The organism is Bradyrhizobium sp. (genome assembly GCF_030646015.1).
Classification (GTDB): domain Bacteria; phylum Pseudomonadota; class Alphaproteobacteria; order Rhizobiales; family Xanthobacteraceae; genus Bradyrhizobium.
This window is the reverse complement of record NZ_JAUSLT010000031.1, coordinates 1-54848: the sequence shown is the minus strand read 5'-3', so window position 1 is coordinate 54848 and position 54848 is coordinate 1. Positions and strand designations below refer to the sequence as shown.

Here is a 54848-nt window from a genome sequence, read left to right as displayed (position 1 = left end):
CCTGCCGGCCCCCTGATCGATTGCGCCGCTGCGGTCGCCGGCCTGTTCGAGGCTCATCTCGATGGCATCGCCTGCGCCTATCAGGCAATCAATCCCATGATCGCCTTCGAGGCCTCCGCCGTCGTCATGGCGACTCAATACGACAGCGGCCTGGAACAGGCCGCCGCCGTGCTCGACCAGTTCGAGATCACGACAAGACGCCTCAATATCCCGCACGATGCCAGGAGCACGTTCAACGTTTCCTATGCCGCGACCCGCACCGTGACGGAGATGTCGCGGCTTTATGATCTGAACATCGTCGCGCAGCCGGACAGTTCCAACCCCAGCCAGACCGATTTCCTGTCCGAGGCGGTGCTGTTCGGCTCCGGGCGGCCGGTGCTGATGATTCCCTACATCAACCGCGGTACCTTCAGGACGGACCGCGTATTGATCTGCTGGGACGGCAAGGCGCAGGCGGCGCGCGCCGTCCACAACGCAGCCCCCTTCCTTCGCAAGGCCAAAGCCATCGATGTCGTTGCTATCAACGAGCACGAAGATGCTGCCGGCGCAGCATCGCTGTCGGCCCTGATCGCCCATCTCGCCCGGCGCGATCTGCCAGTAACCCCTCACCGGCTGACGGCCGATGCCTCAAACATTCACAATACCATCCTGTCGCTGGCTGCCGACAACGACAGCGATCTGATCGTGATGGGCGGCTACGGCCATTCCAGACTTCGGGAATTCATCCTGGGCGGAGTGACGCGCGGCATGTTCGAGACACTCACTGTCCCCACATTGTTTTCGCACTGAGTTGGCGGCGGCAGTGCGGCTGAACAGGTGACATTAGACGGCCATGGATCCCCGTAAAATTACGGGGTAACGGCTCGTGCCGGGTCGAAAAATGACCGTTCCGGTGCAATTAAGCGCGTTGTAACCCGTTCGCGCGATGATAGCAGGCGGATTCTGGCTATCGGCAACGCGGAACACACTGATGAGCATCGAGACGACGACAGGCCGATCCCGCGGGCTCAGCCTGAAGGCCACGCTCGCGATGGTGGTTGCGACGCTTGCCATCCTCATCCTGGTTGCCTGCAGCATCGCGGGCGCGGACGCTTGGCGTGGCTACGTTGGGGCCGGACGCGTCGCCGAGGTGAACGCGAATACCGATCTGCTTCTCAAGGGCCTCGAAAGCATTCAGCTCGAGCGCGGCCAGACCAACACTGCCCTGCAGGCACCAGCTCCTGTCACCGCCCAGGTCCGGGACGTCATCGCCAAGCGCCGGGCGGAGGGCGATCCGCCGCTGTCGAAAGCGCTGGACCGGATCGCCACCAGCGGGATTTCGGGCGGCGATCGGCTGATCGCCGATGTCCGGCAGGCCTATGATCGCAACATCAGCGCCGACGGCGCGCCCAGGCTTGTTGCTGCGGTCACCGACGCCGAACGTGGCTTTGTTCAGAACCTGCAGACTCACATTGACGCGATCACCAAGGCCGGCGTCGCCGGCAGCCCTTACCCGATGTCGGTCCAGCAATGGTTCGAGGTCTCGAATCCGGCGTTGGAGCTGATCGTTCGCATCAAGGATGCCGCCGTCGAGGTCACCTGCCGCGCATGATACCTCCATCAACGTGCAGACCGTAGCCGCGGCTACCGAGCAGCTTTCGGCGTCTGTCGCCGAGATCGGCCGCCAGGTGACGCACTCGGCGAACATTGCCGCCAAGGCGGTCGAGGAAGCAAGCCAGACCAACGCCGATGTGGAGAGCCTTGCCACGATGACCGGAAAGATCGGCGACGTCATGAAGCTCATCAATGATATCGCCACGCAGACCAATCTGCTGGCGCTGAATGCCACCATCGAGGCGGCCCGGGCCGGGGAAGCCGGCAAGGGCTTTGCCGTGGTCGCTTCGGAGGTAAAAACCCTGGCCAACCAGACATCAAAGGCCACCGAGGAAATCTCCAGCCAGATCGCGGCCATCCAGGGCGCCACTCACAAATCGGTGGAGGCTATCGCGGGCATTGGAAAGACCATCGGCGAGATCAGCCATGTGGCAGCCGCGATCTCGGCGGCGGTTGAACAACAGCGGGCGGCGACGCAGGCGATCGCCCGCAACGTGCAACAGGCCGCCACCGGAACGCAGGAGGTATCGGACAACGTCGTGGGGGTTACCCGGGCCGCGTCCGAGACAGGCGAGGCCGCAACGCAGGTCGAGGCGGCCGCCAGCACGTTGTCATCGGAGTCACAGCGGCTACGCGAGCACGTCGGCGCCTTTCTCGCCCAGGTCCGCGCGGCTTGATGGGGCAGCGGTCCAAGGGGCATCGTTTCCGCCCGTAAGAGGGCCTGCCGACGGCGAGGCCCCCGGCCCTGCGCTTGATCCATCGCAACAGTGCCACGGAACCCGGGTGTCGGCGCGAGCCTGCGCATTTCTGGTGCACAGATCCCGACCTGCTTCGGTTGACCTGAATCAATCGGCCAATAGGCCATTGCGGTAATCATTTTTGGAGATGCGCGGCTGCCTCCGCGCATCAAGCCACGACTTCAAAAACGACCGGCGGAGCGCTGCCGATCGACAAAGGATACAAACATGCCGACCCACTTCCATGCCATCGTCTGGATCGATCACTCGCAGGCCAAGGTGTTCCACGTCGGACGATCGGGCGACGATGAGATCGTCATGCACCCGCATTTGCCCACGAAGCACCTCCACCACAAGGCCGGCTCGATCGGCAGCGGTCATGCCGCGCCCGACAAGGAGTTCCTGGCCCAGGTGATGAACGCCGTCAGCGACGCCGGCGAAATCCTGATCATCGGCCCCGCCAGCGCCAAGACCGAGTTCGCCAAATATCTCCGCGAGCAACATTCCAAAATCGGCGATCGCATCGTCGCCGTCGAGGCCGCCGATCACCCCAGCGATCGCGAGATCGTCGCCTATGCCAAGCAATATTTCAAAATCGCTCCTGTCAGGACGGCTTCGGCCGGCGGGTCGGGCCGTGGCTGACGCCTCCCCGATCCAGGATCGGTTCTAGTCGATCATGGACATGAGGGTTGCGCCAGCAGAACCGACGGACGCCGCAACCCGGCCAGCGGCGGACCATCGGTGGCCATATGCATGGAAGCTGCTCGCGGCAGTGCTGCTGGTAGCCGCGCTGGCGGCAACGGCGTGGTGGCTGTCGCGAGGGCCGGTCATTACCGTCGCCCGGATCGCACGCGGCGCCGCCGCGGAAATCGTCTATGCCACCGGCTCGGTCGAGCCCGAAACCTGGTCGCGTTCGACGCCGCTGGTACGCGGTCGCATTATCGAGCGTTGCCGGTGCGAGGGCAAAAGCGTCAAGAAGGGCGATGTTCTGGCGCGCCTCGATGACAAGGAGGCGCTGGCCACGCTGAACGATCTGCGCGCGCTGGAGGAATTCCAGCGCCGGGAATTCGACCGTCAGTCGCAATTGCTGGCGCGCGGGGTCGCGACCTCGCAGGCCTATCAGCGCGCCGAGAGCGACCTTGCGCGGATTCAGGCGCAGATCGCAGCCCAGGCCCAGCGGCTGGAATATTTCAAGCTGGTCTCGCCGATGGACGGCACCGTTCTCAAGGAAGACGGCGAAGTCGGCGACATGGTCGACCCCGGCACGATTCTCTACCGTATCGGCCTGGAAAAGCCGTTATGGGTCGTCGCCGACGTCAACGAGGAAGACATCCCCCGCGTCAAGGTCGGCCAGAAGGCGCTATTGCGCACCGACGCGTTCATCAACCAGGTGCTGCCGGGAGTGGTCAAGCAGATCACGCCGGCCGGCGATCCCGTCTCCAAGACCTTTCGCGTGCGGATCGGTTTGCCCGATGACACCCCATTGCGGGTGGGCATGAGCGTCGAGGCCAATATTGTCAGCCGCGAGAAGCAGGACGTGCTTCTGGTTCCTGCCAACGCCGTGATCAACAACAGCCTGATGACAGTCGAAAACAATCGCGCCCGGCTGCGCAAGGTCGAGACTGGCATTCGCGGCACCGGCATGGTGGAGATCGTCGGCGGCGCCAGCGAGGGCGAACTGGTCGCCGCTCCCGCCACCACCGATATCAAGGCTGGATCGCGGGTGCGCCCGGTGCTCGCGGAACCGGCCGTGCCGTGAACCTGATCCTGACCATAGCCTGGACCCATGTCCGCCACCGCGCCCGCCAGACGCTGGTGGCGATCGCCGGCGTCATGACCGGTGTCGGATTCTCCATCATGATGGCGGCGATGATGGAGGGGTCACAGGACGATTTCATCAGGACCCTGGTCGACGCGCTGCCGCATATCTCCATCACCGATGAACTGCGCGAGCCGACGCGGCAGCCGGCCGATATCGCCTATGCCGCCGCCGAGTTCCATGGCCTGACGCCTGATGTCCGTCGCCCCGGCATCAAGAATCCGATGGCCACCATCGCGTCGCTGCAAACCTGGGTGCCCGGGGCGCTGACCCCGTCGGTGCAGTCGAAGGCGGTACTACGGTTCGCTGGACGCAACCTGACCACCTCGATCATCGGCATCGATCCCCGCACCGAGGCCGACGTCTCCAATCTCGCGACCCACATGAAACAGGGAACGCTGAACTCGCTGTATCGCGCCTCCAACGCCATCCTGCTCGGCGACCGCCTCGCCAACAAGATCGGCGCGCGGGTCAACTCCAATATCACGCTGGCCTCCGCCGAAGGCGCCAGCATGAACGCCACCGTCGTCGGCACCTTCCATACCGGTTTCCGCATGACCGACGAGACCACCGGCTATGTCCTGCTCAAGACCGCGCAGGTCCTGGAAAGGCAGACCGGCATCGTCAACGAGATCCGCGTCCGCACCCGCGACCCCATGGCGGCCCGCCTGATCTCGGAGCGGATCGGCGAACAGACCGGCTACAAGTCGATCTCCTGGCAGGAGGCGCAGGAGGATCTGCTGTCGGCGATCACGCTGCGCAACGTGCTGATGTACACCATCGTCGGCGCGATCCTGCTGGTCGCCTCCTTCGGCACCTACAACATCATTTCCACCATCACCCATGAGAAGACCCGCGACATCGCCATCCTGAAATCGCTGGGGTTCAGCGAACGGACCATCCGGACGGTCTTCATTGTCGAGGCGCTGTTGGTCGGTTTCGTCGGCGCGGTGCTGGGCTGGGTCTTCGGCTACCTGCTGACCCGAGGGCTGGCGTCGCTGGAATTCAAGACGCCGTTCTCCGACAACAACCACCTGCCGGTGCTGTATTCGGTCAACCACTACCTGCTCGCCACCGGCGTCGCCTTGCTGTCGAGCCTGGTGGCTGGCTATTTCCCGGCCCGATCGGCGGCGCGCCTGCACCCGGTCGATATCATCCGGGGCGCGACATGAGTGCGGCCCTGATCGAGGCGCGCGGCGTCACAAAAATTCTCGGCGGGATCGTGCCGGTCACGCTGGTGCAGGACATCAATCTCGCCATCATGCCGCGCGAGTTCATCGCCATCACCGGACCTTCCGGTTCCGGCAAGTCGTCGTTGCTGTACCTGCTGGGGCTCCTGGATCTTCCGACATCGGGCGAAGTGCTAATCGACGGCCAATCCACCGCCGCGATGACCGAGGAAGAACGCGCGAGAGTGCGGCTCACCCGGCTCGGCTTCGTGTTCCAGTTTCACTTTCTGCTGCCGGAATTCTCGATCACCGAAAATGTCGCCTTGCCGATGCGCGCGCTGGGCAGATTGTCGCCCCGCGCTATCACCGCCCGGGCCGAAGAACTGCTGGATTCGTTCGGGCTCGGCGCTCACAGGCAAAAAACCCCGGATCAATTGTCCGGCGGCCAGCGCCAGCGCGTGGCGGTGGCGCGGGCGCTGGCCAACGATCCCCCGGTCATTCTCGCGGACGAACCGACCGGAAGCCTCGATTCCGTTTCCACCGCGCAGGTGTTCGGTATCCTGCGCGATCTGGTGGCGCTGCGCGGCAAGACCGTGGTCGCCGTCACCCATGACCTCAATCTGGCATCGCAAATGCATCGCCGGATTCACGTCGTCGACGGCCGGCTGGCGAATGACGAAACAGCCGCCGCGTCGGCATGATCGATGTCGTCCCTCACTCCTCGAACACCGGCGGGTCCGGCCGCTCATGCGGCTTTGCGCCCTCGACCGGCTCGTTGTGATCTGTGGGGACCGCGCGCTCGACGTCGACCTGCTCGCTTTCGATCAGGCGCCGTGCCTCGTCGAGCTGTTCCGAGGGCGTACTTTTTCGCGGGGGCGACGCCGCCCCCGCCTCCTCGTTCCGGTTTGAGTCTCGCATATGCTCCTCCGCCAGGCCGCGCAATGACTCAGTGCGAACCGGAATCGCCGGTCAGATGCTTCTCGATTTCCCAGACCGGCTGCTTGGTCAGGTCCTTGTTGATCTCCGCAATAATGCAGGCCTTTACATCGGAATGGAAGGCGTCGCGCAGCTCGGCGAGGGTCCTTGGCGGAGCCACCACGACCAGGGCCTGCACCTTCCGTTCGCGGATCACCTGTTCCAACGCGGCGGCGACCTTTCGGGCGAAATGATGCTCCTCGATGTCATGCCAGTCGGTGGGTTCGACGGCGCTGCGCTGACCTGTCTGCGATCCCTTGCTGACCCGGCCAGGCCGTTCGGTGCCTTGCTCATGGCTGGATGGATTCTCTTCCTCGAAGACCTTCTCGGTCTTGAGATTCGGAAACTTCTCGTCGCCGTCATTACGCAGGAACAGGGCTTTGCGGCCGTCGCCGACGAACACGAAGGCATTATGCGGGATCTTGAGCTTGTTCATTGTGATCCTCGTATCGATCGGTTTTGTCGCACGACAAGAACTCTTTGTTTGCAACGCTATGCCCTTTGCCGGCATGCCGATTTGATCGACATCAAGCAGCCCCAGGCGTACCGCGCCGGAAATCGCCGCTTCCGCGGACGAGCTTTGCTGCTGCACGACCGGCCGAGAAAGGAAAGCGCCGTCATCTCCCCGCCGGCACCCCCATGTTCCGAATGGGCCTGCGCCGATAGAACCAGATTTTGGCGCCCTCCGTTGCAGCAACGTAGCCAGCAACGATCGCAATTGCCGTGGCCATTTCGAACCCCGAGAGCGGCACGAAGCCAAACATCGCGCTCAGCGGGCCGAGGAACGGAATCGCGAGGGTCGCGCCGGCAACGGCAAGCGTGGTCCAGAACAACAGGGGAGCGGGACGGCTTCGAAAGGCGGACCTGTGCGTCCGCAGGACGAGCAGGACGGCGAGTTCCGTCAACAGCGAGACGATGAACCAGAACGTTTGAAACGTGGCCTGATCGGCATGGAAGACCAGCAGCAGCACCGCGAATGTCAGGATGTCGAACGCCGAGCTGATCAGCCCAAAGACCACCATGAAACGCTGGATCTCCTTGATATTCCAGCGTTGGGGGCGACGGACACGGTCGCGATCGACGTTGTCGCTCGAGATCGCGATCGACGGCAGGTCGGATAGAAAATTGTTCAGCAGGATCTGCTTGGCGGCCAGCGGCAGGAACGGCAGCAGCGGCGCCGCCAGCGCCATGCTCAGCATGTTTCCGAAGTTCGCGCTGGTGGTTATCGAAATGTATTTGAGCGTATTGGCGAAGGTCCGCCTTCCATCCTCGACCCCAGTGCGCAGGACGTCGAGATCCCGGCTCAGCAGGATGATGTCGGCACTCTCGCGCGCGACGTCGACGGCTTCCTCGACCGAGATGCCGACGTCGGCTGCATGCAGGGCGGGCGCGTCGTTGATACCGTCTCCGAGATATCCGACCGAGTGCCCTGTCTTCTGCAAGGCGCGGACAATCCGCTCCTTCTGCTGCGGATCGATTTCGACGAACAGATCGGTGCGTGGCGCGAGGTGCGACAGCGCCTCGTCGGTCAGTTTTTCCAGGTCGCCGCCGGTGAGGATCGACTTGCCATTGAGGCCGACGGCGGTCGCCAGGTGGGCCGTCACATGGCGGTTGTCTCCACTGATGACCTTGATGCGGATGCCGAGCCGACCGAGATCTTCGATCGTGCGTTGCGCTTCCACCTTGGGCGGATCCAGAAAGACGAGAAACCCGCGAAACGTCATGGCCTGTTCATCGTCGCGAGCATAGCGCTGCTTGGCCGCGCCCCTGCGAGTCGCGACAGCCAGCACCCGGAACCCCTCGGCCCCCTTGGCCTGGAAGACCGCATCGAGTTGAGCGCGCAACTCGCTCGTAAGCGGGATATCGACGGCACCGCGCTGCAGCGAGGAGCAGCTGTCGAGCACGTTCGAGAATGCGCCCTTGGTGACGATCAGGTGCTGCGTCGGACTGCCGTCTTCCGCGACGACGATGGTGAGTCGACGGCGGAGGAAATCGTAAGGGATCTCGTCGATCTTCGTAAAGCCGTGCGTCGTCAGGCCCGCCGATTTCCCTGCGGCTATGATCGCCGCGTCGAGCGGATTGTCGATACCGGTCTCGAATGCGGCATTGAGAAACGCCAGCTGGCCAACTTCCTGCGATGATCGATTCTCTGTGTCGAGGACGCCATGGAGAACGATGCTGCCCTCGGTCAGCGTCCCGGTCTTGTCGGTACACAGAATATCCATGCTGCCGAGGTTCTCGATGGCCTCGAGACGGCGAACGATGACGCCGCGCCGGCTCATGGCTCGGGCGCCGGCGGACAGGGTCACGCTGACGATCGCCGGCAACAGCTCGGGCGACAGGCCGACCGCGAGCGCGACGGCAAACAGCAGGGACTCGATCACCGGGCGACCGAGCAGCAAATTGACGGTCAGGACGAACAGGACGATGACGACCATCGCGCGGATCAGAAGGTAGCCAAATTGCCGCACGCCGCGCCCGAAATCGGTCTCGGGCTCACGGGCTCCGAGCTGCGCCACGATCTTGCCGAACGCGGTTCGGTGACCGGTCTCGACAACCAGGACTTTTGCCGTTCCGCTCCGGACCGAAGCGCCGAGAAAGACGGTGTTGGTCCGAGCCGAGAGCGCCGCCTCCGAGTCGATGATACCGGGCTGCTTTTCCACGGGAAACGATTCGCCCGTCATGCTGGCCTCGATGACCAGGAAATCTTCCGCCTCGATTACCAGTCCATCCGCGGGAATCAGATTGCCCGCCGACAGCAGGATGAGGTCGCCGGGCACGACAGTGCTCACGGGCACGACCAGTTCGACGCCGCCCCGCATCACACGGCATGTCAGCGCCAACCGGTGTTTCAGTTCTTCGACCGCTTTCGATGCCCTGTATTCCTGAAAAAAGCCGAGCAGCGTGCTTCCGATCACGATCGCAAGAATGATGGCCGAGTCTACCCATTGCTGCAGCACCAGCGAGATGACCGCGGCGAAGATGAGAATGAGGACGAGCGGGCTCTCGAATTGCCGCAGCATCAAGCGAAGTGCGTTCAGCTGCGATGCTTCTTCAACGCTGTTGCGCCCAACCAGGCGAAGCCTCGCGCCGGCCGCCTCCGGCGAAAGGCCGCCAGGGCTCGACCCTAAGGCGGCGCTCAGCGCGTCGGCATCCTGGCTCCAATACGGGACATCAGGGACAGGACTATCCATACGTCGTACTTCCCAGCGCGGATGGAAGCCGACAGGACGGGCAAATCCTGTATGCCCACGGTCCGCAGCGCATCAGACCGGCGCCTGCACGACATCGGGGGCGACAGCCGGGCGCAGCGGCGCGAACTCCTCCGCGGTCAGCGTCTCCCGGGCGATCAGGAGTTCAACGCCGGCGTCGAGATCGCCGCGGCGTCTCTCGAGAATGGCTTGCGCGCAGGCGGAACCGGCCTCGATCAGATCGCGCACCGCCAGATCGATCTCGCGTCCGGTCGCCTCCGCAGCACTGACGACGGTGTCCTGCAGGGATGGCAGGAAGGTCTGGGGCCGCGGCGCATAGGTTCGTTGCCCGACCTTCTCGTCCATGCCGTATTTCGTCACCATCTCCACGGCAATTTCGGTTGCCCGCTGCAGATCATCAGCCGCACCCGTCGAGACGTCGCCGTCGAAGACCAGGCGCTCGGAGGCGCGGCCTCCCATCAGCACGGCGATGCGATTCTTGAGTTCGCTCGCCGATAGCAGAAACCGGTCTTCGGTCGGTCGCTGCATGGTGTAGCCAAGCGCGCCAACTCCGCGGGGAATGATCGAGACCTTTTGCACAGGATCGACACCCGGCAGGCTGGCCGCAACCAGGGCATGCCCCATCTCGTGATAAGCGACCCTGCGGCGCTCGTGCTTGCTGAGCACCCGGCTCTTCTTCTCGATCCCGGCAACGATCCGCTCGATCGCCACAGTGAAGTCGCCAAACGAAACCTCGTCGGCATTGCGCCTGGTGGCGGCGATGGCCGCCTCGTTAATCAGGTTGGCCAGATCGGCGCCGGTGAAACCGGTGGTGAGGGCTGCGATCTTGTCCAGATCGACATCGCCGCCGACCCGGATCTTGCGGATATGCACCTTCAGGATGTCGACGCGACCGCCCTTGTCGGGACGATCCACCAGCACCTGACGGTCGAACCGCCCTGCCCGCAGCAGCGCGGGATCGAGAATTTCCGGCCGGTTGGTGGCGGCCAGCAGGATGACCCCGGCCGAGGGATCGAAGCCGTCCAGTTCGGCGAGCAGTTGGTTCAGGGTCTGCTCCTTTTCATCGTAGCCGCCGAAAGCGCCGGGCGAGCGGCTGCGGCCGAGCGCATCGAGCTCATCGATGAAAATGATGCAGGGCGCCGCCTTGCGCGCCTGTTCGAACAGATCGCGGACCCGGGCGGCGCCGACGCCGACGAACATCTCCACGAACTCGGAGCCTGAGATGGAAAAGAATGCAACCCCGGCCTCGCCGGCCACGGCGCGGGCGAGCAAGGTCTTGCCGGTACCGGGCGGTCCCACCAACAGAATCCCCTTGGGCACGTGGGCGCCGAGCCGGCCGTAGCTCTTGGGGTCCTTGAGGAAGGATACGACTTCCTGCAGCTCGAACTTGGCCTCATCGACGCCGGCAACGTCGGCAAAGGTGACTTTGGTGTCCTTTTCGACATAGACCTTGGCCCGCGACTTTCCGATCGACATCAGTCCGCCGAAGCCCTGCCGATCCGCCAGCCGGCGTCCCAGGAACACCCAGATCAAATAGAACATCAGCCCGGGAACGATCCACGACAGAATGTTCTGGAACAACCCGCCCGATGGAACGCCGGTGACCACGATACCCTTGGCGGCGAGTTTCTCGGCCAGCGCCGCGTCGACCCGCGCCGTAATGAAGGCCGATTTGCCGCTTGGCAGCTTGTCCTTCAACTTGCCCTGGATGGTATCCTGGCCGACGGCAACCTCGGTGACATGCCCCTGGGCCACCAGCTGTTCGAACTCGCTGTAGGGAATGGTATCGACGGTATTGTAGGTCGCCAGAACCCATTGCAGCAGCAGCATGCCGATGCTGGCCGCGAAAATATAGCCGATGGCGACGGTCTGCTTTCGTGACGACGGGTCCGATTCCATTTTTCCTTTGTCTCCCGTCACTTCGAAATTCCACAACGGCATCCTGGCCGGACGAACGCCGACGGTGCCGACATAATTAGCAAGCGTCGAGTGCCGCCGCTTGCTCTGGATCAATTGACGTTGCTCGCGCGGGAGGTACGCAAGATTTGAGGTGTTTTGCCACCAGCCATCCAACGCGGAGGGCCGTCGGTTGCCCTACCAATCCGTCGAAGATCTTCCGTCGTCGATCCAGACCCATTTGCCGCGGCATGCGCAGGAGATCTATCTCGGCGCCTTCAACGGCGCCTGGACCCAGTACGCTGCTCGCGGCCCCGAGCAGCGCGAAAGCACCGCTCACCGCGTCGCCTGGGCGGCGGTGAAACGCAAGTACCGGAAATCCGGCGACCGCTGGATTCCCATCGATTGAGACCGATCGGCGCCGTCAGGCGATCGAAGTCTTTCCCTTGACTGGAAAGCGCTTCAGAATTCGCACGACCTCTTCATCGCTCACTTGCCGGAAATCCTGGTAGAAATAGCCGATCGCTCCAAAAGATTCCGGCGTCTCCAGGCAAATCAGGGCATCGACTTCGCCACGCAATCGCTCGATCGTATCGGGTGGCGCTACTGGAACGGCAAGCACCAATTCCTTCGGCTTGCGGTTGCGGATGGCCTTCAGCGCCGCCCGTGTCGTCGCGCCGGTTGCGATACCGTCGTCGACGACGATGGTCACCTGCCCCGTTATCGGCGCCCGGGTTCGCTCTCCCAAATAGAGCTTGCGCCGTCGCTCGATCTCCGCCAGTTCCTTTGCACACACCGCCTCGAATTCGTCGGCCGTCGTGCCTGAGAGTTCAATCACATCCTGATTGCGAACGATGATCGGCGCGGCGCCGTCGACCACGGCCCCCATCGCCAGCTCCGGTTGGGAGGGTACACCGATCTTGCGAACAAGGATCAGGTCGAGAGGCGCATCCAGCGCCTCGGCAACCTCGGCTGCGACGGGGACGCCGCCGCGCGGCAAGGCGAGAACGACGGCGTTACGCCCCTTGTAAGCCGAAAGCGCCATGGCCAATCGGCGGCCGGCATTCGATCTGTCCCGGAATGTCATCATCGACGTGCATCCGATTTGCGATTCTTGCCTGCCAGATGGCGTTCAAACCAGTCCGCGGCGAGTTCAATAACGGAGTCCAGCGCGCCGGCCTCCGGAAAAAGATGCGTTGCGCCCGGTACGATCTCGATAGCCTTCTCGCATTCGAGACGTTGCAGGGCCAACTGGTTGAGTTCAATCACGCCGAAATCCTCGCCGCCGACGATCAGGAGCGTCGGCGCCTTCACATCGGCCAGAATGTCGCCTGCAAGATCGGGGCGTCCGCCGCGCGAAACCACGGCGCCGATGCGGGCGCCGAGCACGCCCGCCGCCACCAGCGCCGCCGCTGCGCCCGTGCTGGCTCCGAATAATCCGAGCGGCAGATTGGTCACATCCGGCACGTCCTCAGTCCAGCGCACCGCCTGCGCGAGCCGCCGGGCCAGCAGCTTGATGTCGAACACATTCCGGCGGTCGCCCTCTTCGTCGGGCAACAGCAGGTCAAACAACAGCGTCGCTATCCCGCGGCGATTGAGCGCTTCCGCGACCTGGATGTTGCGCGGACTGAAACGGCTTGAGCCGCTGCCATGCGCGAAGATAACCAGGGCATGAGCTCCCGCCGGATGCTTCAAAGTGCCCGCCAGGCCAAGCGGCGGGATCTGGACATCCCGGGAGAAAGCGGGCGATTGCCCCCTTTTCTCATCGTCGCGGCTGAATGCCGGGGCTGGATGCACGGCCGGTTCACTCGGTTTAATTGGGAAATGCTATCTCCCAGCCCAGGACCGATCTTGATCAGCATCAAGCCGGCCCAAATGAATCGAATTAGGCATTTCCGATGGAGCCATTGCAGACGCTACCGCAGGCCGGCAGATCTCCCGGTGAGAGGGCTGCGCCCACGCTCGGCGACAAGGTACGGTTTCTCAGCCGTCCGGCATCGTATTCGAACGCCCCCGAGCAAGTGGTCGCCCGCGAAACCCACATGTCGTGGGTGTTCATGGCGGGCGACCGCGTTTACAAGCTCAAGAAACCGGTCCGCTTCGCCTATCTCGATTTTTCAACCCTGGAACGGCGCGAGGTCGCCTGCCGCGCGGAATTCCTGCTGAACCGGCGGCTCGCTCGTGACGTCTATCTGGACGTCGTTCCGCTCACGCGTTCGCCATCCGGCCTTGCCATCTCCGGCGAGGGACTCGTGGTGGATTGGCTGGTGGTGATGCGCCGGCTCGAAGAGGATGGGACGCTCGAAGCGGCCTTGCACGGTGGCTGGCTCAAGCCCCCGCACGTTGACCGGATCGCGACCAGGCTCGGCACATTTTACGCGCATGCGCCGCGGGTCCAGATCGACCCCGAACAATACCTTGTCGGATGGCAGAAGGCGCTCAGAGACAATTGCCGCGTCTTGTTCGACGCCCGCCTTGGCCTTCCTCAGGGACGGGTGGAGCGGATCGTGCATGTCCAGCGTCGATTTTCAGAAAAATGCGCCGCGCTGTTGCTCGCAAGAATTCATGCACGCCGATACGTCGATGCCCATGGCGACCTTCGCCCTGAACATATCTGGCTCCGTGACGGCGTAACTATCATCGATTGCCTCGAATTCGACCGCAATTTGCGGGCGCTCGATCCACTCGATGAGATTGCTTTCCTGCATCTGGAGTGCGAACGCCTCGGCGGCCTGTGGGCTGCCGAGCGGATCAGGCAGCATCTGGCGCTCGCCCTCGATGACGACGCCTGCAGCGGGCTCTTTCTGTTTTATCGCAGTCATCGGGCGATGCTGCGCGCACGGTTGTCGATAGCCCATTTGTACGATGCCAATCCTCGCACTCCTGAGAAATGGCCCCGCCAGGCCCGCCGCTATCTCGATCTTGCGGCAGCCGATGCGGCGCGCCTCGAGCGTCTTCTCGGTGACCGCCTCAAGGCCCGGCCCGGCCGCTAAAACGGCCTTCAGAATACCAGGAGGTCGCCGAGCGGTTTGTCTTCATGAAGCCGGCGGATCGCTTCCGCCAGCAGCGGCGCGGCCGGTACGATATCGAGCTTGTCGCGCACCGGGCCGGCGGGCAACCGGAACGGCGGCACGACGTCGGTGGCGATGATGCGGTCGATGGCGGGATCGGCAAGCGCGGTTTCGGCCCCCGGCATGAACAGGCCATGGGCAACGCACGCGAGCACCCGCCGGGCGCCGCGGACGCGCGCGGCCCGCGCCGCCCGCACCAGGGTGCCGCCGGTGCTGATGAGGTCATCGACGATGATGCACGTAGCGCCGTCGACGTCACCGACGAACAGGTCGCCGGAAACCACCCCGCCGCTACGGTGTTTTTCGGCGAATGCCTTGCCAATTGGACGCTCCAGCGCTGCCTCCAGTGCCTCGCGCAGCAGCTCCGCCCGCTTTCCGCCCCCCAGATCCGGCGAGATCACGCAAAGCGATTCATTGCCTACGGCTGCCCTGATCCGATCGATCATCAACGGCGCCGCCGTCAGTGCCACGGCGCGGCAACGAAAGGCATTCTCGAAAGCCGTCTCATTGTGGACTTCAAGCGTGACCACGGCGTCGCATCCGATCGCCTCGAACAACGCCGCAACGTAGCGTGTCGTCACCGGGTCGTTCGCCTTGGTACGCCGGTCCTTTCGCGAATAGCAGAGATAGGGTGCGACGGCGGTGACCCGCCCCGCGCCTGCGTCTTTCAGGGCCCCGATGAAGAACAGGAGACGGCACAGCTTATCATTGGCGCTCTGCTCCGGCCCGCCATGAAGGCTGTGGATCACATAAACGTCAGCGCCGCTGACGGGATCCAGCGGTCTTGCCTTGTGCTCGCCATCCTCGAACTCCCGCTCCTCATGCGCACTGAGGGGATGACCGAGGATATTGCTGATCTTGCGGCCGAGACCGTCGGTTCCGTTCAGGGCGAACAGCCGAAGCTGGCGGTGACTTGCAACCGAAGCCGACGCAGCCGGCGACCAGATCGGATCTTCCATCACTCGCCTCAATCTTAGAACAAAGCGAGGCGCGGGCGCCAAGGCTCGGCGAAAATCCGGCCATCGATTGCCATGCTTGATAGACAACCGACCCGGACACGCCCTTGATTTGGGTCAATAACGCCATGCTCCCGGGCCTGTCTGGTGGGATCTTCAATCCGGCAAGCGGCCCACATTTGGCAAATGCCGAACACGATCCTATCTAGAAATTGAATGCGGACGAAAGACACGAAATGCCCCCCAAGGACCCCATCAACTGGATGCTGTCCGACGCGATCGAGACGCTGGCGCGCGCCGAGCGACTGCAGCAGCAGTTCCTGAACCTGCGGCCCCTAGCCGGTTCGCGCGAACCGAGCTGGGAGCCACCGATCGACGTGCTGGAGACCGAACGCGAGGTGCTGATCTTCATCGCGCTGCCCGGCGTCAATCCCGATGAGGTCGAAGCGGAGATCGATCAGGGAGTCCTTGTCGTCAGCGGACACCGGGTGTTGCCCCCGGAACTACGCAACGCGCGAATCCTTCGCCTCGAACTGCCGCAGGGGCGGTTCGAACGGCGCATCAAGTTGCCGCTGGGCCGCTACACCATCAGCCGTTTCGCCACCAACGGCTGCATCGGCTTGCGGCTCGCCAAGTCTAGTTGAGGAATATCCATGTCGTCGGTCAATGACACCGCTGCGTCGAGCCCGCCCCCCGGCTCATCCTCCGGACAGTCGGTTTCGATTCCGGCAGATGCCCTCATCATCGTGCCGGTGCGCAATATCGTTCTGTTTCCGGGTGTGGTGTTCCCGATCACGATCGGCCGGCCGCAATCGGTCGCCGCCGCCCAGCAGGCCGTGCGCGAGCAGCGGCCGATCGGCCTGCTGCTGCAACGCGATCCTGAACTGGGCGAGCCGGGACCCGAGGATCTCCATCCTGTCGGCACGCTCGCCAATATCGTGCGTTACATCACCGGACCCGACGACACGCATCATATCGTTTGCCAGGGTGTCCAGCGCATCCGGGTGCTCGATTTCCTGCCGGGGACGCCGTTCCTGGCCGCCCGCGTGCTGCATATACCGGAGCCCACTACGAGTTCGCCGGAAATCGAGGCCCGTTTCCTGAACCTGCAACGGCAGGCCATTGAAGCCGCGGAATTGCTGCCGCAGGCGCCGCAGGAACTGATCGCCGTCCTGCAGGGCACCACCTCGCCCTCGACCCTGGCCGACCTTGCAACGGCCTACATGGATATCAAGCCGCAGGAGAAGCAGGAGATTCTCGAGACCGTCGATCTCTCGCTTCGCATGGACAAGGTTTCGCGGCATCTGGCCGAGCGCATCGAGGTGCTGCGGCTCAGCAACGAAATCGGCAAGCAGACCAAGGCCACGTTCGATGAACGGCAGCGCGAGGCGATTCTTCGCGAGCAAATGGCGACCATCCAGCGCCAGCTCGGCGAAGGCGACGGCAAGGCGCAGGAAGCGGAGGAACTGAACGCGGCCATCGCCAAGGCCAATATGCCGGCCGAGGCGGAAAGCCAGGCGCGAAAGGAAGTCCGCCGCTACGAGCGCATGCCCGAGGGCGCCGCCGAGGCCGGCATGGTCCGCAGCTATCTCGACTGGCTGATCGAACTGCCCTGGAGCCTGCCGGAAGAAAAGCCGATCGACATCGCCGAGGCGCGGCGCATTCTCGATGAGGATCACTACGGCCTCGAGAAGATCAAGCGCCGGATCATCGAATATCTCGCGGTCAGGAAGCTGGCCCCCCAGGGCAAGGCGCCGATCCTGTGTTTCGTCGGCCCGCCCGGCGTCGGCAAGACCTCGCTGGGACAATCCATCGCCCGCGCGATGGAGCGGCCGTTCGTGCGCGTCAGCCTCGGCGGCGTTCATGACGAAGCGGAAATCCGCGGCCACCGCCGTACCTATATCGGCGCGCTGCCCGGCAACATCATCCAGGCAATCAAGAAGGCTGGATCGCGCAATTGTGTGATGATGCTGGACGAGATCGACAAGATGGGGCGCGGGATCCAGGGCGATCCCTCGGCGGCGATGCTGGAAGTGCTCGATCCCGAGCAGAACGGGACGTTCCGCGACAACTATCTCGGCGTGCCGTTCGACCTCTCGCGCGTGGTGTTCGTGGCCACCGCCAACATGCTCGACAGCATTCCGGGTCCGCTGCTGGACCGGATGGAGATCATCAGCCTTGCCGGCTACACCGAAGAGGAGAAACTGGAGATCGCGCGGCGCTATCTGGTCCGCCGCCAACTGGAGGCCAACGGCCTGAAGCCCGAGCAGGTCGAAATCGATGCGGACGCGCTCAGGCTCATCATCAAGGGATATACCCGCGAAGCAGGCGTCCGTAATCTGGAACGGGAGATCGGCAAGGCTTTCCGCAATGTGGCGGTCCAGGTCGCGGAAGGCAGTGCCAGCCGTGTTGTCCTCACCCCCGGGGAAATCGCGCCCGTTCTCGGCCAGCCCCGGTTCGAAAACGAAATCGCGATGCGCACAAGTGTGCCCGGCGTTGCCACCGGGCTCGCCTGGACACCAGTAGGCGGCGATATTCTCTTCATCGAGGCGACCCGCACGGCAGGCAAAGGCACGCTGATCCTCACCGGTCAGCTTGGCGAGGTCATGCGCGAAAGCGTGCAGGCCGCGCTGACCCTGGTGAAGAGCCGCGCGTCGCAGCTCGGTATCAACCCTGCGCTGTTCGAAAAGAGCGACATCCACGTCCATGTCCCCGCCGGCGCCACGCCAAAGGACGGACCGAGCGCGGGTGTCGCGATGTTCACCGCCCTCACCTCCCTGCTCACCGATCGCAATGTCAGAAGCGATACCGCCATGACCGGCGAAATATCGCTGCGAGGCCTGGTGCTTCCGGTCGGCGGCATCAAGGAAAAGGTCGTGGCCGCGGCCGCCGCCGGACTGACCCGCGTGATGTTGCCCGCGCGCAACCGGCGCGACTTCGACGACATTCCCTTGAGCGCCCGCAACCGGCTGGAGTTCATCTGGCTCGAGCGGGTTGACGACGCGGTCGGCGCGGCGCTGGAGCCAAAGGCCGCGCCGGCAACCGCGGCTTGACCTGAATCAACGACAGATGCGGGATTGCGCTCTTAGCTGAAATTGCAACGATGGAGAGATTTGCCATGCAAGCCCGCAATGTGATGGTTACGCCGGTCGTTACCGTCAAACCCTCCGCTACCGTTCAGGAGGTGGCGGCTCAGTTTCTCGAAAGAAATATCAGCGGGGCCCCGGTTGTTGACGACAACGGCAAGCTCGTCGGCATTGTCAGCGAAGGCGACCTGCTGCACCGCGTTGAGGCGGGTACCGAGCGACGACGCTCCTGGTGGCTGCGCGCCTTTGCCGATGCCGACACGCTCGCCGCCGAATATGTCAAGTCGCACAGCCGCAAGGTCGCGGATGTCATGAGCCGCACTGTCATCACGGCCGCTCCCGAGACACCGCTCCACGAGATTGCCACCGTGCTGGAGAAAAATGCGATCAAGCGGGTGCCGATCCTGGAGAACGGTCAGATCGTCGGAATCGTCAGTCGCGCCAATCTCCTTCAGGCGGTCGCCAGCGCGCGCCAGGTGCTCGAAGCGACGCCATCCGACAAGGCCATTCGCGACCGCATCCTCTCCAGCCTGCGGGCAGAGCCTTGGGCTCACACGGCCCTGTTGAACGTCACCGTATCCGACGGCGTGGTCGATCTCTGGGGACTTGCAGAATCCAAAGCCGAGCGGAAGGCCATCAAGGTCGCGGCGGAAACCACGCCCGGCGTTCGGACCGTCAATGACAATATGGTGGTTTTCTCAGGCGGCGGATGGGCCTGAGCCACTCACGTCACCGGCGGCGGCATGGTCGTCTCCGGTGGAACGAGGCAGCGGCTCGTTTAGCCAGGCTGCGATCCTCGGCCAATATTCCTCAAGGGTCCGTTTACCCATGAACAGGCCGAGATGATTGGAGGGAGCGACCTCCTCGCGAAGGTACTCCGGCGGCGTTCGCACCAGCCGTGCCACCGCGAACAGCTGTTCCGCCGCAACCACGTCATCGGCGTTTCCGGCGAGAAGATAGATCGGCAGTCGCAGGCGCGAGAGGTCGATCCTTTGCCCCAGCGCGACGAAGCCTCCGGTGGCAAGCTCGTTGCGCTTGTAGAGTTTCTCGATGACTTCGAGGTAATAGGTTCCGGGCATGTCAATCGTCCAGGCATTCCAGTTCCGGAAGATCGCTTCCAATCGCGCGAATTCCGGCGAACCGGCCGGCTGCGGCGCCTGCAGCGATTGCCTGATATCATCGGATTCAATGACGCCGCCTCGCCAGACCCTCGCCAGATTGCGGCCGATAACGCGGCCATCGCCGAGACTCACGAGATTCTTGAAGACTGCCAGGGGAGTCGCTTCTGCCATCGCCGACAATTTCGATTGCCGCGCCGCGATATCAACCGGCGTGCCGACCATCACCAGCTTGCGTACCTTGGCCGGGAACCGGGCCGCATAGATCAGCGACAACCAGCCGCCCTGGCAAAGCCCGACGAGGTCCACCGGACCACCGAGATGATCGACAAGGACATTGAGCGCGGCAAGGTAATCGTCAATTCCGAGAAATCGCATGTCGGGGCTGGCCGACCGCCAATCAGCCATGAAGAGCCGTTCAATTCCGGCATCCCGGAGGGCGGCAACGAGACTGTGCCCGGTGGCAAGGTCGGCAAGGACGGCCCCATGCAGCGCGAACGGCGAGCACAGGATGGTGGGGACACCGCACTTGACCAGGGAAAAGTCCCGGAGCCGCACCGCCTGCAGGTCGAGCGCAATCTCGCTTGCCGTCACCCCCTCCGGCGGCGGCGGCGTGCGACCGCCGTCGCCCATCATTTCCAGAAACTGCGCCGTCATGAACGACGCGGCCTCGCTGGCTGAGGCGGCGACAAGCGCCGGCCAGAACAACGCCGCATACGGGAACTGACCTCCTGGAAGCCGATCCATTTGACCCTCACCCGGCTATCGTCATCGACAACGCCGTCGCTTTCATCGCAGTTCCTGTAACGGCTCGGAACGCGGGACCGGCATCGGCCGTCTCCCTCAGCGAGTGACCTGTCTGTAACACACTATAACGCCGCCCCTCTGCCGACGTGGATTTATCTCACGCCGTCGCGTCACCAGTTCCTTTGATGAAGATCAAAGACATACGCTCCCGCAGGAATATTGGTTCTTGCGTCAAGCAACCTCTTGAGGAGTATCCATCATGGTGGAAGCTGCAACGAAATTACCCATTAAGACCGAAGAAACCTCTGCGCCGGCGGACAAGGCCGCGGACTGGCAACCCTTTGAAGTTCTGCGCAATCAGGTCGACCGGCTGTTTCATGACTTCCAGACCGGGTTCCTGCAGGCGCCGCTCTTCCGTCCGATTCCCGACATGGAAGCGTTCTGGCGGCGCGATCTCGGCTTCAACGTCTCGCCGGCGATCGACATCGTCGAGAAGGAAAAGGCATTCGAGCTGACAGCCGAACTGCCGGGCCTCGACGTCAAGGACATCGACATTCAGCTCGCCAACGGCACGCTGACGATCAAGGGCGAGAAGCAGGAGCAGAAGGAAGAGAAGACCAAGGACCGCTACGTCTCCGAGCGCCGCTACGGCTCGTTCCGCCGCTCGCTGCAGGTACCTGGCAGCGTGGACGGCGGCAAGATCGAAGCGAGCTACAAGGGCGGAGTCCTGACGGTCACGATGCCGAAGTCCCCGGACGCGCAGAACAACGAGAAGAAGATCCCCGTCACGGCAAAATAAGTGGATCAGCGGCCTCGCCGGTTGTCGGCCTTGATCGGCGAGGCCGCTGGTTGTTGTGACCACCTGTTTACGCGGAGAGACAGCGAATGGCCCACAAACAAATCCTGTTTCACTCCGCCGCCCGTGAAAAGGTCTTGCGGGGAGCCACACTGCTAGCCGATGCGGTGCGCGTCACGCTGGGGCCGAAGTCCAAATCAGTCTTGATCCAGAAAAGCTGGGGTCCGCCGATCGTCTGCAATGATGGCGTTACCATCGCCAAGGAAATCGATCTCAGGGATCCCGAAGAGAATCTCGGCGCCCAGGTGCTCCGTCAGGCGGCGGAAAGAACCGGAGACGTCGTCGGCGACGGCACCAGCACCTCGACCATCCTCGCCCATGCGATCCTTGCCGACGGCGTACGCAATGTCACGGCGGGCGCCAGCGCCATCGATCTCAAGCGCGGACTGGACCGGGCCGCGCGGGTGGCGATCGAGGCGCTGCGTGCCATGTCCCGCCCGGTGAAGACGAAGGCTGAAAAGACCCAAGTCGCGACCTTATCGGCCCACAATGACCAGACAATCGGCGCTCTCGTTGCCGATGCCATCGAGAAGGTCGGCGGCGACGGCGTGATTTCGGTCGAGGAATCCAAGACCACGGAAACCACACTCGACGTGGTCGAAGGCTTGAAATTCGATCGCGGCTTTATCTCGCCCTACTTCGTCACCGACGCCGAGCGCATGGAGTCCGTGCTGGAAGATCCATTCGTACTGCTGTGCGATCACAAGATCGGGGCGCTGCGCGACCTGATCCCGGTGCTGGAGCAGGTCGCCAAGTCCGGCCGTCCATTGCTGATCGTGGCCGAGGACATCGAGGGCGAAGCGCTGGCGACGCTGATCGTGAACCGGCTCCGCGGCGTTCTCAAGGGGTGCGCGGTCAAGGCGCCCGGTTTCGGGGACCGGCGCAAGGCGATGCTGGAAGACATCGCAATCCTGACCGGCGCGCAGGTCATCTCCGAAGAAATCGGTCTCAAGCTCGAGAATGTCACCTTGCAACAGCTCGGGCGCGCCGCGCGGGTGGTCGCGGACAAGGAAAATACCACGCTGATCGGCAGCGGCGGCGACCGTGTCCGGATCGATGGCCGCATTGCGCAGATCCGGCGCGAGATCGAAAAGACCACCAGTGACTACGATCGCGAGAAGCTCGAAGAGCGGCTCGCCAAACTGGCCGGCGGCGTCGCGGTAATCCGGGTCGGCGCCCCGACCGAGGCGGAGATGAAGGCCAAGAAGGAGGCACTCGACGACGCCATCAGTTCCACCAAGGCGGCGGTGGCCGAGGGAATCGTGCCGGGCGGCGGTCTCGCGCTGCTCAAATGCATCGAAGCGGTGGCCCGGGAAGAAACCGCCTGCGAAGGCGACGAGCGGACCGGCGTCCAGATTTTGAAGCGGGCGCTGGAAGCCCCTGCCCGCCAGATCGCGGAGAATTCCGCCGTGGACGGCGGCGTCGTGATCGCCCGGATGCTGGGCGGTCAGGGCAATTTCGGCTTCGACGCCGCACGCAAGGAATATGTCGACCTGGTCGAGGCCGGCATCATCGATCCCGCGAAGGTGGTTCGTACCGCGCTGGAAAATGCCGTTTCGGTCGCCAGCGTGCTGCTGCTCACCGAAGCGACCATGACGGAGATACCGGAGCCGAAGCGAGAGCGACCGACTGAACCGGAAATGGCGATGTGACGTGCGGACGCGAAGCGAGGGCGCCAACCGATCGACAGGCGTGATACTGCACGATCGCCTGGCCATGAGCCTGATCGCAGGAGCAGTCATGATGGCGTCAGGCAGCCTGCCCGCCGGCGCGGTGACCCCCGAGGAGGCCTTCACGGCCGGTTGCGGCGGCTGCCATGCGTCGGACACGAAGATCCTGCGCAAAATTCCCAGCGGCTCGGAGACGGTCAGGCGCGCATGGATCCTGAATTTCATGGCTAGCCACCCCAATGAAAAGGACGCGGTCAAGGCGGAAATCGTCGAATACCTCGTTGCAAAGAGTGCGGCTTCAAGAAGCTGGTGGCAGTTCTGGTGAGTTGTGGCCCTGACCGCAGTGAGACCGCAAGGCACGAAGCCGTATTCCCGGCGAATTTGATCCATCGCAACGACGACGCCCCGGCATCTGCGTAACTTGAATTTGCGGACGTCCACTTCCCCGGACGCAACCGCCAGACTTCGGGATGCTCCTGGGCTCCGCTCGAGAGCATCTTTTTGCCGGGGCGCTTTGGCGGATGGCGACTGGTACTGTAAAAAGACCAGATGCTCTCCCGTAACCAGATGTTCTCCCGTATCAAGACCTGGGCGCGCCGCCTCAAGCGAGACGCTCACGCGATCTATCTGGCTTCCCGCGATCCGCGCGTGCCATGGTACGCGAAGGCTCTCGCGATCGCCGTCGCTGCCTATGCGCTTTCGCCGATCGACCTGATCCCGGACTTCATTCCGGTCATCGGCTATTTCGACGAGTTGTTGATCCTTCCCTTGGGGATCTGGTTCGTGGTGCGGCTCATCCCCGACGAGGTCATGGTCGAGTATCGCGCCAGGGCAACCGAGGCCGGGCAGCGTCCAACCAGCCGGGCCGGAATGGCCGCGATCCTTCTGGTATGGACGGTGGGCGGGCTGACGCTGGGATGGTTCTTGTATGCCTGGTGGATCCGACCATGACGGGCCGCCCCGCCCGGCATCCCTGCCACGCCCGCCAGCCTTAGAATGTCGCCTTCAGGCCCGCGTAAAAGGCGCGCGGCCGCGCCGGGCTGACCGAACGGGCATCGGTGAACTCCGCCCCGCCATTGGCGAAATTGGGGACATCATCGGTCTGGAAAAAGGTGCCGTGGGTCGCGTAGCGACGGTCGAAGATATTGTCGACACGCCCGTAGATCTGGAGCGTCTTGTTGATCTGATACGACGCATGCGTGTTGAAAACCGCATACGACGGTAGCCTCGCCGCCTGATTGGATTCGTCGCCGACAAAATACTGGTCGCTGACGAATAATGCATCCCCTCCGACCTTGAGTTGATCGGTGACCCAGTAGTCGATACCGGCCTTGATCCGGTTGCGGGGAATCGACGGAATTCGATTGCCCGGCAGGACCTGGACGTTGCCGTCAACGGCGAACGGACTGGCGGAAGGGAGCTGCAGAGCGGTGAGGAAGCGCGCGTCCACCAGGGCATAGCTGGCATAGAGCTGCATCGTCTTCGATGTGAGATTGACCTGTGCCTCGATGCCCTGGCGGCGCGTCGAGCCTACATTCTGGAAATAGCCAAATCCCTGAAACTCCGGACTCGGAATCGCCATGATGTCATCGTTGTTCTCCGCGCGGAATCCGCCGAGCTTCCAGCTGAAGGTGCCGATGTTCAGCTCCTTGCTGCCGCGCAGACCGAGTTCCACGGTGCGGGAGACCACCTGCTTCAGCGGCGGGTCGGCGACGAGGAATGCGGCGAGCATACAAGGGCGTGCGGAGTCGGCGCAGGCGAGCTCCAGCGGGGTCGGCGCGCGATTGGCCTCGGAATAGCCGGCGTAGGCCGTCAAGCCGGAATTGATCTTGTAGGTGGCGCCGATGATCGGATTGAAGCGGCTGAACGTATGCTCGCCGTTGAGCGCGGTGCCGATCTGATCCTCCAGCCGGATCTGCGCATGGTTGAACCGCCCGCCCCCCGTGATCGAAAACGCATCCGTCACGTCGAACGTGTCGAGGGCGTAGAGACCGGTGTAGCGGTTGGTGGCGCGAAGCGAGACCGGGCCGATCACGGTCGGTTCGCCGGACGGTCCGAGAAATATGCCGCTGCCGTTGACGACGTAGTTCGAGCCGATGGTTCCCAATTCCGCACTGGCCCCGAACCGGGTCACGCCGGAGTCGAGACTGGCGCCGACCATGAATTGATTGTTGTGCCCGAACACCTGGTCGGTGTTGGTCGCCTGCAAGCTTCCGCCCGTCGTCGTCGAGCGCGTTGTGGTCCGGTCGATCTGCCCCAGTATGGCATCGGCAGGGAATGGATTGACGAGCTGGAGTCCATTGAGGCCGTTGGCAGCAACATCGTCATTGTTGAAACAAAGCAGTCCCGGGTCGGCTGCGCAGCGAACGGTCTCGGTCGGATTGCCATCCACCGTCTTCTGCCGGAACGCGCGCACGCGCGCCGAGCCTTCGATCGTCCAGGTCGGCGTGGCCTCGACCTTTCCGGTCAGATTGACATAGGCAACCTGGTTGTTTGTCGTCTGCGGCGTGGTGTAGGTCGCGCCCCAATAATTCTGCAGCAGTTCGACCGGCACCGTCGCAGCGGCGCCGAACTTGTTATTGGCGACGCCCACATTGAGGTGGAATTCGCTGCTGTCGGTCCGATAGCCGACGTCGCCATAGAAGCGGCGGACCTTCGACTCCGAAAAATTTCGAAAACCGCCGTCGCGCAATCCTTCGAGAGCGCCGTAAACGGAAAAGCTGTCGATCTGTTTTCCCCATTGCGCCGAGCTCTGGATGCGGCCGAACGAGCCGCCCATCGTGTTGATCTCGGCACCCTGATAGTTGAAGCCATCCTTCATCAGTACGTTAACCGCCCCGCCCAACGCATTGAGTCCAAAGGCGGGATTGTTGGTCACGACGGTGACCGACCTGATCGCGGCGGTCGGGATCAGATCCCAGTTGACGGTGTCGCCGAAGGCCTCGTTGATGCGCGTGCCGTTCTGGTAAACCGCTAGTCCCTGCGGCGTACCGGAGACCGGGGATGCGACAAACCCGCGAAATTGGATGTCCGGCTGAAATGGATTGCCGCTCACTTCGCTGGTGACGATCCCCGGCACCTGTTGCTGCAGGGCGTCGGCGATGTTGAGCGAGCCGGTGCGCTCGATCTGCCTCGCGCCGAACGCGTTGACGGCCGACGGCACCTTGTCGACATCCATTCCCGAACCGGCCGTCGGCGTCGGCGCGGTCGGGTAGACGAAGACCCTGCGAACGTTCCTGGTGGCCCGGGCCGTATTTCGGTTGCGGGCTGGTCTGGCGCCGGTTCCCGGGGAAACGACCTCGATGGCGGGCAATACCTCGGAGGAGGTGCCGGGCGCGGTTTGCGCTTGAGCACTCTGGATTCCAGGAACCAGACATATCGATACTGTGGATACGGTCCCGATGAACAGAGATCGAGCGCCCATTGCGTCACCCTCCACCCCACTTCCGGCTGCGTTGGCCCCGCCGGTTAGTTGCGGCTGATGATAGTGCGCCGGACAAGTTGCGCACCATTCAAAGCGTCCGGTTCCATATCGAGTCTTTTTCCCGAATAGATCGGGAAAACTTCCCGAATTATGGACGCGCGACCCCGGGAATGACGGCCTCTACCGTCACGCCGCCGTCTCCGGAGGCGACCGTGAGCGAGCCGCCCAGCGCCAAGATGCGCTCCCGCATTCCCGTCAGGCCGAGTCCCAGCCTGTGATCCGCCTTCAGTCCGCTGCCATTGTCGCGCACCCGCACCAGAGCGCCGCTGCGACGCGCCAATCCCGAAAGCAGCTCCGTGGGCTCGACGGTGACGTTGACGCAGGTGGCGCCGGCGTGGCGAAAGACATTGGTCAGGGCTTCCTGAATGGTGCGGTAGATCGTCAAATCGGCTGTTTCTCCGGTCTCGCCGAGCGACTGCGAGATCGTCGTTTCGATGACCACGCCGGGGTGCGACTCGCGCCACAGGCGCAAGAGAGCGCCGAGCGCTTCGCGAAGACCAAGCTCCGTCAATCCCACCGGCCGCAGTTTTTCCAGAACCCGCCGATTGGATCGCTGCAAGGCGTTCACCTGTTCCAGGATGGCAGTGCCGTGCTTTCGCGCGACCTCCACGTTCGGTTCGCCTGAATCTGCGATCCGCGTCAGTGCGCTGGCATGGGCGCGTAGCGCGAAGAGATAGGGGCCGAATTCGTCGTGCAGTTCCCGCGCAATCTCCTTGCGTTCGACATCCTGCAGCGAGACGACGCGCTCGGCCAGACGCCGCTTGTCTTCAACGGCGTTCTCCAGCGTCGCGGCAAGATGATTCAACTTGTCGCAAATGGCGGCAAGTTCCGGCGGGCCATCCGGTTTCACGCGGGTGTCGTAACCACCGGATTCGATTTTCGCCATCGCCTCCGAAAGCATCTGGATGGGCGCAAGGGCCCGGCCGACGACCCTGGTCGTAATGAGGAAGAGCACGATCGCGATCACGGAGCCGATTAGCAGCTGGGTGACGATTCCGTCCCAGATCTCGGCCATCTCATCGTTCGGATGCGAGGTGATCAGGAGCGACTCCGATTTCCCATGAATAGAAATCGGCACGCTCACCGCGGTCTTTTCCGGGTGAACCAGCGTGATGAACCATGCCGGTGGCGAACGTGAATCGTCATTGTCGCCGGATCGGTCCGTCTGCCCTGCTCTCGCCACAGTATCAATCTGCCGTGTGATACTGACATGACGCAGCCGGTTGAGGTCGTGAACGATCTGATTCAACCGCGCATCGGGATCCGGAGCCTCGTTCAGTCCTGCGACGATCGTTTCGATGAATTCACGCGCCAGCCGCACGACGCTTTGGTCCTCGGCCTGAACACGGGGTGCCGCCTCCAGCACCAGCCGCGCAATATTGGCGGCCAGACCGAGCATCAGGACGAGCGCGAGCAGCAGGTTAATGCGGGCACGCAACGAGAGTTTTTGCCACATAGCGCTTGTCCACGAGCTAGGGGTATTCGATTCCCCACCGGGGAGCGTTGACAGATAAGGGAGGCGGCTATCTAATTGGAACGTACAGCATTATCGCTCCAGCTGCATAATCGTCGACGGCAAGCATGGCGCCGCCATTCGCGCCATCGATTTGATCTGATGCGGTGCAGCAACGACGCGGGTACCCGGGACCAATGCCAATGCGCGTTCTGATCGTTGATGATCATCGCATCGTTGCTTCAGGGTGCCGCGCATTGTTCGCGGACGACCCCGACATCGACATCCTGGAAGCGTCCGACGCCGAGAGCGGCGAGCGCGCCTTTGGAAGAGAGCATCCGGACATCTGCGTTCTCGATATCAACCTGCCCACGGTGTCCGGGTATGAATTGGCCAAGCGCATCCTCGGGCTCGATGCATCCGCGCGCATCATCATGTTCAGCATGAACGATGATCCCGTGTTCGCCGCCCGCGCCATCGAGGTCGGCGCCAAGGGTTATGTCTCCAAGACCGGCGATCCCCGGGATCTTGTCGAGGCCGTCCGTGAAGTCGGAAAGGGCGGAGTCTATTTGCCTGCGGCGATGGCGCAAAGCATCGCCTTCGGGGGTCCCGCGTTCGCGCAGAATCCGCTGTCGAAACTGACTACCCGCGAGATGGAGATCTTGCGCCTGCTCAGTGCGGGAAAGAATCTCTCCGAAATCGCATGGCTGGTTCGCTCCTCCTACAAGACTGTTGCCAACACCTCCTCGATCATGCGCCAGAAGCTCGGGGTGCGGACCTCCGCCGAACTGGTGCGGCTGGCCATCGACAACGGCGTCGCCTGAAATGGCGTCGCGCGCTGCTGGAGTCGTAAGGTCATGACAATTCAAACCGTTTCACTCAACAAATCCTATGACGGCGTGCAAGGCGTCTACAAGCACGCCAGTCGCGAGACCGGGACGGAGATGACCTTTTCGGTCTACGTGCCGCCGCATCGCGAGGGCGCCAGGCTGCCGGTGGTCTGGTATCTGTCGGGTTTGACCTGTACCCACGCCAACGTCACCGAAAAGGGCGAATTCCGCCGCTCATGTGCCGAACTCGGACTGATCCTGGTCGCGCCGGACACCAGCCCGCGCGGAGAAAATGTGCCCGGCGACCCCGCGAAGGCCTATGATTTCGGTCTCGGCGCCGGCTTCTATGTCGATGCGATGCAGGAGCCGTTCGCCCGCAATTACCGCATGTGGAGCTATGTCACGGCAGAATTGCCGGAACTGGTCGCCGCGCATTTTCCCGTCGATGCCATCAGGCAATCCATCTTCGGTCACTCCATGGGCGGTCACGGGGCACTGACCAGCGCATTGCGCCATCCCGATCGTTACCGCGCCGCCAGCGCCTTCGCACCGATCGTCGCTCCCTCGCAAGTGCCGTGGGGCATCAAGGCGCTGGGCGGCTATCTCGGCAACGACAAGCCAAGCTGGCGCAGGCATGACGCGGTGGCGCTGATCGAGGACGGCGCCAAATTCTCCGACCTGCTGGTGGATTATGGCGGCGCCGATCCGTTTCTGGCCGAGCAGCTTCGTCCCGAATTGCTGCAGGCCGCCTGCGAGAAGGCAAACATCCCCCTCACCTTGCGCCGCCAGGAAGGTTACGACCACAGCTACTACTTCATCTCCACCTTCATGAGCGATCATCTGCGCTGGCACGCCGCGCGCCTGAAAGCCTGAACCAGCCGCTAACCTATTGTAGCTGCGGCGCCCCGTAATTGGGCGCGAGCAGCCGGTTGCGCAACAGATAGTTCATCGCGCGCGACCAGGATTCGTCGGTATTGCCGCGAAGGTCGACGCTCATCGAGGCGACCAGCCGTCCGGTTTGGGTGTCGCGCACAAAGATGTTGATGTTGAGAATGAGGGCCGAGACCTTTTGCACCAAACCGGTGATGGCGAGGTCGGCACCGAGCTTGAGCGCCAATTGCACGTCGCAACCGCCGCAGGCCTGCAGATTGCTGCCCTGCGCCGCCGCACTGACCGGCGCGATGTCGAGCACCTGGAACTTGCCGGATTCGGCCAGTTCCCGGCGCAACTGCTGGCCGGCGCGCACCAGCCTCTCCTGCTCGCCGGTCTGCGATCCCTTAACCTCGCCTTCGGCGCTGGTATCCATCAGTTCGAAATCGAACACCGCGACTTTCGGAGGATCGGCATGCGCCGGCGCTGCAAGCATCAGCATCAGCAGCACCGGACCGACAAAATTCACTCTCATGATCGTGATCCATTAACGCGACCGTGCGCCCGCGACGAAATCCGGGGTTGCAACCTAGGGCAATTCAGTCATGTTTCAAGCTAAAGCTCCCTCGCCGGTCAAGCGACGAGAAACGACAGGGAAGAAATATGATCCGATGGTTGGTCGCGGCGATCGGCCTTTGCGTCGTGGCCACCCACGCGCTCGCCGCCGACCCGATCGAGATCGGCATCGGCTATCTCGGCCATGCCGGCGTGAAATCGAAACTGTCGCTGGTCGAACAGCCCTCGGCGAATGACGGCCTTGCTGGCGCGCGCCTCGCGATCGAGGACAACAACACGACCGGAAAATTTCTCAACCAGCGCTTCACGCTGGAAGAAATCAGACTCAAGGAGGACGACGACGTCGCCAAGGCGGCGGTGGCACTCGCCGGCCGCAACGGTTTTATTATCGCCGACCTTGCCGCCGACGCGCTGTTGAAGGCCGCCGATGCGCTCCGCGATCGCGGAACCGTGTTGTTGAACGCGGGATCGCTCGACGACCGGCTGCGCGAGCAGGATTGCCGTGCCAATGTGATCCACATTGCCCCGACCCGCTCGATGCTCGCGGACGCGCTGGCGCAATATCTGGTGTGGAAGCAATGGAAACGCTGGCTGCTGGTAGCCGGTTCGCACGAGCCGGACAAGCTCTACGCCGAGGCGCTGCGCCGCGCCGCCACGCGCTTTGGCGCGAAGATCGTACAGGAGCGAACGTTCGACGACACCGGCGGCGCCCGCCGTACCGACAGCGGCGTCACCCTGATCCAGCGCCAGATGCCCGTGTTCACGCAGCAGGCGCCGGCCTATGACGTCCTGGTCGCGGCCGACGAGAGCGAGGTCTTCGCATCTTACCTGCCCTACCGCACCTGGGATCCGCGACCGATCGCCGGCTCCGCGGGTCTGGTGCCCTTGAGCTGGGACGGCGCGCACGACCAGTGGGGCGCGATCCAGATGCAGAACCGCTTCTTCAAGCTGAATTCGCGGCGCATGACGGCGCTGGACATGCAGGCCTGGACCGCCGCGCGCATGATCGGCGAAGCCACATCGCGCACCAATTCCGGCGATCCGAAAGCCGTGTTCGACTTTCTCAAGCGACCGGACTTTTCCGTCGCAGCGTTCAAGGGCCAGCGGCTGACGCTGCGGGACTGGAATTTTCAGCTTCGCCAGCCCATCCTGCTGGTCGACGGCCGCATGGTGGTCTCGGTTTCGCCGCAAGAAGGTTTCCTGCATCAGGTATCGGAACTCGATACGCTCGGCGTCGATCGCCCCGAGACCAAATGCAAGCTGCGTTGAGGCAACCTTTATTGAAGACCCGGAGTTCGCGCATGTGGCGACGTTACCTGATTTCCGCAATCGTCCTGTGGCTCGCGGCCGTGACGCCGGCTTCCGCCTTCATCGCCTATGTCTCGAATGAGAAGAGCAACACGGTATCGGTGATCGATACCGACAAATGGGTCGTCACCAAGACCATCAAGGTCGGCCAGCGACCGCGCGGCATCGAGTTCACCAGGGATGGCAAGTTCGTGCTGGTCGCGGTTGGCGATGACGACAAGATCGAGGTGATCGATGCCGCGAGCCAGCGGGTGGTGGACTCACTCCCCTCCGGTCCCGATCCGGAACTGTTCGCCCAGGATGCCGCCGGCAAATTCCTCTACGTCGCCAACGAGAACGACAACACGGTGAGCATCGTCGATCTCGAAAAGCGCGTCCGCGTCGGCGACATCCAGGTCGGCGTCGAGCCTGAAGGTATGACGCTGAGCCCGGACGGCAAGATCCTGATCAATACGTCCGAGACGACCAACATGGCGCATTTCATCGACACCGCGACGCGCCAGATCGTCGCCAATGTGCTGGTCGATGCGCGGCCGCGCTTTGCCGAGTTCAAGCACGACAGCTCCGAATTGTGGGTGTCGTCGGAGATCGGCGGCACGGTGTCCATCATCGATCCCGTCAAGCGCGTGATTACCGGCAAGATCAGTTTCAACATTCCCGGCCTGCGGCGCGAAGCGATCCAGCCGGTCGGCATCGGCATCACCAGGGACGGCAAGACCGGCTTCATTGCGCTGGGTCCCGCCAACCGCGTCGCCGTCGTCGACGCCACCAGCCATGCCGTCACCAAATATCTGCTGGTCGGCCAGCGGGTCTGGCACATGGCATTCACGCCGGACGAAAAATACCTGCTGGTGACCAATGGCGTATCCAACGACGTCTCGGTGATCGACGTGTCGGCGCAAAAGGTCATCAAGACGATCCAGGTCGGCGAGCTCCCCTGGGGAATAACGTTCGCGCAGCCATGACCGCCACCAACGCACCCTCCACCAGCCAGCCGCAGCCGGATCCCCGCCCCCGGCAAGATGCCGCGGCAATTCCCGCTCTGTCGATCGCAGGCATCAGCCATTCCTACGGGCCCCGTCACGCCCTCATCGATATCAATTTCACGGTGGCGCCGGCCAGCTTCACGGCGCTGCTTGGCCTCAACGGCGCCGGCAAGAGCACCTTATTCTCGCTGGTCACGCGGCTGTTCGGAATCCAGGCCGGACGCATCGGCATTTTCGGCCACGACGTCGGCCAGGCGCCCGGCGAAGCGCTGCGGCTGCTCGGAGTCGTGTTCCAGCCCCGCACGCTCGATCTCGATCTGTCGGTGACGCAGAACCTGCTCTATCACGCCGCGCTGCATGGCATCGCGCGACGTGAGGCGCGCCTGCGCAGTGACGAGGTGCTCGCGCGCATAGGGCTTGCCGACCGCGCCAGCAGCAAGGTTCGCGACCTCTCGGGCGGCCAGATGCGGCGGCTGGAGATCGCCCGCGCGCTGCTGCATCGTCCGCGCCTGTTGCTGCTCGACGAGGCGACCGTCGGCCTCGACGTCAAGGCCCGCGCCGACATCCTCAGCCACGTCCGGCAGCTGGTGACCGAACAAGGCATCGGCGTGTTATGGGCGACCCACCTGTTCGACGAGATCATGCCAGGCGACGATCTCGTGGTGCTGCATCAGGGCCGGGTTCTGGCGCGCGGGCCGGTCGAAGATATCATCGCCGAGGCCGGAGCCCACGACATCAACTCCGCCTTCATGCGCCTGACCGGGGCTGCGGCGGAATCCGGGAGGCCAGCGCCATGAGCTCCACGGCAACAGGGCAAACCCGGCGCGGCTTTTCGCTCGCCGAATACATCACCTGCCTGAACGGCATCGTGTGGCGCGAGGCGCTGCGGTTCCTGCACCAGCGCGAGCGCTTCGTTTCGGCACTGGTGCGACCGCTGGTGTGGCTGTTCATCTTCGCCGTCGGCTTCCGTCAGGTGCTGGGTATTTCCATCATCCCGCCCTACGAAACCTACATCCTCTACGAGGTCTATATCGCGCCCGGATTGATGGCGATGATCCAGCTGTTCAACGGCATGCAGTCGTCGCTCTCGATGGTCTATGACCGCGAGATGGGCAACATGCGCACCTTGCTGGTGAGCCCGTTGCCGCGCTGGTATCTGCTGTTCTGCAAGCTGCTGGCGGGAACCGCGGTCTCGCTGCTGCAGGTCTATGCCTTTCTCGTGATCGCGTGGTTCTGGGATATCGCGCCGCCTCCAACAGGCTATCTGACGGTGCTGCCGGCGCTGATCCTGTCGGGGCTGATGCTGGGCGCGCTGGGCATGCTGATCTCCTCCGGCATCAAGCAGCTCGAGAACTTTGCCGGCGTGATGAATTTTGTCATTTTTCCGATGTTCTTCGCATCCTCTGCGCTCTATCCGCTGTGGCGGGTGCTGGAGGGCAGCCCCCTGCTCTATTATGTCTGCCTGTTCAATCCATTCACCCATGCGGTCGAACTGATCCGCTTTGCGCTGTACGAGAAGACGAACTGGGTTTCGCTTCTCGTCGTCGGTGGCTGCACGGCGGTCTTCATGATCGGCGCGATATATGCCTATGATCCCCAGCGCGGCCTGGTCCGCCGCGGACCCGCCGGAGGCGAAACATGAGACGGCGCATCGCGATCGCGGCAATGTTAGTCGTCGCAGCATCGACCGATGTCTGCGTCGCGGCCGATCCGCGCTACCCGGACTGGCCGTGCGTCCAGGCCAAGGTGCCGGAAATCTCGCTCGCCGCGGTGTGGGCCGGCCCCTCGCTCGACGACGCCACAACCACCTGGAAGAACGATCCCAAGGTGAGCGCGCTGGTGCCGAAACTGGCCGCCCGGCGTACGCCGCTCGAGGAGGCCGAAAAGACCATCGTGGAATTTCTGGCCACGTCGCCAACCGACAAAGCGACAAAAGGCAAGCTGCTGTTCGCCGGCCTGTTCGATACCCTCAATGCCCAGCGCTCGCAGGTCCTGAACGGGCTCGAACGCGTGACCCGCAAGCAGCGCGAAGCCGCCGACAAGATCCGGGCGACCACGGCTGCGCTGCAGGCGCTGCAGAGCGCATCGCCGCCCGAGCAGCCGAAGATCGACGAGCTCAGCAACCAACTGGTCTGGGAAGCGCGGATCTTTGAAGACCGGCGGCGCGTCATCACATTCGTTTGTGAAGTGCCCACCACGATCGACCGGCGGCTGTTCGCACTCGGCCGCGTGATCCAGCAGGAGATGGAATAGCCGGCGCCTTTCTTCTCCCCTCCACCCGCGAAGCAGTGGGGAGGGGTCGGGGGTGGGGGGTCTATCAACGGATTCGACTGTCAGCGAATTTGCTGAAGCACCCCCCACCCCCGACCCCTCCCCGCCGCGCGCAAGAGCGCGTGGAGGGAGGGGAGCGAAGAGCATCGCAAGCGATGCGTATCGATGGATGAAGCATTATAATCGGAAATTGCACTAGAGCCTGGATGCCTTCTCCTCCTCCGCCCGCGGCTCCGGATGCGATTCAGCCGTCGGCAGGCCGGCACGCTCCCAGCCGTCGGTACCATCGGGATACCAGGCCACATTGGCATAGCCGTAGGACAGAACCCGCTTGGCGGCGTTCCAGGACATCCAGCAATCGGCCTGGCAGTAGATCACGAGCAACGCGGCGTTGTTGCCGCCGGTGGCACGGGCAAGACCGCGCCGAAAATAATCTTCGGTCGCCGGCGCCAGCTTTCCGTAGCCGGTGTCGGGCAGCCAAACGGTGCCGGGTATGCTCAGCCGCGGCTTGTCACGCCATATCGTGCCGGCTGGCAGGTTTGGCGGCTTGGGTGCGCGCGGCAGCACGTCGATGAAAACAGCGCTGGCTGTGCGCCATATCGTTTCCGCCTCAGCAGTGGTAAGGACGCGCACGCCTGACAGCGTTGCAGGGACCGGCGCGCGATAATTTTCCGTGCGGTAACCATCGGGTTCGGAAACCTTCTCCTGCGCATGCGCCGTGGCAACCAACGCCGCAAGCGCGAGCCCCGCGAGCTTCCCCATCATGGCGACTTTTTCGTCACCTCCGTGCCGATCGGCCGATCGTTCTCGTCGAGCAAGGGAACGCCGTATTCGAGCAGTATCTTGTTGATGGCCGGCTGGTTCTCTTCGATCAGACGGTTGAGCATCCGTTTCCAGTTCTGGTCGGCCGGCCGCACCGCCATCCCGATGCGATAGGTGAGTCGGGATCCCGTTGTTTCCTTGACCAGCGGCGCGACATGCAGTGGCGGGCTGGCCTTCTTGGCGTAGAAGCCGGCGATCGGTCCCCAGAGAACGGCGACGTCAATCGTTCCCGACGTCAGATCGTTGATCATGGCTTCTGCCGACGAATCGAGCCGGGTATCGATCATCAACGGATAGGACTTGGCGTCGACCATCAAACCATGCGCGGACATGCTGGTAGCCGGTGGCGTACCGGCGACGATGCCGATGTGCTTGCCTTTCAGGCGCGCGTCTCCCAGCGTCGTGACCTCATCGAGACCGCTGCCCTGCTTGGCGACCAGCGCGTAGGTGGTGCGGTAATAGGGATTGGTGCCCTGGACCAGGTCGTCGCCCTGCGGATAGCCCATGATGACGTCGCAGCGATGCGCGGCGAGCGTCATCCGGATAAAGCCGGCGGCCTGCGGAAAGTAGGTATAGTCGAGCTTCTTCTGAAGCTTCGCGGCGAACAATTCGGCGAGCTTGTTCTCGAACCCCTCGCCCTTCTCATTGGTGAACGGCAAATTGCGCGGGTCGGCGCATACCCTCAACACGTTGGGATCGACCAGCTCGATCGACAGATCGGTGCCGCCATCACGCGTCTGCGCCTGCGCGAGGTCACTGCCGACCAGCGTTGCAGTGATCGCAAGCAACGCGATCAAGCGTCCGCGATATCGTACGGTATGTGTCGTTGAAGGCAGCTGCACGTGTGGCCCACCAATTATTTTTCGGCTTCCCATGGCGATTTCCATGGACCAACGTCCGCAGGAAGCCGCAACCTGCAAAATGCTATGCTTCGCAATTGCAGCGTGCAACAGGATAATCCTCGCTTGCATGCTGCGGCGCAAACCAGTCTCGATGACGACGCATGACGTTGTCGACACCGCTTCGTGATGAGACGGAGGCAGAAATATGGCTTGCCGCGTTTGGCTCATGACTGCACTCGCCCTGCTCGGCGCACCAACTTTCGTATGGGCGCAACAACAGGCATTGCCCGTTGACGAGATTGCGCCCGGCGTCTTCGTGCACAGCGGCAAGACCGCGTTGATGACACGCGAGAACGCCGGTGCGATTGCCAATATCGGCTTCATCATCGGCGAGAGCGCGGTTGCGGTGATCGACACCGGCGGCAGCGTTCGTGAGGGGCAGCAGCTGCTTGCCGCGATCCGTGCCCGGACCGACAGGCCAATCCGCTACGTCATCAACACGCATGGCCACCCGGACCACATGTTCGGCAACATCGCCTTCGTCCAGGATGGGACCAGCTTCGTCGGTCACCGAAACCTGCCGCGCGCCCTCACCACCCGCGGGCCATTCTATATCGAAGCCTTTCGCCGGATCATGGGCGGCGAGTTGATCGACGACGTGCGGATGGTGCCGCCGACGATCCTGGTCGACGGCATCACCACACTCGATCTCGGCTCGCGAACCCTGACCTTGAGGGCATGGCCGGCGGCTCACACCGACAACGATCTCACCGTGCTCGACGAGCAAACCAGGATCCTGTTCGCCGGCGATCTCGTGTTCCTCAGCCATACTCCGGTGCTGGACGGCAGTCTTCGCGGATGGCTTGATGTGATCGACGAACTCGCCACCCTCCCCGCGCAACGCGTGGTTCCCGGTCACGGAGTTGTGAGCGAATGGCCGGCCGCCCTCGCCGACCAGCGGCGCTACCTCCAGACACTGGCGTCGGACGTTCGCGCCCTCATCGCCAGCGGCAAATCGATAACGGCCGCAGCCGGTGCGGCCGCGGCCGCCGAACGCTCACGATGGCAATTGTTCGACGATTTTCATGCCCGCAACGCAACCGCAGCATTTTCGGAAATTGAATGGGAATGAGTTGAACAATCCTGTAGACTCGCGTCATTGTCTCCATCCCTGCGAAGGGCGTGACCATGTCCGGATATCGCTTCCGCCTGTCCTGCCTTGCCGGCCTGCTCGGCGTCATGCTCGGAGCGCCCCTTGCGCCCGCGGCAGCTCCCGACCCCAACGACCCGTGGCCCGGCCTGGTCCAGGACATCTTCAACAACCGCGCGATGAACGACGGCGCCGACATCATCGGCATCGAGATGCCATACCGGGCCGAGGATGCGGCGATCGTGCCGGTGACCCTGCGTTCCAAGCTGCCACCCGGCGACAGCCGCCGCGTGCTGCGGATCACGCTGGTGATCGACCAGAATCCCGCGCCGCTGGCGGCGAAGTTCGAGCTGGGGCCGGACGCCAACGTGTCGGAAATCTCGACGCGCGTGCGCATCAACAACTATACCGACGTGCATGCGGTGGCCGAACTGAGCGACGGAAAGCTCTATATGGCCAAGACCTATGTAAAGGCATCCGGCGGCTGCTCCGCGCCCGCCGCCAAGACCGCCGACGACGCCAGAAGCCGGCTGGGCCAGATGCGATACCGGCAATTCGCGCGGCCGGGCCAAGGTCCTGCCAGCGGCGCCCGCGAGGCGCAAATCATGATCGGACATCCCAGCAATTCCGGCCTGCAGATGGACCAGGTCACGCAGCTCTACACTCCCGCCTTCTTCATCGACCGTTTGCAGATATGGCAGGACGACAGCCCGGTGCTGGCGATGGAAGGCGGGATCTCGATATCGGAAGATCCCAATATCCGGTTCACCTATGTTTCCAATGGCGCGAAACGCTTCCGTGCCGAGGCCAGGGACACCGAAGGCCACATCTTCCGGAACGAATGGAAGATCGACGATTCCAGCATGTGAAGCAGCCCATCCTTCGAGACGGCCACTTGGTGGCCTCCTCAGGATGAGGTCCAACTTGTTGAAGCAACAACGACCTCATGCTGAGGAGCGAGCGACGCGAGCGTCTCGAAGCATGGGCAGCAAGCGACTTGCCGATCCCGCGCCGGTTCTAGAAGCATCGCACTTCCGCTTCGGCCTGTGCACGCCGGAGTTCGTTGAGCGCGCTCGCCGCCTGTTCGGACGTGCGGAACTGGCCCCCCAGATTGCCGCGCACCTGCGCCATGCTCAGCACCGTTTCGGCCGTGACATAGCGCTCATAGGGCACGATCGATGCGACGACGTCGATCGAACAGGAGCACTGCTCGATCGCCTGTCGCGTCTCGCCATTCGCTTTCAGGCAGCCAAAGACGTATTCCGCCCGCACTGAAGTCGGGTAGTCGTTGATTTCCTGGGCCTCGGCGATCATGGCCGTCGCCATGATCAAGGCGAGCGCGGCGACAATTCGTCGTACTAATCCGACACGCATCATCGACTTCCTTCCACTGCCAAACGTGGAAGCTATGCTATGACTGCCTTGCTGAAAAGAAAACGTTGCAGCAAACGGCTTGAACACGATGACTGCTTTTCCTCGCCTGTTGATGGCGGCAATTGTTCTGACCGTCGCTCAGTTCGGCCCCTGCCGGGGCGCGGAGACCGTGCGCGTTGCAGTGCAGAAGAGCGGAACCTTCGCCTGGGAACTGGCTGTGATCCGCGCGCATGGCCTCGACCGCAAGGCGGATCTCTCGGTCCAGGTTCTTGAACTCGCGAGCCCCGAAGCCGGCAAGATCGCACTTCGGGCCGGCAGCGCCGATATCATCGTTTCCGACTGGCTATGGGTGTCGCGCGAACGCGGGCTTGGCGCCAGACTGACATTCTATCCGTATTCGAGCGCGCTCGGCGCCGTGATGGTGCCGGCCGAATCCCCGATCCGGAAATTGGCCGATCTCAGGGGCCGCAAGCTCGCCGTCGCCGGCGGCCCGATCGACAAGAGCTGGCTGCTGCTGCAGGCATGGTCGAAACAGGGCGGCATCGACCTGAAATCGGAGTCGACGATCGTGTACGGCGCGCCACCGTTGCTGACGGCCAAGACGCTGGGTGGCGAAATGGACGCCACCCTCAATTACTGGAATTTCTGCGCCGTGCTGGAAGCCAAAGGCTTCCGCCGCCTCGCCGGCATCGAGGATGTCGTGCTGAAACTCGGGGCCACCGGCCGCACCGCCATGATCGGTTATGTCTTCGACGAAAACTGGGCGAGCGCCAACCAGGATGTGGCAGCCCGCTTTATCGCCATGACCCGCGCGGCGAAGGAGATCCTGGCGACGTCGGACGCGGAGTGGGACAAAATCGCAGCCCTGACCGGCGCTGCCGACGCGGCAACCTTGCGCGCCTACCGCGATCGTTACCGGGAAGGCATTCCGCGTCGCCTGATCGCCGAGGAAGAAGCCGACGCGCGCGTGCTGTACCGCGTGCTGGCGACGGCCGGCGGCCGTGAACTGGTTGGCCCGGCGACGGAGCTCGATTCCGGAACATTTTATCACGCGATCCCGGGAGACTGATGTGCCGCGCCTGCTGTCATCAGCGGTGTTCCTGGCGACCTGGTGGATCGCCTCGCTGCTCATTGGCGACGTCAAGCTGCCGCCGCCCCCCGCCGTGCTCGCGGCGGTGATATCAGAAGCGAGGTCCGGCGCGCTGTTCCTCCATCTCGGCGTGACCCTGGCTCGCGTCGCCCTCGCCTTTACGCTTGCGATGTCGCTGGGCTCCGCCATCGGTTACCTGATGGGCCGGGTGCGGCTCGCCGATCGGCTCGGCGATCCCTGGCTGATCCTGCTACTCAACTTGCCGGCGCTCGTCGTCATCGTGCTTGCCTACATCTGGGCCGGATTGACGGAGGTCGCGGCGATCGCGGCCATTGCCATCAACAAGCTTCCAACCGCCGTCGTCACCCTGCGCGAGGGAACGCGCGCGCTGGACGCGTCGCTCGACGAAATGGCGACGGTATTTGCCTTGCCGCGCTGGACCAGGTTCCGGCATGTCATCTTGCCGCAACTGGCGCCTTACATCGCGGCCGCGGCGCGATCGGGGCTTTCGCTGGTCTGGAAGATCGTGCTGGTGGCGGAACTGCTCGGACGTTCGAACGGCGTCGGATTCCAGATTGGCGTGGCGTTCCAGCTGTTCGACATCCCCCTGTTGCTCGCCTACTCCCTGAGTTTCACCGCGGTGGTGCTCGTCATCGAAACTTTGCTGGTGCAGCCCTTTGAACTCCGACTATTTCGGTGGCGTCCCCGTGCGGCTTGAAGTCGATATCGCCAGCAAGACCTTCACGAGTGCTGCGGGCGAGGTGCACGACGTACTCGCCGGCATCCGCTTTACGCTCGAGGCGGGAGAGGTCGGCGTGCTGGTTGGCCCGTCCGGCTGCGGCAAGAGCACCATGCTCAGGATCCTCGCCGGTCTCGACCCCGACTATCGGGGCCACGTCTCGCGTCCGGCCGCGGCACGGATCGGCATGGTCTTCCAGGAACCACGGCTGCTGCCCTGGCGCTCGGTCGAAGACAATGTCCGGCTTGCGGCACCTCTGGCCGACGAAGCGAAGCTGTCGGCCCTGTTCGCCATTCTCGAACTGGACGCCCATCGCAGCCATTTCCCCGGCGAATTGTCGCTCGGCCTCGCCCGCCGGGTCGCCCTCGCCCGCGCCTTCGCCATTGAGCCGGACTTCCTCATTCTCGACGAACCGCTGGCCTCGCTCGATGGCCCCCTCGCCGCGCGCCTGCGCGATCAGATCGCCATATTGGTGGACCGCCGTACCGTGATGACGCTGCTGGTGACCCATGACATCGACGATGCGGCTCGTCTCGGCGACCGCCTGTTCCTGCTGTCGCCGCGACCGGCGCGGATCGTCGCGGAGGTGGCCATCCGCACGCCGCGCAGCGCGCGGGGAGATGCCGCGATCGCGACGATCAAGGCCGACATCGCGCGGCGGATGGCGGGCGATCCAACCGGACGAGTTGCCTGATAGGCAGGTTTTGCGGCGCATGCTAGATACACCGTCGGCGAAAATGGCACGATCGGGAATGGAGGGATGGCATGATGCGATGGATCCTGGCTTCGGTCGCGCTGTTGCTGGCGAGCGGCGGCGAACTTGCCGCACAGGGCAAGGGCATCCGGCTCTGGAACCTGACCACGTCGACCATCTCAGGGTTTGAACTATCGCCGGCTGGCAAGAACAGCTTCGGACCCAACCAGACCTTGAACGACAAGGACAAGGAGGTCGACCACGACGAACGCCTGCGCATCACCGGCGTGGAGCCCGGACGTTACGATGCCAAGGTCAGTTATCCCGACAAAAGGCAGTGCTTCGTCAGGAACATCGAAATCAAGGCAGATGCGGTGTTTTCGATCGCCGACAAGGACTTGAAGGACTGCAAGAAGTAACCGGCGTCAGGATCAGGCTTCAGTCTCGCGGCGTCAGGCCTTGTCGTGGTAGCGCGGATATTCGCAGCGCCATTTCACCGCGGTCCATTTCGGGTGCTCGCCTACCCACTGCGCGATGTAGGGTTGGGCCGCCATGACGCATTGCCGGGGCGACACGTTGGAAGAAAACACCAAATGCTGCTCTTCGCAGGTGGTCGGCGACAGCACGGCACATACGGTGATGATCAGGTCGATCGCATTCATGGTTTGAACCCCTGAGCTGATTCGTGAATGTACCTCGACAGCTACGTGGCGGGCTGATCAAAGTTGCACACCACCATGAACCCCCGGAACACGCCCGGCCGTTTGTCCGTCCTAGAAATTGACGCCGAATGTTAACCGCGCCTGGTGGCGTTCGAAATTCACGAGATCGAGCGCGGCATTCGATCCGGCCAGCCGGCCCCAGGCCTGCACACTCCAGGCCGCCGTCATCCACGCGCCTGGCGACAGCTGCAGATAAGCCGTTGGGCCAATAAACAAGGCCTGGCCCGCGAGCTCGTCCAGACCAAACCCTTCATATCGCCTGAAGTAGCGCGCTTCACCGCCGAGAAGAACGCCCGGGCGTGCTTTCACCATCACGCCGAGCGCAGCGCCCAGGCTGGCTTCCCGCTCCGTGGCTCCCGTAACGACAGTTCGCGTCCATTCCGGCTGATAGCTCAGATTGAGCGTGGCGACGGCAAAGCTCGGAATCAACTCACGGTCCAACGCCAGCTTGAACTCTGTCCCGTAGCTTCGGACGACCGCCGCCGTTGTCTCGTCGACGCGATCAGCGAAGCTTTCGACTGCAACCGTCAGGCCGAACGGGGCTGCGTCCTTGTTGAGAAACCGGTAGCGCAAGTCCACGGCAACGCCCTGCCAGGATAATTGGCGCCGGTCCTCGAGGCCTGGAACGCCGGCGATGTTGTGCGATGCAAAGGTGTTTCCCAGCTCCACACGGAAATTCTTGACGGGCACGAATTCCACGTCCATTTGCTGACCGACCGCACGGTAGTTTCCGCCAGTCCTGGAAAATCGGCCGGTCGTCTTGCTCTCGAATTCGCGCTCGCCCACATTGCCGACATCCGAACCGATCATGAAGCCGAACAGATGCTCGGTATCGATGCCCTCGGCACGGGCGCAGGCCGGCAGCAGCGCGAGGCACAGGATGGCCGGCCGGAGCATTTTTGCGCGAATTGGCATTCACAGTCCGCGGGCCATGAAAGAACGGAAGGCGACCGTACCGCTGGTCGCAGCAGCACTCTACCACGGCGCGTGGCTGCCAGCGACCCATTGGAACGCTTGATCCCCGAGTTCAGATCGGATGCAATGCGGACCTCGACGGGCCAGGCCCGCTTGCCAAAACAACAGGGAGGAAATGATCCAAATGGCGAAAGTTCTCGTGATGTACAAGAAGCCAAAGAGTGCCGAAGCCTTCGACAAGCACTACGCGGCGGTTCACATTCCCCTTGCGAAGAAAATTCCCGGCCTGAAGAAATACGATATCAGCCGCGGCGGGGTCGGAACGCCAGCCGGTCCCAGCGACATTCACCTTGTCGCCACGCTGCATTTTGACTCGCTTGATGCCCTCAAGGCCGGCATGGCCTCGCCGGAGGGAAGAGCCGCGGGGGGAGATCTTGCAAACTTCGCCGATGGCGGAGCCGACCTCTACCTTTTCGACACGAAGGAAGTTTGATGTATCCGAGCTGTCCTGCAGTGACAGCGACGTCTGCCACGGCTCGCAGCAGCAGAGCGCTGCCAGAGCCGGGCAGATCGTTTCGATGCAGTCTATTTGCGCGCGGCGCAGGCGTACATGTTGATTTCCATGCCCACCGGCACCTCGACGATCTTCGGAGTTTTCCAGGTCATTCGGGTCTCCCAAGTAGTTTGCAAGACGTCACTTGCAAGCAGTTTGGCGCGAGGTCGCGCCGTGGTTGAACCTAAGACCACCGCGGACGCTGCGCAAGTACGCAAGACCTAACGCCGCACATGTTTGCCATCGCCCGACGGGCAATATTTCTCTCTTGGACAAAGTCACTTCTCTCTTGGACAACATTGCGCAAAACGATCGGCGTTGTCCGTCATCCGTCAGCAGTCCTTGCCAGCATCGGGCTTGGCACCCTGGGCCCGTTCCGCTGCCGTCGGCTGACCTTGCATCTGCCGCTGTGCATCCTGTGAAGAGGCCGCAGCGTTGCCGCTAGCCTGGTTCATCGTGCTGGTCGGCGGATGGCCCTTGGCATCGGCGGCCATGCCGGTGGTGGTCTGGCCGCTGCCCGTCGCAGCGGGCCCGGAACCTGCATCCTTGAGATTTGCGGATCGGCCCGTGGTATCGCAGGGACCTGCGAACGCGCTGCCGGCGCTCAAAACAAGGATCGAGCAACCGGCAAGAATGAGTCGTTTCGTGTTCATCTGTATCTCCTCTGTCCCGGCGCGTGCCCCGGCGTGCGAAGACAAAGGGGAAACCGACCCGGTCGCCTCAGGTTCCGGGTGGCATCGCGAATTGCGCTGTTATTTAATCAGGCGCTTTCGTGTTCCCGTCCATCAACCCTCAAGGATTTGCGAGGCCATCCGTGCGATTCTTGTGCAAGGGATCTCTCGCCACGGTGTTCGCAATCGCGCTGGCGTGGTCCGCGACCGCGCAGAACGGATCGCCGGGCCAGCCAACGCCTGACGCGGCAACGGCGCCGGGAGCGCTGACGGGAAAGGAGCGTCTCGGCCGCAAATGGATGGACGAGCAGCGCATCGACAATTGCAACGTGCCGATCGACATGCGGGGAACCAGGCCGCGGCCGAGTGTCTGCCCGCATGCTCCGACCAGCTGATTAACCGTCAAACGCCGCCGGGCTGAACGTAACAGAACACGTAACCGGCGCGACTGAGAAAGACGATGCCGTGACCGGTGGGATTCGAACGATCCCATTTCAGTTTATGGTCCGGGATTTCGATCTCCGTTCCGTTGCGGATGTGCGGCCTGCCGAGCGGCGCATCGGGCCGATCATCGGTGATGCGCGCGTAACTCTTGCCGTCCCGAACATGGATCTCATCGGCCCAGTAGGCGTCGGCTTCGCCGCAGCAGGATGCATTCGGATTGTCGGGCTGCATCAAGGCCTCGTACCATTGCCGGATGGCCGGATCCGCGTTTTCCCATTGGCCAAGATCGCGCGCGTTCGCACCTGCTGCCAAACAACCGAAAACACAGAAAAAGCATGGCGCTAGGCGGGCGGTCTAGGAAGCGTCCGGAGACGGGCTGTGGTGCTGCGCCTTGTGGATGGAAGACGGAACCACGCCGAAATATTTGCGGAAGACGCGGCTGAAATGCGACGAGCTCGAAAAGCCCCACGAAAATGCGACATCCGTGATGGTCTTTCCGGCCTGGGTTTCCAGCTCCTGGCGGCAATTCTGTAGCCTGGCCTGCCAGATATGGTCGCTGACGGTGACGCCCCTGTCACTGAACAGCATGTGCAGATATCGCTTGGTGCAGCCCAGCGCCGCCGAGATCTGATCGATACTGAGATCCGGGTCGCGCAAATGTTCGCGGATGAAGAACTGTGCCCGGACATAGGTCGCCTCGGCGCCGCCACGATCGAACATCGTGTCGGCCTCGCGAAGCGGCAGCAGCAGGAGATCGATCAGCGAATCGGCGACGCCGATGGCGTTGTACGGCGACAGCTTGGTGGCTTCGTCGAACACCGCATGCACGAAGTCGTGGGCAATGCGCCCGGTGCCGGTGCGTGCCGAGAGTTTGCAGGCCGACATCTTCGACAGGCGGACACCGCGCTCGCGCAGCAGTTCCTTGGGCACGATGACAACGTCGTGCCGCGTCAGCGCGGGACTGATGATCGTATGCGGACACGACACATCGTAGACGAGACAGTCGCCGGGCTTCAGTTCGAGATGACGGCCGTTCTGTTCGAAGTAGGAAATGCCGTGAGTCTGGAACAGTATCTTGACGAAGGGATGTTCCCCTGATCGCACGCGCGACGGCGCATGCGCGATCCGATGCTGGCTGACCTCGATCTGGCAGAGTTTTAACTGGGACACGGTGGTGTAGTTGATCCGCGCCTCGAGCGATGAAGCATGCATCGGATCGACATCGAATCGCCCGCACAGATCTGTCAGCGCATCGGACCAGAACTGGACCTGTCGCTTCGGCGCCAATCCGGAAGTGCTTAGCGAGCGGACCATATCGGACATTGTCCAGCCACCGATTCGAGAAACGTGACTGTTGCCGCGAACGGCTCGGTCACGGTGAAGCGCCATTTAGCCCAAGCATTTATTCAAGTTAGATGGTTCCAGTCAGAACGGTCGTCTTTGCCTGAGCATCTTATGTCCCGGGATGCGTTCAACAATCCTCCGACTTAGTTTCCACGCCGTCAAGGGAAACCTCAACCTTCGGTAGCTCACGCCGCCCAACCTTCATTGCACTGCCGCATGTGTGGCACGACGTGGGACCCTGCGGTGGGACTGACATCAAAAAATTCGCTGAGCTTCGCTTTGGAGCAAACCCCCTTCCCTCTTGGGCAAGTTTCCCATGACGGAACGGGATAAGCATACGGAACAAAATGGAGAAAAGTGGGCCGTTTCGGCGGAACCCAAAGCTCATCAGTGGGAGGAATTCGCTATGCGCAAGGTGCTTCTGGCAACCCTTGGCTCCATCGCGGTGTTAACCGCGGGCGGCGCTTGGGCCAACGACGAACTGATCAAGATGTCGCAGAACCCGAAGGACTGGGTGATGCCGGCAGGCGACTACGCCAACACACGCTACTCCAAGCTCAACCAGATCAACGCGGCCAATGTCGGGAAGCTGCAGGTCGCGTGGACATTCTCGACCGGCGTGCTTCGCGGCCATGAGGGCGGACCACTCATCATCGGCAACATGATGTACGTCCACACGCCCTTCCCGAACAAGGTCTATGCTCTTGACCTATCCAAGGACAACCAGATCGTCTGGAAGTACGAGCCCAAGCAGGATCCGAACGTCATCCCGGTGATGTGCTGCGATACGGTTAACCGTGGCGTGGCCTATGGGGATGGCAAGATCTTCCTGCATCAGGCCGATACGACGCTGGTCGCCCTCGACGCCAAGACCGGCAAAGTGGCGTGGAGCGTAAAGAACGGTGACCCCGGCAAGGGCGCCACCGGCACGTCGGCCCCGCTCGTGATCAAGGACAAGGTTCTGGTCGGTATCTCCGGCGGCGAATTCGGCGTGCAATGTCACGTCACCGCCTACGATCTCAAGTCCGGCAAGCAGGCGTGGCGGGCGTTCTCGGAAGGTCCGGACGACCAGATCATGGTCGACCCGGTCAACACCACCGAACTCGGCAAGCCGGTCGGCAAGGATTCCAGCATCAAGACCTGGCAGGGCGATCAATGGAAGATCGGCGGCGGCTGCACATGGGGCTGGCTGTCCTACGATCCGGCTGTGAACCTCGTCTACTACGGCTCCGGCAATCCCTCGACCTGGAATCCGAAGCAGCGTCCGGGCGACAACAAATGGTCGATGACCATCTTCGCGCGCAATGCCGATACCGGCATGGCGAAATGGGTCTACCAGATGACGCCACATGACGAGTGGGACTATGACGGCGTCAACGAAATGATCCTCAGCGATCAGCAGATGGGCGGAGCAGAACGCAAGCTGCTGACCCATTTCGATCGTAACGGCCTTGGCTACACCCTCGACCGCATCACGGGCGAATTGCTGGTCGCCGAGAAATATGATCCGAAGGTCAACTGGACCAGCGGCGTCGACATGAATAAGGCCTCCCCGACCTACGGCCGTCCCAAGGTTCTCGATCAATATTCGACCGAGAAGACCGGCGAAGACAAGAACACCAAGGGGATCTGCCCGGCCGCGCTCGGCACCAAGGATGAGCAGCCGGCGGCCTACTCGCCGGATACGCAGCTGTTCTACGTGCCGACCAACCACGTCTGCATGGACTACGAGCCGTTCAAGGTGAGCTACACCGCGGGCCAGCCCTATGTCGGGGCGACGCTTTCGATGTATCCGCCTCCCGGCGAGACCCACATGGGCAACTTCATTGCCTGGGACAACAAGACCGGCAAGATCGTGTGGTCGAACAAGGAGCAGTTCTCGGTCTGGTCCGGTGCGCTTGCTACCGCCGGCGGCGTGGTGTTCTACGGAACGCTCGAAGGCTACCTCAAGGCGGTCGATGCCAAGAGCGGCAAAGAACTCTACAAGTTCAAGACCCCGTCCGGCATTATCGGCAACGTCACGACCTATGAGCAGGGCGGCAGGCAGTATGTCGCAGTACTGTCCGGCGTCGGTGGCTGGGCGGGTATCGGCCTGGCAGCCGGCCTGACCGATCCGACCGCCGGCCTCGGCGCCGTCGGTGGCTACGCTGCGCTCAGCAACTACACCGCGCTCGGCGGATCACTGACCGTGTTCGCCTTGCCGCAGTAGACTGAGCCAACCTCGTTCCGGTGCATGGAGTTGTTCCATGCACCGGTTCGCCTGCCTACGAATGTCGAGGAAATGCTCTTGCGTACAATCTGGTTTGCGGGTGCCGCGATCATCATCGTGGTATCAGGAAGAATTGCCATCGCCGAAGCTCCGGTCGATCCGGCCGCCGTCAAATCCGAGGACGGCAAGTACCTCGACAAGGAAGGCAGCCCGACCTTCAAGGTTGCGTCCGACGGAACGGTGGATTGGTACACCTACTCCGGGTACCGGCGGTACCACTCGGAATGCCACGTCTGCCATGGCCCCGACGGGATGGGGTCGACTTATGCCCCTGCGCTTACGGACTCGCTCAAGGTCATGAGTTACGGCGATTTCATGGGCGTGGTCGCGAGCGGTCGCCAGAACGGCAATTCCGTTATGCCGGCGCTCGGCGATAATCCGAACGTCGCCTGCTACATGGACGACCTGTACGTCTATCTGCGTGCCCGCGCCAATGACGCCGTCGGTCGCGCGCGTCCTGCCAAGAAGGAAGACAAGCCGGAAGCCTACACCCAGACGGAGAATTCCTGCATGGGCAAGAAATAGCGGACACGCGAAAGCGCGCGTCACAACATGTTCTTGCCGCGCTTGAAAAGCGAAAGTGGAGTTGAGAATGAAGACACGCGCTGCAGTCGCGTTCGAAGCAAAAAAGCCTCTCGAGATTGTCGAGGTCGATCTGGAGGGACCGAAGGCCGGTGAAGTCCTTGTCGAGATCAAGGCGACAGGGATCTGTCACACCGACGCCTACACCCTGGACGGCTTTGACAGCGAAGGAATCTTTCCCTCGATCCTCGGTCATGAGGGCGCGGGCATCGTTCGTGAGGTCGGCGCCGGCGTGCTCTCGGTGAAGCCGGGCGATCATGTCATCCCGCTCTACACCCCCGAATGCCGCCAGTGCAAAAGCTGCCTGAGCCAGAAGACCAATCTTTGCACCGCGATTCGCGCCACCCAGGGCAAGGGCGTGATGCCGGACGGCACCTCGCGCTTCAGCCACAAGGGCAAGCCGATCTTCCATTACATGGGTTGCTCGACGTTTTCGAACTTTACCGTGCTGCCGGAAATCGCGGTGGCAAAGATCCGCGAGGACGCCCCCTTCGACAAGAGTTGCTACATCGGCTGCGGCGTGACGACCGGCGTCGGCGCGGTGGTCAACACCGCCAAGGTCACGCCGGGCGCCAACGTGGTCGTGTTCGGGCTCGGCGGCATCGGCCTCAACGTCATTCAGGGCGCCAGGATGGTGGGCGCCGACAAGATCATCGGCGTTGATATCAACGACGGCAAGGAGGAATGGGGCCGCCGCTTCGGCATGACGCATTTCGTCAATCCGTCCAAGATCAGCGGCGACATTGTTCAGCACCTGGTCGGGCTGACCGACGGCGGCGCCGACTACACCTTCGACTGCACCGGCAACACCACCGTGATGCGCCAGGCGCTCGAGGCCTGCCATCGCGGCTGGGGCGTCTCCGTGGTGATCGGGGTCGCCGAATCCGGCAAGGAAATCGCCACAAGGCCGTTCCAGCTGGTGACCGGCCGGGTCTGGAAGGGCACCGCGTTCGGCGGCGCGCGCGGTCGCACCGATGTACCGAAGATCGTTGACTGGTACATGAACGGCAAGATCGCGATCGACCCGATGATCACGCACGTGCTCAAGCTCGAAGAGATCAACAAGGGCTTCGATCTAATGCACGAAGGCAAGTCAATCCGTTCGGTAGTCGTATTCTGAGTCAAAAACGTCCAACACAAGGAGGATAGCCCATGACTGTTCATATCCACCCATCGGTTGACAGCGGCGTCAAGAAAGGCTCGGGCAGCTTTACCGGCGGCACCCTCGTCTGCAAATGCAAGGACAAGCCGGTCAAGGTCGGCATCAAGGGCGATGTCGCCCACAACCACGCCTGCGGCTGTACCAAATGCTGGAAGCCCGAGGGGGCGACCTTCTCGGTCGTCGCCGTGGTGCCGCGGGAAAATGTGACGGAGCTCGAAAACGGCGACAAGCTGCATATCATCGACGCCTCCGCGGCGATCCAGCGACATGCCTGCAAGGCTTGCGGCACGCATATGTACGGCCGCATCGAGAACAAGGGACATCCCTTCTATGGTCTCGACTTCATTCACCCCGAACTGTTCCAGGAAGCCGGCTCGGCCGCGCCGGGTTTCGCGGCATTCGTGTCGTCGGTGATCGAGTCCGGCGTCGCGCCATCGGAGATGGCGGGTATCAGATCGCGCCTGACGGAACTCGGGCTCGAGCCCTATGATTGCCTGTCTCCGGCGCTGATGGATGCGATCGCCACCCACGTCGCGAAATCGAGACAGAAGGCGGCTTGATCCCGCCTTGCGCGCGGCCAGCAGTCGTTCCCCGGATGCAGTGCAGCGCGCCGCACTTGCGGCGTGGTGCGCTGCTGATCCGGGGTCCATGTTCAATGGGTCCCGGCTCTGCGGCGCATCGTGCCGGACGATGCTTCGAATCGCCGGGAGAACGCTGCGCCGCGTCCGGGACACGCGTTGTTATGCGGCGTCAGGCGGCCAGCCTGGTGCCGCCATCGTGCAAATGGCATGCGACGAGCCCCTGCCCGTCGCGGAGCAGGCGCGGCGGCTCGATCCGGCAGCGTGGACCGGCATCCGGACAACGCGGATGGAAGACGCACCCCGGCGGTGGCGCCAGCGGATCGGGAAAGCTCAGGCCCAGACCGACATCGGGAACGCCGAGCCCGGGCTCCGGCGTCAGCACCGAAGCAAGCAGCGCGCGTGTGTAAGGGTGGCGCGGCGCGCGGAACAGGTCTTCACGGCGGGCGGTCTCGACGATGCGCCCGAGATACATCACGGCGACGCTGGTCGCGACATGCTCGATGACAGCGAGATTATGACTGATGAAGATGTAGGTCAGGCCGAAATCGCGGCGCAGGTCGAGCAGCAGATTGAGGATTTGCGACTGCACCGAGACATCAAGCGCGGAGGTAGGCTCGTCGAGCAAAACGATTTCGGGTTCGACGACCAACGCACGGGCAATCGCGACGCGCTGGCGCTGTCCGCCGGAAAGCTCATTCGGATAGACGTCGGCGTGGCGCAGCGCCAGACCGACGCGATCCAGCATCGCAATGGCCCGCTCCCGGCGTTCACGCGCCGTACCGATGCCCTGCACCGCGAGCGGCAGTGCGACGATCGAGGCGACCGTGCGGCGCGGATTGAGCGACGAATAGGGGTCCTGGAACACCGGCTGGATGCGGCGGGCGAGCGCCCGGCGTCCGATCGAGGCCACGTCGGTGCCGCCGAACCGGATCACGCCCGCATTGGGCTTGAGGATTCCGAGCAGCATTTTGGCGAGCGTGGACTTGCCGGAGCCGGACTCACCCACGAGACCGAGCACCTCGCCCTTCTCGACCGCAAGATTGACATCAACGACGGCGCGCAGCGTCTGGCTGGCGGCGAACAGCCCGCGCCCGACCGAAAAATCGCGCGACACACCGGAGGCTTCGAGCAACGCGCTCATGCGGCCACCGCTTCGCCGAGGATACAGCGCCAGTCATGTCCGCCATCGGAGCGCACCGGAACGGTCCGGGCACATACCGGCTGTGCGAAATCGCAGCGGTCGCGGAACGCACAGCCAGCCACGTCTCCGATCAGGGACGGCACGATGCCCCTGATGACGCCGAGCCGGTCGCCCGGCCTGGTTGCGCCCGGCACCGGAATGGAAGCCATCAGCCCGCGTGTGTAGGGATGACGCGGCGCCGCGAACAGATCGGCGGCGCTGGCCGACTCGACGATTTCCCCGGCATACATCACGGCCACCCGATGCGCGACCCGCGCGACGACGCCGAGATCGTGGGTGATCAGCACGATGGCGATGCCGAGATCCTGCTGCAGCTCGACCAGCAGCCGCAGGATTTGCGCCTGGATGGTCACGTCGAGCGCGGTGGTGGGCTCGTCGGCAATCAGCAGCGACGGCCCGCACATCAGCGCCATCGCGATCATGATGCGCTGGCGCAGGCCGCCGGAAAGCTGGTGCGGATATTGTCCGAGCCGCGCCGCGGCATTGGTGATCCCGACCATTTCGAGCAGCGCGACTGCGCGCTCACGCGCCACCGCCATTGTCGAGCCCTTGTGGCGGCGATGTACTTCGGTGAGCTGATCGCCGATCGTGTAGGCCGGGTTCAGCGCCGTCATCGGCTCCTGAAACACCATGGCCATGCGCGCTCCGCGCAATTCCGCGAGCCGGCGCGCCGGAAGCGCAGCGAGGTCATGGCCCTCGAAGCGCATGCGGCGCGCACTTCGCTGTGCCGCGCGCGGCAACAGGCCCATCAAGGCGAGCGCCGTCATCGACTTGCCGCAGCCGGATTCGCCAACCAGGCACAGGGTTTCGCCGCTATGCAGCGAGAACGACACATCCCGCACCGCATGCAGCGTTCCGCGCGCCGTCGCGATGTCGACCGTCAGACCTTCGACCTCGAGCAGAACAGCCACTTAACCCCTCCCCCCGGGCGCCGAGACGTCACGAATACCGTCGCCGACCATATTCACGGCAAAGACCAGAACCGCGAGCGCGGTGCCGGGAATGGCAATCAGCCAGAACGAGAAGAACATGTAGGTCTTGGCCTCGGCGATCATCAGCCCCCAGGACGGCAGCGGCGGCTGGACGCCGAGACCGAGGAAGGAGAGCGCGGCCTCGAGCAGGATCGCGCTGGCGGCTTCGACGGTCGCCACGACGACGAGCTGGGGCAGCAAATTCGGCAGCACTTCGCCAACAATGACGCGCAGGGTCGACGCGCCGGCGGCCTCCGCCGCCGCCACATAGTCGAGCACCCGCACCTGCTGCGTCGCGGCCCGCATTACTACGGCGAAGCGGTCCCATTTGAGCAGGCCAAGCACCAGGATGACGACCCAGAGCGAGCCGCCGACCGTCGCAACGACCGCGAGCGCAACCAGAATGAGCGGAAGCGCCAGCCGCACCGTGATGACGAAGGTCACGATCATGTCGACACGGCCACCGAAAAACCCGGCGGCAAGCCCGAGCACGGTGCCGATCAGGCCGGAAATCACCATCACGGCCGCGCCTATCAGAAGCGATATCTGCGAGCCATAGAGCACGCGCGAGAGATAGTCGCGGCCGAGATTGTCGGTGCCGAGCAGATGCGCCCAACTGCCCTTCTCGTACCAGATCGGCGGAATCATGCGGCGGGACAGGTCCTGCGCGTAAGGATCATGCGGGGCGATCAGCGGCGCGAGCAGCGCCACCATGACGATGAGCGTCAGCAGGCCGGTGCCGATGAGCAGGCCGCGATGCGCCATGATCCGGCGACGCAACAATGTGCCCGATGACGCCGTCGTCAGGTCCAGAACGGGAATCGCGGCGACATCGGTCATGATCCGCTCCCGACCCGGATGCGCGGGTCGAGCCAGGCGTTGGCAAGATCGGCGGCAAGTGTGAGGCCCACATAAAGGAGGGAGAGCAGTGTCACGATGGCCTGCGTGACGGGAAGATCCTTATGGGTGATCGACTGAAAGGCGAGATAGCCGAGGCCATCGAGGGCGAACACGGTCTCGATCACGACCGAGCCGCCGAGCAGGAAACCGAGTTGCACCGCCGAGAGCGCCACCACGGGAACGAGAGCATTGCGCAGCGCGTGCTTGAGCACCACCGAGGTTGAAGACAGCCCCTTGGCGCGGGCGGTGCGGACATAATCCGAGGCCAGCACCTCGATCATACCGGCACGCACCAGCCGCATGATGGCGGGCGCGATGTAATAGCCGAGCACCACGGTCGGCAGGACGAAATGGGCCCAGCTGTCGCTGCCCGATACCGGAAGCAACCTCAGCATCACGGCAAACACGATCATCAGGATCAGGGCGAAAAAGAAGCTTGGCAACGCCTGTCCGATTACCGCCAGCGCAAGACAGAGGCGATCGATCCAGCTGTTGGGATAAAGCGCCGCCAAAATCCCGAGCGGCAGCGACACCGCGAGCGCGAAGATCAGCGAGAACAACGCCAGCAGCGCCGTGGTCGGCAGTTTTTCGAGCACGAGCGCATGGACGTCGGTCTTGAAGAACAGCGACGTGCCGAAGTCGCCGCGTGCCATCTTCGCGGCCCACTCGAGATACTGCACGATGAGCGGACGATCGAGGCCGAAAATGCGCCTGATGTTCTCGATGTCCTCGCTGCGCGCGCCTTCCCCGGCGAGTGCGATCGCGACGTCGCCGGACGCACGCAGCAACAGGAAGGCGAGCGCGGAGACGACCACCGCGACCAGAACGGCAAGTCCAAGACGCTTCAGGGCGTAGATCAGCATCCGATGGCGGAGCGTGAGAGATGGCGCACGCTGGCCCTCACTTGTACGACATTTCCCAGAAGCGCGGGATCTCGTCCGGATAGGCGGTGAAGACGAGGTCCTTGTTGGCAACGTAATAGGTGGTCAGCGAATAGAGCGGCAGCGAATAGGCCCGCTCCGCGATCAGGGCGAGCGCCTTGCGATAGGCCTCCTTGCGCACCGCCGGATCGACCTGGGAGTCGCCGCGTTGCAGGAAGTCGCGCACTTCCGGATCGCGCGAGATATCGTCCGGGCCGA

At 63.1% G+C, this 54848-nt stretch carries 58 protein-coding genes and 2 pseudogenes (1 of these 60 running past the window's edge); 35 read left to right on the top strand and 25 right to left on the bottom strand.

Annotation, left to right across the window (positions count from 1 at the left end; translation table 11 throughout):
• The 7 genes and pseudogenes from Q7T45_RS03975 to Q7T45_RS03945 form a co-directional block, all read left to right on the top strand.
• A protein-coding gene (locus tag Q7T45_RS03975; RefSeq protein ID WP_304867861.1) for a universal stress protein crosses the window boundary here: on the top strand, nt 1-789 show its 3' portion. Its footprint begins 39 nt before the window's first position; the window shows 789 of its 828 coding nt (coding positions 40-828); the start codon falls outside the window, past its left edge; its stop codon occupies nt 787-789.
• Nucleotides 790-970: 181 nt separating this feature from the next.
• Nucleotides 971-1591, top strand: coding sequence for a hypothetical protein (locus Q7T45_RS03970; RefSeq protein WP_304867859.1), 621 nt, complete (start codon nt 971-973; stop codon nt 1589-1591).
• Nucleotides 1581-2270, top strand: a pseudogene (locus Q7T45_RS03965) (methyl-accepting chemotaxis protein); the annotation flags it as partial. The gene Q7T45_RS03970 and the pseudogene Q7T45_RS03965, both read left to right, overlap by 11 nt.
• A 288-nt stretch (nt 2271-2558) precedes the next feature.
• Complete coding sequence (locus tag Q7T45_RS03960) at nt 2559-2972, top strand: translational machinery protein (protein ID WP_304867857.1); 414 nt, start codon at nt 2559-2561, stop codon at nt 2970-2972.
• Between the two features lie 130 nt (nt 2973-3102).
• Entirely contained in the window at nt 3103-4089 is a 987-nt protein-coding gene (locus Q7T45_RS03955) for an efflux RND transporter periplasmic adaptor subunit (RefSeq protein WP_304867855.1), read from the top strand.
• The gene (locus Q7T45_RS03950) at nt 4086-5321 is read left to right on the top strand and encodes an ABC transporter permease (protein ID WP_304867853.1); all 1236 of its coding nucleotides are present in this window, start codon (nt 4086-4088) and stop codon (nt 5319-5321) included. The genes Q7T45_RS03955 and Q7T45_RS03950 overlap by 4 nt, the downstream gene beginning before the upstream one ends.
• On the top strand, nt 5318-6019 hold the full coding sequence (locus Q7T45_RS03945) for an ABC transporter ATP-binding protein (protein WP_304867851.1): 702 nt from the start codon (nt 5318-5320) through the stop codon (nt 6017-6019). Before Q7T45_RS03950 ends, Q7T45_RS03945 begins: the two co-directional genes overlap by 4 nt.
• A 13-nt stretch (nt 6020-6032) precedes the next feature.
• Here the strand turns inward: Q7T45_RS03945 and Q7T45_RS03940 are convergent, their stop codons facing one another.
• From Q7T45_RS03940 to ftsH, 4 genes are all read right to left on the bottom strand, one after another.
• The gene (locus tag Q7T45_RS03940; RefSeq protein WP_304867849.1) at nt 6033-6236 is read right to left on the bottom strand and encodes a hypothetical protein; all 204 of its coding nucleotides are present in this window, start codon (nt 6234-6236) and stop codon (nt 6033-6035) included.
• Nucleotides 6237-6264: 28 nt separating this feature from the next.
• Nucleotides 6265-6885 carry a host attachment protein gene (locus tag Q7T45_RS03935; RefSeq protein ID WP_370691203.1) on the bottom strand — a complete coding sequence of 207 codons (621 nt, stop codon included), beginning with the start codon at nt 6883-6885 and terminating at the stop codon, nt 6265-6267.
• Between the two features lie 25 nt (nt 6886-6910).
• A complete protein-coding gene (mgtA, locus tag Q7T45_RS03930; protein WP_304867847.1) occupies nt 6911-9487 on the bottom strand; it encodes a magnesium-translocating P-type ATPase in 2577 nt (858 codons plus the stop codon).
• Nucleotides 9488-9559: 72 nt separating this feature from the next.
• Nucleotides 9560-11404 carry an ATP-dependent zinc metalloprotease FtsH gene (gene ftsH, locus Q7T45_RS03925; protein WP_304867845.1) on the bottom strand — a complete coding sequence of 615 codons (1845 nt, stop codon included), beginning with the start codon at nt 11402-11404 and terminating at the stop codon, nt 9560-9562.
• Nucleotides 11405-11594: 190 nt separating this feature from the next.
• On the opposite strand from ftsH, the gene Q7T45_RS03920 reads away from it, so the two are divergent.
• On the top strand, nt 11595-11810 hold the full coding sequence (locus tag Q7T45_RS03920) for a ChaB family protein (protein ID WP_304867843.1): 216 nt from the start codon (nt 11595-11597) through the stop codon (nt 11808-11810).
• A gap of 15 nt (nt 11811-11825) precedes the next feature.
• Here the strand turns inward: Q7T45_RS03920 and Q7T45_RS03915 are convergent, their stop codons facing one another.
• A complete protein-coding gene (locus Q7T45_RS03915) occupies nt 11826-12488 on the bottom strand; it encodes a phosphoribosyltransferase (protein WP_304867886.1) in 663 nt (220 codons plus the stop codon).
• A complete protein-coding gene (locus Q7T45_RS03910; RefSeq protein WP_304867841.1) occupies nt 12488-13198 on the bottom strand; it encodes a dienelactone hydrolase family protein in 711 nt (236 codons plus the stop codon). The genes Q7T45_RS03915 and Q7T45_RS03910 overlap by 1 nt, the downstream gene beginning before the upstream one ends.
• A 101-nt stretch (nt 13199-13299) precedes the next feature.
• Here Q7T45_RS03910 and Q7T45_RS03905 point away from each other — a divergent pair, with 101 nt between their 5' ends.
• Nucleotides 13300-14394, top strand: coding sequence for a hypothetical protein (locus Q7T45_RS03905; protein WP_304867839.1), 1095 nt, complete (start codon nt 13300-13302; stop codon nt 14392-14394).
• Nucleotides 14395-14402: 8 nt separating this feature from the next.
• Here the strand turns inward: Q7T45_RS03905 and Q7T45_RS03900 are convergent, their stop codons facing one another.
• Nucleotides 14403-15431: a ribose-phosphate pyrophosphokinase gene (locus Q7T45_RS03900; RefSeq protein WP_304867837.1), complete on the bottom strand. Its 1029-nt coding sequence runs from the start codon at nt 15429-15431 to the stop codon at nt 14403-14405.
• Nucleotides 15432-15664: 233 nt separating this feature from the next.
• On the opposite strand from Q7T45_RS03900, the gene Q7T45_RS03895 reads away from it, so the two are divergent.
• The 3 genes from Q7T45_RS03895 to Q7T45_RS03885 all read left to right on the top strand — a co-directional run bounded on the left by Q7T45_RS03895 (nt 15665) and on the right by Q7T45_RS03885 (nt 19233).
• The gene (locus Q7T45_RS03895; RefSeq protein WP_304867836.1) at nt 15665-16072 is read left to right on the top strand and encodes an Hsp20/alpha crystallin family protein; all 408 of its coding nucleotides are present in this window, start codon (nt 15665-15667) and stop codon (nt 16070-16072) included.
• Between the two features lie 9 nt (nt 16073-16081).
• Complete coding sequence (gene lon / locus Q7T45_RS03890) at nt 16082-18481, top strand: endopeptidase La (RefSeq protein WP_304867834.1); 2400 nt, start codon at nt 16082-16084, stop codon at nt 18479-18481.
• Between the two features lie 65 nt (nt 18482-18546).
• Complete coding sequence (locus Q7T45_RS03885) at nt 18547-19233, top strand: CBS domain-containing protein (RefSeq protein WP_304867831.1); 687 nt, start codon at nt 18547-18549, stop codon at nt 19231-19233.
• Here the strand turns inward: Q7T45_RS03885 and Q7T45_RS03880 are convergent.
• A complete protein-coding gene (locus Q7T45_RS03880; RefSeq protein WP_304867829.1) occupies nt 19213-20340 on the bottom strand; it encodes an alpha/beta fold hydrolase in 1128 nt (375 codons plus the stop codon). The two genes, Q7T45_RS03885 and Q7T45_RS03880, sit on opposite strands and share 21 nt — an antisense overlap.
• 298 nt (nt 20341-20638) lie before the next feature.
• Here Q7T45_RS03880 and Q7T45_RS03875 point away from each other — a divergent pair, with 298 nt between their 5' ends.
• The 4 genes from Q7T45_RS03875 to Q7T45_RS03860 all read left to right on the top strand — a co-directional run bounded on the left by Q7T45_RS03875 (nt 20639) and on the right by Q7T45_RS03860 (nt 23856).
• Nucleotides 20639-21178, top strand: a complete 540-nt coding sequence (locus tag Q7T45_RS03875) for an Hsp20/alpha crystallin family protein (protein ID WP_304867827.1) — start codon at nt 20639-20641, stop codon at nt 21176-21178.
• An 86-nt stretch (nt 21179-21264) separates the two neighbouring features.
• Nucleotides 21265-22887, top strand: a complete 1623-nt coding sequence (gene groL / locus Q7T45_RS03870; RefSeq protein ID WP_304867825.1) for a chaperonin GroEL — start codon at nt 21265-21267, stop codon at nt 22885-22887.
• A gap of 64 nt (nt 22888-22951) precedes the next feature.
• On the top strand, nt 22952-23230 hold the full coding sequence (locus Q7T45_RS03865; protein WP_304867822.1) for a hypothetical protein: 279 nt from the start codon (nt 22952-22954) through the stop codon (nt 23228-23230).
• A gap of 224 nt (nt 23231-23454) precedes the next feature.
• Entirely contained in the window at nt 23455-23856 is a 402-nt protein-coding gene (locus tag Q7T45_RS03860; protein ID WP_304867820.1) for a YkvA family protein, read from the top strand.
• A gap of 40 nt (nt 23857-23896) precedes the next feature.
• Here Q7T45_RS03860 and Q7T45_RS03855 read toward each other — a convergent pair whose 3' ends face one another.
• Both Q7T45_RS03855 and Q7T45_RS03850 read right to left on the bottom strand, forming a co-directional pair.
• Nucleotides 23897-26083 (bottom strand): TonB-dependent receptor, encoded by a 2187-nt coding sequence (locus tag Q7T45_RS03855; protein WP_304867818.1) that lies wholly within the window; start codon nt 26081-26083, stop codon nt 23897-23899.
• 394 nt (nt 26084-26477) lie between these two features.
• Complete coding sequence (locus tag Q7T45_RS03850) at nt 26478-27845, bottom strand: histidine kinase (protein WP_304867816.1); 1368 nt, start codon at nt 27843-27845, stop codon at nt 26478-26480.
• 200 nt (nt 27846-28045) lie between these two features.
• On the opposite strand from Q7T45_RS03850, the gene Q7T45_RS03845 reads away from it, so the two are divergent.
• Together Q7T45_RS03845 and fghA are read left to right on the top strand one after the other, a co-directional pair.
• A complete protein-coding gene (locus tag Q7T45_RS03845; RefSeq protein ID WP_304867814.1) occupies nt 28046-28666 on the top strand; it encodes a response regulator transcription factor in 621 nt (206 codons plus the stop codon).
• A 33-nt stretch (nt 28667-28699) separates the two neighbouring features.
• Nucleotides 28700-29545, top strand: a complete 846-nt coding sequence (gene fghA, locus Q7T45_RS03840) for an S-formylglutathione hydrolase (RefSeq protein WP_304867812.1) — start codon at nt 28700-28702, stop codon at nt 29543-29545.
• Nucleotides 29546-29558: 13 nt separating this feature from the next.
• Here fghA and Q7T45_RS03835 read toward each other — a convergent pair whose 3' ends face one another.
• The gene (locus Q7T45_RS03835) at nt 29559-30038 is read right to left on the bottom strand and encodes a DUF3280 domain-containing protein (RefSeq protein ID WP_370691204.1); all 480 of its coding nucleotides are present in this window, start codon (nt 30036-30038) and stop codon (nt 29559-29561) included.
• A 167-nt stretch (nt 30039-30205) separates the two neighbouring features.
• Between Q7T45_RS03835 and Q7T45_RS03830 the strand changes: the two genes are divergently transcribed.
• Genes Q7T45_RS03830 through Q7T45_RS03810 form a run of 5 tightly spaced genes read left to right on the top strand, consistent with a single transcriptional unit; the run spans nt 30206 to nt 34665 of the window.
• Complete coding sequence (locus Q7T45_RS03830) at nt 30206-31387, top strand: ABC transporter substrate-binding protein (protein ID WP_304867808.1); 1182 nt, start codon at nt 30206-30208, stop codon at nt 31385-31387.
• A gap of 32 nt (nt 31388-31419) precedes the next feature.
• Nucleotides 31420-32391: a YVTN family beta-propeller repeat protein gene (locus Q7T45_RS03825; protein ID WP_304867806.1), complete on the top strand. Its 972-nt coding sequence runs from the start codon at nt 31420-31422 to the stop codon at nt 32389-32391.
• Nucleotides 32388-33209, top strand: coding sequence for an ABC transporter ATP-binding protein (locus tag Q7T45_RS03820; RefSeq protein WP_370691202.1), 822 nt, complete (start codon nt 32388-32390; stop codon nt 33207-33209). Before Q7T45_RS03825 ends, Q7T45_RS03820 begins: the two co-directional genes overlap by 4 nt.
• Nucleotides 33206-34054 carry an ABC transporter permease gene (locus Q7T45_RS03815; RefSeq protein ID WP_304867804.1) on the top strand — a complete coding sequence of 283 codons (849 nt, stop codon included), beginning with the start codon at nt 33206-33208 and terminating at the stop codon, nt 34052-34054. Before Q7T45_RS03820 ends, Q7T45_RS03815 begins: the two co-directional genes overlap by 4 nt.
• On the top strand, nt 34051-34665 hold the full coding sequence (locus Q7T45_RS03810; protein WP_304867803.1) for a hypothetical protein: 615 nt from the start codon (nt 34051-34053) through the stop codon (nt 34663-34665). Before Q7T45_RS03815 ends, Q7T45_RS03810 begins: the two co-directional genes overlap by 4 nt.
• 213 nt (nt 34666-34878) lie before the next feature.
• On the opposite strand, the gene Q7T45_RS03805 is transcribed toward Q7T45_RS03810, so the two are convergent.
• Both Q7T45_RS03805 and Q7T45_RS03800 read right to left on the bottom strand, forming a co-directional pair.
• Nucleotides 34879-35448, bottom strand: a complete 570-nt coding sequence (locus Q7T45_RS03805) for a PQQ-dependent catabolism-associated CXXCW motif protein (RefSeq protein ID WP_304867802.1) — start codon at nt 35446-35448, stop codon at nt 34879-34881.
• A complete protein-coding gene (locus tag Q7T45_RS03800; RefSeq protein ID WP_304867800.1) occupies nt 35445-36302 on the bottom strand; it encodes a substrate-binding domain-containing protein in 858 nt (285 codons plus the stop codon). Before Q7T45_RS03800 ends, Q7T45_RS03805 begins: the two co-directional genes overlap by 4 nt.
• Before the next feature lie 271 nt (nt 36303-36573).
• Between Q7T45_RS03800 and Q7T45_RS03795 the strand changes: the two genes are divergently transcribed.
• A complete protein-coding gene (locus Q7T45_RS03795) occupies nt 36574-37479 on the top strand; it encodes a quinoprotein relay system zinc metallohydrolase 2 (RefSeq protein ID WP_370691201.1) in 906 nt (301 codons plus the stop codon).
• A gap of 56 nt (nt 37480-37535) precedes the next feature.
• Complete coding sequence (locus tag Q7T45_RS03790; protein WP_304867796.1) at nt 37536-38366, top strand: quinoprotein dehydrogenase-associated SoxYZ-like carrier; 831 nt, start codon at nt 37536-37538, stop codon at nt 38364-38366.
• Nucleotides 38367-38514: 148 nt separating this feature from the next.
• On the opposite strand, the gene Q7T45_RS03785 is transcribed toward Q7T45_RS03790, so the two are convergent.
• Nucleotides 38515-38874 (bottom strand): hypothetical protein, encoded by a 360-nt coding sequence (locus tag Q7T45_RS03785; RefSeq protein WP_304867794.1) that lies wholly within the window; start codon nt 38872-38874, stop codon nt 38515-38517.
• A gap of 85 nt (nt 38875-38959) precedes the next feature.
• Between Q7T45_RS03785 and Q7T45_RS03780 the strand changes: the two genes are divergently transcribed.
• The 4 genes from Q7T45_RS03780 (at nt 38960) to Q7T45_RS03765 (ending at nt 41813) form a co-directional block, all read left to right on the top strand.
• Nucleotides 38960-39940: an ABC transporter substrate-binding protein gene (locus Q7T45_RS03780; protein WP_304867792.1), complete on the top strand. Its 981-nt coding sequence runs from the start codon at nt 38960-38962 to the stop codon at nt 39938-39940.
• A 1-nt stretch (nt 39941) separates the two neighbouring features.
• On the top strand, nt 39942-40679 hold the full coding sequence (locus tag Q7T45_RS03775; RefSeq protein ID WP_304867790.1) for an ABC transporter permease: 738 nt from the start codon (nt 39942-39944) through the stop codon (nt 40677-40679).
• A complete protein-coding gene (locus Q7T45_RS03770; RefSeq protein WP_304867788.1) occupies nt 40669-41394 on the top strand; it encodes an ABC transporter ATP-binding protein in 726 nt (241 codons plus the stop codon). The genes Q7T45_RS03775 and Q7T45_RS03770 overlap by 11 nt, the downstream gene beginning before the upstream one ends.
• Nucleotides 41395-41468: 74 nt before the next feature.
• Complete coding sequence (locus Q7T45_RS03765; protein ID WP_304867882.1) at nt 41469-41813, top strand: hypothetical protein; 345 nt, start codon at nt 41469-41471, stop codon at nt 41811-41813.
• A gap of 33 nt (nt 41814-41846) precedes the next feature.
• Here Q7T45_RS03765 and Q7T45_RS03760 read toward each other — a convergent pair whose 3' ends face one another.
• The gene (locus tag Q7T45_RS03760) at nt 41847-42056 is read right to left on the bottom strand and encodes a hypothetical protein (protein WP_304867787.1); all 210 of its coding nucleotides are present in this window, start codon (nt 42054-42056) and stop codon (nt 41847-41849) included.
• A 111-nt stretch (nt 42057-42167) separates the two neighbouring features.
• Nucleotides 42168-43031, bottom strand: coding sequence for a hypothetical protein (locus Q7T45_RS03755; RefSeq protein ID WP_304867785.1), 864 nt, complete (start codon nt 43029-43031; stop codon nt 42168-42170).
• Nucleotides 43032-43215: 184 nt separating this feature from the next.
• On the opposite strand from Q7T45_RS03755, the gene Q7T45_RS03750 reads away from it, so the two are divergent.
• Nucleotides 43216-43524, top strand: coding sequence for an EthD family reductase (locus Q7T45_RS03750; protein ID WP_304867782.1), 309 nt, complete (start codon nt 43216-43218; stop codon nt 43522-43524).
• A 92-nt stretch (nt 43525-43616) separates the two neighbouring features.
• Here the strand turns inward: Q7T45_RS03750 and pqqA are convergent, their stop codons facing one another.
• Both pqqA and Q7T45_RS03740 read right to left on the bottom strand, forming a co-directional pair.
• Nucleotides 43617-43697 carry a pyrroloquinoline quinone precursor peptide PqqA gene (pqqA, locus tag Q7T45_RS03745; protein ID WP_035721241.1) on the bottom strand — a complete coding sequence of 27 codons (81 nt, stop codon included), beginning with the start codon at nt 43695-43697 and terminating at the stop codon, nt 43617-43619.
• Between the two features lie 219 nt (nt 43698-43916).
• A complete protein-coding gene (locus Q7T45_RS03740) occupies nt 43917-44237 on the bottom strand; it encodes a hypothetical protein (RefSeq protein ID WP_304867780.1) in 321 nt (106 codons plus the stop codon).
• Between the two features lie 161 nt (nt 44238-44398).
• Between Q7T45_RS03740 and Q7T45_RS03735 the strand changes: the two genes are divergently transcribed.
• Nucleotides 44399-44650: a hypothetical protein gene (locus Q7T45_RS03735; RefSeq protein WP_304867779.1), complete on the top strand. Its 252-nt coding sequence runs from the start codon at nt 44399-44401 to the stop codon at nt 44648-44650.
• Between the two features lie 7 nt (nt 44651-44657).
• On the opposite strand, the gene Q7T45_RS03730 is transcribed toward Q7T45_RS03735, so the two are convergent.
• Together Q7T45_RS03730 and Q7T45_RS03725 are read right to left on the bottom strand one after the other, a co-directional pair.
• Nucleotides 44658-44930, bottom strand: coding sequence for a hypothetical protein (locus Q7T45_RS03730; protein WP_304867777.1), 273 nt, complete (start codon nt 44928-44930; stop codon nt 44658-44660).
• 123 nt (nt 44931-45053) lie between these two features.
• Nucleotides 45054-46022 (bottom strand): helix-turn-helix domain-containing protein, encoded by a 969-nt coding sequence (locus tag Q7T45_RS03725; protein ID WP_304867775.1) that lies wholly within the window; start codon nt 46020-46022, stop codon nt 45054-45056.
• A gap of 427 nt (nt 46023-46449) precedes the next feature.
• Here Q7T45_RS03725 and xoxF5 point away from each other — a divergent pair, with 427 nt between their 5' ends.
• The 4 genes from xoxF5 (at nt 46450) to gfa (ending at nt 50616) form a co-directional block, all read left to right on the top strand.
• Nucleotides 46450-48252: a lanthanide-dependent methanol dehydrogenase XoxF5 gene (xoxF5, locus tag Q7T45_RS03720; protein ID WP_304867773.1), complete on the top strand. Its 1803-nt coding sequence runs from the start codon at nt 46450-46452 to the stop codon at nt 48250-48252.
• A gap of 72 nt (nt 48253-48324) precedes the next feature.
• Nucleotides 48325-48837 (top strand): c-type cytochrome, methanol metabolism-related, encoded by a 513-nt coding sequence (locus tag Q7T45_RS03715; protein WP_304867772.1) that lies wholly within the window; start codon nt 48325-48327, stop codon nt 48835-48837.
• Between the two features lie 67 nt (nt 48838-48904).
• Nucleotides 48905-50014 carry an S-(hydroxymethyl)glutathione dehydrogenase/class III alcohol dehydrogenase gene (locus Q7T45_RS03710; protein WP_304867771.1) on the top strand — a complete coding sequence of 370 codons (1110 nt, stop codon included), beginning with the start codon at nt 48905-48907 and terminating at the stop codon, nt 50012-50014.
• 32 nt (nt 50015-50046) lie between these two features.
• Entirely contained in the window at nt 50047-50616 is a 570-nt protein-coding gene (gene gfa, locus Q7T45_RS03705) for an S-(hydroxymethyl)glutathione synthase (protein ID WP_304867769.1), read from the top strand.
• A 190-nt stretch (nt 50617-50806) separates the two neighbouring features.
• Here the strand turns inward: gfa and Q7T45_RS03700 are convergent, their stop codons facing one another.
• The 5 genes and pseudogenes from Q7T45_RS03700 to Q7T45_RS03680 form a co-directional block, all read right to left on the bottom strand.
• The gene (locus tag Q7T45_RS03700) at nt 50807-51778 is read right to left on the bottom strand and encodes an oligopeptide/dipeptide ABC transporter ATP-binding protein (protein WP_304867768.1); all 972 of its coding nucleotides are present in this window, start codon (nt 51776-51778) and stop codon (nt 50807-50809) included.
• A complete protein-coding gene (locus tag Q7T45_RS03695; protein WP_304867767.1) occupies nt 51775-52749 on the bottom strand; it encodes an ABC transporter ATP-binding protein in 975 nt (324 codons plus the stop codon). Before Q7T45_RS03695 ends, Q7T45_RS03700 begins: the two co-directional genes overlap by 4 nt.
• The gene (locus Q7T45_RS03690) at nt 52750-53649 is read right to left on the bottom strand and encodes an ABC transporter permease (protein WP_304867765.1); all 900 of its coding nucleotides are present in this window, start codon (nt 53647-53649) and stop codon (nt 52750-52752) included. It abuts the gene before it with no gap.
• Nucleotides 53646-54572 (bottom strand): ABC transporter permease, encoded by a 927-nt coding sequence (locus tag Q7T45_RS03685; RefSeq protein WP_304867763.1) that lies wholly within the window; start codon nt 54570-54572, stop codon nt 53646-53648. The genes Q7T45_RS03690 and Q7T45_RS03685 overlap by 4 nt, the downstream gene beginning before the upstream one ends.
• Before the next feature lie 37 nt (nt 54573-54609).
• Nucleotides 54610-54848: pseudogene (locus tag Q7T45_RS03680) on the bottom strand (ABC transporter substrate-binding protein); the annotation flags it as partial.

What these genes read in the sequence shown, in the direction of transcription:
- Q7T45_RS03835 (WP_370691204.1), bottom strand. Translation starts at nt 30,038, where the DNA reads ATGCTTGCAGCGCCGGCGCATGCCGATCCTCCGAAAGTCGCGGTGTTC.
- Q7T45_RS03940 (WP_304867849.1), bottom strand. Translation starts at nt 6,236, where the DNA reads ATGCGAGACTCAAACCGGAACGAGGAGGCGGGGGCGGCGTCGCCCCCG.
- Q7T45_RS03845 (WP_304867814.1), top strand. Translation starts at nt 28,046, where the DNA reads ATGCGCGTTCTGATCGTTGATGATCATCGCATCGTTGCTTCAGGGTGC.
- Q7T45_RS03820 (WP_370691202.1), top strand. Translation starts at nt 32,388, where the DNA reads ATGACCGCCACCAACGCACCCTCCACCAGCCAGCCGCAGCCGGATCCC.
- Q7T45_RS03850 (WP_304867816.1), bottom strand. Translation starts at nt 27,845, where the DNA reads ATGTGGCAAAAACTCTCGTTGCGTGCCCGCATTAACCTGCTGCTCGCG.
- Q7T45_RS03790 (WP_304867796.1), top strand. Translation starts at nt 37,536, where the DNA reads ATGTCCGGATATCGCTTCCGCCTGTCCTGCCTTGCCGGCCTGCTCGGC.
- Q7T45_RS03700 (WP_304867768.1), bottom strand. Translation starts at nt 51,778, where the DNA reads ATGAGCGCGTTGCTCGAAGCCTCCGGTGTGTCGCGCGATTTTTCGGTC.
- Q7T45_RS03825 (WP_304867806.1), top strand. Translation starts at nt 31,420, where the DNA reads ATGTGGCGACGTTACCTGATTTCCGCAATCGTCCTGTGGCTCGCGGCC.
- Q7T45_RS03730 (WP_304867777.1), bottom strand. Translation starts at nt 44,930, where the DNA reads ATGCAGCCCGACAATCCGAATGCATCCTGCTGCGGCGAAGCCGACGCC.
- Q7T45_RS03785 (WP_304867794.1), bottom strand. Translation starts at nt 38,874, where the DNA reads ATGATGCGTGTCGGATTAGTACGACGAATTGTCGCCGCGCTCGCCTTG.
- gfa (WP_304867769.1), top strand. Translation starts at nt 50,047, where the DNA reads ATGACTGTTCATATCCACCCATCGGTTGACAGCGGCGTCAAGAAAGGC.
- Q7T45_RS03860 (WP_304867820.1), top strand. Translation starts at nt 23,455, where the DNA reads ATGCTCTCCCGTAACCAGATGTTCTCCCGTATCAAGACCTGGGCGCGC.
- Q7T45_RS03760 (WP_304867787.1), bottom strand. Translation starts at nt 42,056, where the DNA reads ATGAATGCGATCGACCTGATCATCACCGTATGTGCCGTGCTGTCGCCG.
- Q7T45_RS03830 (WP_304867808.1), top strand. Translation starts at nt 30,206, where the DNA reads ATGATCCGATGGTTGGTCGCGGCGATCGGCCTTTGCGTCGTGGCCACC.
- Q7T45_RS03810 (WP_304867803.1), top strand. Translation starts at nt 34,051, where the DNA reads ATGAGACGGCGCATCGCGATCGCGGCAATGTTAGTCGTCGCAGCATCG.
- mgtA (WP_304867847.1), bottom strand. Translation starts at nt 9,487, where the DNA reads ATGGATAGTCCTGTCCCTGATGTCCCGTATTGGAGCCAGGATGCCGAC.
- Q7T45_RS03725 (WP_304867775.1), bottom strand. Translation starts at nt 46,022, where the DNA reads ATGTCCGATATGGTCCGCTCGCTAAGCACTTCCGGATTGGCGCCGAAG.
- Q7T45_RS03710 (WP_304867771.1), top strand. Translation starts at nt 48,905, where the DNA reads ATGAAGACACGCGCTGCAGTCGCGTTCGAAGCAAAAAAGCCTCTCGAG.
- Q7T45_RS03815 (WP_304867804.1), top strand. Translation starts at nt 33,206, where the DNA reads ATGAGCTCCACGGCAACAGGGCAAACCCGGCGCGGCTTTTCGCTCGCC.
- Q7T45_RS03755 (WP_304867785.1), bottom strand. Translation starts at nt 43,031, where the DNA reads ATGCCAATTCGCGCAAAAATGCTCCGGCCGGCCATCCTGTGCCTCGCG.
- Q7T45_RS03750 (WP_304867782.1), top strand. Translation starts at nt 43,216, where the DNA reads ATGGCGAAAGTTCTCGTGATGTACAAGAAGCCAAAGAGTGCCGAAGCC.
- Q7T45_RS03905 (WP_304867839.1), top strand. Translation starts at nt 13,300, where the DNA reads ATGGAGCCATTGCAGACGCTACCGCAGGCCGGCAGATCTCCCGGTGAG.
- Q7T45_RS03895 (WP_304867836.1), top strand. Translation starts at nt 15,665, where the DNA reads ATGCCCCCCAAGGACCCCATCAACTGGATGCTGTCCGACGCGATCGAG.
- Q7T45_RS03865 (WP_304867822.1), top strand. Translation starts at nt 22,952, where the DNA reads ATGAGCCTGATCGCAGGAGCAGTCATGATGGCGTCAGGCAGCCTGCCC.
- Q7T45_RS03795 (WP_370691201.1), top strand. Translation starts at nt 36,574, where the DNA reads ATGACTGCACTCGCCCTGCTCGGCGCACCAACTTTCGTATGGGCGCAA.
- lon (WP_304867834.1), top strand. Translation starts at nt 16,082, where the DNA reads ATGTCGTCGGTCAATGACACCGCTGCGTCGAGCCCGCCCCCCGGCTCA.
- Q7T45_RS03915 (WP_304867886.1), bottom strand. Translation starts at nt 12,488, where the DNA reads ATGACATTCCGGGACAGATCGAATGCCGGCCGCCGATTGGCCATGGCG.
- ftsH (WP_304867845.1), bottom strand. Translation starts at nt 11,404, where the DNA reads ATGGAATCGGACCCGTCGTCACGAAAGCAGACCGTCGCCATCGGCTAT.
- Q7T45_RS03855 (WP_304867818.1), bottom strand. Translation starts at nt 26,083, where the DNA reads ATGGATGTCGACAAGGTGCCGTCGGCCGTCAACGCGTTCGGCGCGAGG.
- Q7T45_RS03740 (WP_304867780.1), bottom strand. Translation starts at nt 44,237, where the DNA reads ATGAACACGAAACGACTCATTCTTGCCGGTTGCTCGATCCTTGTTTTG.
- fghA (WP_304867812.1), top strand. Translation starts at nt 28,700, where the DNA reads ATGACAATTCAAACCGTTTCACTCAACAAATCCTATGACGGCGTGCAA.
- Q7T45_RS03780 (WP_304867792.1), top strand. Translation starts at nt 38,960, where the DNA reads ATGACTGCTTTTCCTCGCCTGTTGATGGCGGCAATTGTTCTGACCGTC.
- Q7T45_RS03945 (WP_304867851.1), top strand. Translation starts at nt 5,318, where the DNA reads ATGAGTGCGGCCCTGATCGAGGCGCGCGGCGTCACAAAAATTCTCGGC.
- Q7T45_RS03900 (WP_304867837.1), bottom strand. Translation starts at nt 15,431, where the DNA reads ATGGAAGATCCGATCTGGTCGCCGGCTGCGTCGGCTTCGGTTGCAAGT.
- Q7T45_RS03685 (WP_304867763.1), bottom strand. Translation starts at nt 54,572, where the DNA reads ATGCTGATCTACGCCCTGAAGCGTCTTGGACTTGCCGTTCTGGTCGCG.
- groL (WP_304867825.1), top strand. Translation starts at nt 21,265, where the DNA reads ATGGCCCACAAACAAATCCTGTTTCACTCCGCCGCCCGTGAAAAGGTC.
- Q7T45_RS03875 (WP_304867827.1), top strand. Translation starts at nt 20,639, where the DNA reads ATGGTGGAAGCTGCAACGAAATTACCCATTAAGACCGAAGAAACCTCT.
- pqqA (WP_035721241.1), bottom strand. Translation starts at nt 43,697, where the DNA reads ATGACCTGGAAAACTCCGAAGATCGTCGAGGTGCCGGTGGGCATGGAA.
- Q7T45_RS03715 (WP_304867772.1), top strand. Translation starts at nt 48,325, where the DNA reads ATGCTCTTGCGTACAATCTGGTTTGCGGGTGCCGCGATCATCATCGTG.
- Q7T45_RS03765 (WP_304867882.1), top strand. Translation starts at nt 41,469, where the DNA reads ATGCGATGGATCCTGGCTTCGGTCGCGCTGTTGCTGGCGAGCGGCGGC.
- xoxF5 (WP_304867773.1), top strand. Translation starts at nt 46,450, where the DNA reads ATGCGCAAGGTGCTTCTGGCAACCCTTGGCTCCATCGCGGTGTTAACC.
- Q7T45_RS03960 (WP_304867857.1), top strand. Translation starts at nt 2,559, where the DNA reads ATGCCGACCCACTTCCATGCCATCGTCTGGATCGATCACTCGCAGGCC.
- Q7T45_RS03885 (WP_304867831.1), top strand. Translation starts at nt 18,547, where the DNA reads ATGCAAGCCCGCAATGTGATGGTTACGCCGGTCGTTACCGTCAAACCC.
- Q7T45_RS03690 (WP_304867765.1), bottom strand. Translation starts at nt 53,649, where the DNA reads ATGACCGATGTCGCCGCGATTCCCGTTCTGGACCTGACGACGGCGTCA.
- Q7T45_RS03805 (WP_304867802.1), bottom strand. Translation starts at nt 35,448, where the DNA reads ATGATGGGGAAGCTCGCGGGGCTCGCGCTTGCGGCGTTGGTTGCCACG.
- Q7T45_RS03970 (WP_304867859.1), top strand. Translation starts at nt 971, where the DNA reads ATGAGCATCGAGACGACGACAGGCCGATCCCGCGGGCTCAGCCTGAAG.